Source organism: Janthinobacterium sp. FT14W (genome assembly GCF_009208755.1).
In the GTDB taxonomy this organism is placed as follows: domain Bacteria; phylum Pseudomonadota; class Gammaproteobacteria; order Burkholderiales; family Burkholderiaceae_D; genus Janthinobacterium; species Janthinobacterium violaceinigrum.
In genome coordinates, this window is sequence record NZ_WFLL01000025.1 from 1 (window position 1) to 57,671 (window position 57,671).

The following is a 57,671-nucleotide window of genomic DNA, read 5'->3' on the forward strand; positions in this document are numbered from 1 at the left end:
CGATGCGGCGCTGGCGGTGCCCGGCTGGCGCGCGCTGCCCGGCGCCGTCAGCGCCGGCTACACGCGGGACGCCGTCTGGCTGCGCCTGGAAGTGACGCGCGCGGCCGCCGCTCCCGATGAGTGGGTCCTGCGTTTCAGCAACGCGGTGCTCGACGACGTGCGGCTGTACCGCTGGGACGCGGCGGGCCACTGGGTATTGCAGGAAGCGGGCGCCGATGTGGCGCGCGGCAACTGGCCCATCGACGCGCGCCAGGTGGTGTTTCCGCTGCGCCTGCAGGCGGACACGCCGCAGCGCTGGCTGGTGCGCCTGCACAGCAAGAAAGCCATGTCCACCGAACTGACCTTGTTGCCCAGCGAAACCTTTGACGATGTGTCGCGCCGCGAATACCTGTATTACGGCTTGCAGTTCGGCAGCTATTTGCTGCTGATCCTGTTTCATATCTTTTTCTGGCGCATGACGCGCGAAGCCCACAGCGGCTGGTATCTGCTGTACGTGCTGACGAATGCCACGACGGAAGCGCTGACGATCGCCATTCCCCAGCAGATTTTCGCCATGCCGAACTGGCTGTCCGATCCCATGCTGGGCGTGTCGATGGCGATGTCCATCGCCGTCGGGGCGCGTTTTTCCACTTTGCAACTGGAACTGCCGGCCCTGTATCCGCGCTTCAGCCGCGTGGTGGTGGGCTTGACGGCCGCCGCCGCGCTGTGCGGCGCGCTGCTGGTGCTGCACGGCGACTATGCGGCTGGCGTACTCGTCGTGCAAATGACGGCCTTGCCATTGATCGTGCTGTTCATCGCCCTGGCCAGCTGGCTGGCGCTGCGCGGGCATCGGCCGGCGCGCGCCTTCCTGTTTATCTTCGGCATCTTTTACGCAGGCGTGGTGGTCAGTTTCCTGCGCAATATGGCCATCGTGCCGCCGAACTTCTGGACCAACCATGCGGCCACCCTGGGCGCCTTTGTGCACATGATGCTGATGAGTCTGCGCCTCAACCGCCGCTATGCCGAATTGCGCCGCGCCAAGGACCGGGCACAAGCGGAAGCCGTCAGCGCCGTGCGCGCCCTGAATGAACGCCTGGAAGAGCAGGTGGCGCTGCGCACCGCGGCGCTGCGGCAGGAAATCGGCCGGCGCGCCGCGCTGGAAGGCGAATTGCGCGCCGCCCTGGAAGTGGAAACCCGCACCCGCGAAGAGCAGCAGGATTTCGTTGCCATGGTGTCGCATGAATTCCACACGCCCTTGGCCATCATCAATACCACGGCCCAGCAAATTGCCCGCAATACGGAAGCGCCGCGCGAAAAAACCCTGCAGCGCTGCCAGAACCTGCGCGAGGCCAGCGGCCGCATGACGGCGCTGGTGGATGAATACCTGAGCGCCGACCGCATGGAAACGAGCGCGGCAACCTTCCGCCCCCTGCCATGCGACTTGCGCGCCCTGCTGGCGGCCGTGCTGGCCGAATGGGCACCCGGCCGCATCGAAGCGAGCGTGCAGACGCTGCCCGACAGCGTCGTGGTGGACGCCAGCCTGCTGCGCGTGGCCCTGCGCAACCTGCTCAGCAATGCCGACCGGCACGCGCCGCAAGCCCTGGCGATCCGCGTGCAGGCGGGCATGCTCGATGACGGCCGCGTGCAGATTACCGTCAGCAACGAGGGCGAAGCGCTGCCCGCCGATGAAATCCCCCGCCTGTTCCAGAAATACTTCCGTGGCCGCATCGCCCAGCACAAACCCGGCGCCGGGCTGGGCCTGTACCTGGTGCAGCGCATTGCCGAATTGCACGGCGGCCAGGTGATACTGGCCAGCGCCGGCAACAACGGCACCATCAGTTTCGCCCTGCGCCTGCCCGTCTGATCCACCGCATGCACCTGCGCATTCCCGACCAAATCAGTCGGGAATCGCTCAGATTTGCTCAATTTTAAATTTCCCTGTTCTGATATCTTTCCGTTCAGAAATTTTTGTAGCTTTTTATAACGATTATATCTAAAAAAGCAATAAACAGAGCCGCAAACGGACGCCGTCCACGCACAGCACAGGAAAACATGCACCGCTACCAACTCGCCAGCCACCGCACCGTCCCCTCCTTGTTCGCCCCGCGTTCCTGACCCGCTCTTTCCCATTGCCCGTTTGCGTCAGCCCGGCCAGGCCCGCCGGCGCACGGGCGTATCCCCATTCATCTCAACAAGGACACAGCATGCACCGTCACGGATCGTTGAACCACATCTACCGCCTCGTCTGGAGCCACGTCTTGAACGCCTGGGTCGCCGTCGCGGAAACCTCGCGCGGGCGCGGCAAGGGCAGCCGCCGCAAACTGGCCGCGGCCGCCGCCGCCATGACGGCGCTGGCGCTGGGAGGACCGGCGCTGGCCGCGCCCACGGGCGGACAGGTGGTGGCAGGCACGGCCAGCATCAGCCAGCAGGGCAGCACCACCACCATCCGGCAGGACAGCCAACAGGCAGCGCTGAACTGGAACAGTTTTAACGTGGGCGCCCATGAAACCGTCAACTTCATCCAGCCCTCGGCCAGCGCGCTGGCCGTCAACCGCATCTTCGACAGCAACGGCACGCAGATCCTCGGCAAGGTCAACGCGAATGGCCAGGTGTACCTGATCAATCCGAACGGCGTGCTGTTCGGCCGCGGCGCGCAAGTCAACGTGGGCGGCCTGGTGGCCTCGACGCTCGACGTCGACAACGCCAGCCTGGGCGGCTCCAAGCATGCGTTTAGTGGCAATGGCACGGGCCGGGTCGTCAATGAAGGCACGCTGCGCGCGGCCGACGGCGGCTATATTGCCCTGCTGGGCCGGCAAGTGAGCAACCAGGGCAGCATCGCGGCCCGCCTGGGCACGGTCGCCCTGGGCGCCGGCAGCGCCGCCACCCTGAGCTTTGACGGCGCGCGCCTGCTGCAGTTGCAGATCGACCAAAGCACCCTGAACAACCTGGCCGAAAACGGCGGCCTGATCCGCGCCGATGGGGGCCAGGTGCTGATGAGCGCCGGTGCCCGCGATACGCTGCTGGCCAGCGTCGTCAACAACACGGGCGTCATCGAGGCGCGCGGCGTGGAACAGCGCGACGGCAGCATCATCCTGCTTGGCGGCATGGCTGCCGGCACCACCCACGTGGCCGGCACCCTGGATGCCAGCGCCCCCGCAGGCGGCAATGGCGGCTTCATCGAAACAAGCGCCGCCCATGTGAAGATCGGCAACGACGCCCGCATCAGCACGGCAGCGCCACAGGGCCGCGCCGGCACCTGGCTGATCGACCCCGTCGACTTCACCATCGCCGCCAGCGGCGGCGACATCAGCGGCGCCGTGCTGACGAACAATCTGCGCAACGGCAATGTGCTCATCCAGAGCACGCAGGGCAGCCATGGCACGGCGGGCGACGTGCATGTCAACGACCAGGTCAGCTGGTCCGCCAACCAGCTGACCCTGAACGCGCAACGCAACATCAATATCAATGCCAATTTAAACGGTTCCGGCACGGCCAGCCTGGCGCTGGAATACGGCCAGGGCGCTGCCGCGGCGGGCAACACGGCCGTGTATCAGCTGGGCAACGGCGCGCGGGTGAACTTGCCCGCCGGGCAAAACTTCAGCACCAAACTGGGCGCCGACGGCGTGCGCACCGGCTACACGGTGATTACCCAGCTGGGCGCTTACCGCAGTGTCACGGGCACCGACCTGCAAGGGATCAATGGCAAACTGAACGGCAATTTTGTGCTCGGCGCCGACATCGACGCTTCCGCCACCGCCTCTGCCGCCTGGAATCCCGACTGGTGGGATGCGGGCTTCATGCCGCTGGGCAGGGACACGGGCTTTAGCGGCATCTTCGACGGCCTGGGACATTCCATCAACCAGCTCAGCATGATGTCCGGTTACGGCAACGGCAGCGGCCTGTTTTCCAGCACCACCAAGGATGGCCTGATCCAAAACATCGGTTTGAATGGCGGTCACATCAAGACCCACTATTACGCTGGCGGCCTGGTGGGTGAGAACCATGGCACGATCAGGAATAGCTATGCGGCACTCGACGTCAGCAGCACAAGCGTCAGCGGCGGGCTGGTGGCGCGCAACAACGGCACCATCATCGACAGCTACGCCACCGGCGCCGTCAGCAGCAATCGGCAAAGCGGTGGGCTGGTCGGCGAAAATATCGGCAAGATCATTAACAGCTATGCCACGGGCAGCGTGACGGGCCAAAGCATTGCAGGCGGCCTGGTCGGCAACAACATGGGATCGATCGACACGAGTTTCGCTACTGGCCGTCTGATCATCGTGCCTGGCGGCTACAGCGCGGGCGGCCTGGTCGGCAGCAACGGCGCACTTCCCGCCACACGCAATAGTTTTTGGTCGATCGGCGGCACGGGCCAGACCACGTCGGCCGGCGGCACCGGCCTGACGGATGCGCAAATGCGCACGGCCAGCAGTTTTACGGGATTCAATTTCACCACCACGCCTGGCGCGCCGGGCAACAACTGGGTGCTGGTCAGCGTGGATGGCGGCTTGAACAATGCTGGCGGCGCGGCCGGCGCCACGTATCCGATGCTGGCATCCGAGTACTCGACCACCATCCAGAATGCCCACCAGCTGCAACTGATGGCCATGGCGCCGGGCGCGGCGTATGTGCTGGGCAGTAACATCGACGCGGCCGGCACGGCAGGCGGCAAGGATGTCTGGACAACTGCCGGCTTCGTGCCCGTCGGCACCGAGGCACACCCCTTCACGGGCAGCCTGGACGGCCGCGGCTACACCGTCAGCGGCCTGACCATCGACCGGCCGACGTACGATTACGTGGGTCTGATCGGCTACACGAACCCAGGCTCGCTCATCAGCAATATCGGCCTGCTGGACGGCAGCGTGAAGGGCAATTTCGCCGTCGGCGCACTGGTCGGCTCGAACGCGGGCCTGGTCAGCAACAGCCATGCCAGCACCACAGTCAGCGGCGACAACAACGTCGGCGGCCTGGTGGGTGAAAACTACGGCGGCACCATCAGCGCCAGCCACGCCAGCGGCAAGGTCAGCGGCGTCGCGGACCGCGTAGGCGGCCTGGCTGGCAGCAACAGCGGCAGCGTCACCGGCAGCTATGCCACGGGCGACGCCAGCGGCTTGCGCAATGTCGGCGGCCTGGTGGGCGACAACCGCGGCTATGACGGCGCCATCGCCCAGGTCAGCGGCAGCTATGCCAGCGGCAATATCACGGCGGTCGAAGACAATGCTGGCGGCCTGGTCGGCTACAACAAGAGCGGCACCATCGCCAACAGCTACGCCAGCGGCAAGGTCAGCGGCGACCGCGATGTGGGCGGCTTGCTCGGTTTTAGTTCCCGCGCCACCGATAGCGTCAGCAACAGCTACGCCACGGGCGAGGTGCAAGGCAATTCCAGCACGGGCGCGCTGGTCGGCAGCAATGCGGGCGTGATCAGCAACAGCTTCTGGAAGGATACGCCAACGGCACCGGGCGTCGGCGAAAACGAGGGGACCTTGAGCAATGTGCGGGGCCTGAGCGATGCAGAGCTGCGCTCGCCATCGAGCTTCGACGGTTGGGACATGGCGACCGGCGGTGGCAGCCAAGCCGTCTGGCGTATCTATGCAGGCCAGACCACGCCGCTGCTGCGCAGCTTCCTGACGGCGCTGACCATCAACGCCGACGCCACCAGCAAGAGCTACGATGGCAAGAGCTACTCCGGCGGCTTGGTCAATGCCCGCTATTCGCTGGCCGGCGCCGCGGAATCCGGGAAAATACTCTACAGCAGCAATGGCCTGTATGGCGCCATGCGCAATGCCGGCAGCTATAACGCCCTGGACAATTACGCGTACTCCGGCCAGCAAGGTTATGACATCAATATGATGGCCGGGCCGCTGACGATCCAGCGGGCCGTTATCACGCTCGATGGCATGCGCACCTATGACGCCAGCACCAGCATGTCTGCCGGCCAGTTGAGCATGCACGGGCTGGTCAACGGAGAAAGTCTGTTCCTTTCCGGGAATGGCAGCCTCGACAACAAGAACGTCGGCGCAAACAAGCACATCAACAACGGCACCCTGGTGCTGGCGGACGGCCAGGGTGGCCTGGCGGACAATTACACGCTGGAAGGGGGCCAGCACCGTGCCACCATCACCCAGGCAACGCTGGCCGTGCAGGATGCGGGCGTGGCCAATAAAGTGTATGACGCCACGAACCACGCCACCCTGACGGGCACGGCCAAGGTACAGGCGCTGGGCAACGACCAGCTCAGCCTGACGGGCGGCAATGCGCTTTTTGCCGACAAGAACGCCGGCAGCGCCAAAACCGTCACCCTCGGCGGCTTTGTCTTGCAGGGCGCGGATGCGGCCAACTACGTCCTCGTGCAACCGGGTAACGTCACGGCCGATATCGGCAAGGCCAGCGTCACCGTCGCCGGCGTGGGCGCCGCAAGCAAGGTGTATGACGCGACGACCGGCGCCACCTTGACGGGCAAGGCCAGCGTACAAGCGCTGGGCGGCGACCAGTTGAGCGTGGCCGGCGGCGTGGCCCGCTTTGCCGACAAGAACGCAGGCCTGGGCAAGGCCGTCATCGTTGATGGCTACAGCCTGCAAGGCGCGGATGCGGCCAACTATGTACTCGTACAGCCAAGTAACGTCACGGCCGACATCGGCAAGGCCAGCGTCACCGTCAGCGGCGTGGGTGCGGCAAACAAAGTGTATGACGCCACCACCAGCGCCACCCTGACGGGCACGGCCACTGTGCTGGCGCTGGGCGACGATGAACTGCGCGTCGCCGGCGGCAGCGCTTCCTTTGCCGACAAGAACGCCGGCAGCGCCAAGACCGTCACCCTCGGCGGCTTTGTCTTGCAGGGCGCCGATGCGGCCAACTATGTGCTGGTGCAACCGGGTAACGTGACGGCCGATATCGGCAAGGCCAGCGTCACCGTCAGCGGCGTGGGTGCGGCAAACAAAGTGTATGACGCCACCACGGCCGCCACTTTGACAGGCACGGCCACTGTGCTGGCGCTGGGCGACGATGAACTGCGCGTCGCCGGCGGCAGCGCATCCTTTGCCGACAAGAACGCCGGCAGCGCCAAGACCGTCACCCTCGGCGGCTTTGCCTTGCAAGGCGCGGATGCGGCCAACTATGTACTGGTGCAACCGAACAACGTCACGGCCGACATCGGCAAGGCCAGCGTCACCGTCAGCGGCGTGGGTGCGGCAAACAAAGTGTATGACGCCACCACCAGCGCCACCCTGACGGGCACGGCCACTGTGCTGGCGCTGGGCGACGATGAACTGCGCGTCGCCGGCGGCAGCGCTTCCTTTGCCGACAAGAACGCCGGCAGCGCCAAGACCGTCACCCTCGGCGGCTTTGTCTTGCAGGGCGCCGATGCGGCCAACTATGTGCTCGTGCAACCGGGTAACGTGACGGCCGATATCGGCAAGGCCAGCGTCACCGTCGCTGGCGTGGGTGCGGCAAACAAAATCTATGACGCCACCACCGGCGCCACCCTGACGGGCACGGCCAGCGTGCTGGCGCTGGGCGGCGATGAACTGCGCGTCGCCGGCGGCAGCGCACGCTTTGCCGACAAGCACGCGGGCCAGGGCAAGGCCGTCATCGTCGATGGCTACGCCTTGCAAGGTGCGGACGCGGCCAACTATCAGCTCGTGCAGCCGGGCAACATCACGGCCGATATCGCCAAGGCCAGCTTGCTGTTGACGGCCACGGCCACCAGCCTGACGAGTGGCCGCACGCCAGAACAGTTAAGCGGCAAGGTCAGCGGCCTGCTGGGCAGCGACACGCTGGCGGACGCCACCAGCGGCACCCTGGCCTGGACCACCCCGGCCACGGCCAGCAGTCCGGCCGGCAACTACGCCATCACGGGTAGCGGCCTGGCTTCAAACGACTATGCCTTCGTGCAAGCCGAGGGCAATGCCGGCGCCCTGACCTTGAAGTCGGCCAGCCTGCCGCCACCGGCGCAGGCTGCCGTGGTGCAACTGCAAACGCAAGTGCTGGGCAGCGTGGCCGACACGCGTCCCGGCGCGCTGTCCGCCGCGCCCACCATCACCGTCACGCAGGCGGATGCGCCGGCCGACAATGCCATGCCAAACACCACGATGCAGATCGGCAGCCGCGGCCCGGCCCTGCAAGTCGTCCTGGGCGGCGTCAAGCTGCCCGCCAACATGCTCAACGTAAATCAATAACACCATGACTCATTCATCGATTCCGCGACACCTGATGCAACAACCATTGCTGTCCCTGCTGCTGCTGGCCTTCGCGCCGCTGGCTGCCGCCCAGACCACCCCGGTCGTGCCCGACGCGGGCGCCATCCTGCGCCAGTTGCAACCGGCCACGCCCGCCAATACGGCCTCCGGCGCGCCGGCGCTGCGCATCGAGCAGAAAGAGGGCGCACCGCTGCCCGCCAGCGCGCCATTTTCCGTCACGCGCATCGAGATCGCCGGCAACAGCGCATTCGATACGGCCACCTTGCAGGCGCTCGTCGCCGACGCTCAAGGCACGACGGTGTCGCTGGAGCAGCTGGGAGAACTGGCTGCCCGCATCACCAGCTATTACCGGCTCAACGGCTATCCGCTGGCGCGCGCCATCGTGCCTGCCCAGACCATCCGCCAGGGCACCGTGCACATCGAGGTACTCGAAGCGCGCTACGGCCAGGTGGGCATCGACAACCGCAGCGATGTCAGCGACGCCTTGCTGCACGCCACCCTGGCGCCGCTGCAAACGGGCCAGACCATCAGCCAGGCAGAACTCGACCGCAGCTTGCTGTTGCTGTCCGACGTGCCGAATGTCGCCATCACGGCCACGCTCAAGCCCGGCGCCGAAGTGGGCAGCTCCGACCTGCTGGTCGATGCCTGGTCCGGTCCGAGCGTGGCTGGCGCTGCCTTCCTCGACAACAATGGCAACCGCTACACGGGACGCGCCCGCCTTGGTGCCACCGTGTACCTGTACAACCCGCTGCACCAGGGCGACGTGGCCAGCGCCAGCATGCTCAGCTCGGGCAAGGGCATGTCGTATGCGCGCCTCGGCTATGACCTGCTGCTGAACGGCGCCGGCACGCGCGCCGGGGTGGCCATGTCCGCCCTGCGCTACCGCCTGGAAGGCGCCATGCAGCCGCTGCACGCACATGGCACGGCCCAGGTCGCCAGTGGCTGGCTGCGCCATCCGCTGCTGCGCAGCCGCGAGGCAAATATGTCGATCCAGCTGCAATACGACCAGGTGCACTTGCGCGACCGCATCGACGCCAGCGCCATGCGCAGCGACCGCCGCCTGGATAACTTGAGCGCCACCCTGGGCGGCGACGTGCGCGATGCCTCCCTGGCCGGTGCCGTCACCAGCTGGAGCGTGGCCGCGACGGCTGGCAAGCTCGACATCAGCGACCCGCTGGCACGCCTGAACGACGCCTTCAGCGCACGCAGCCATGGCAATTACGCGAAATGGAACGTCAACCTGTCGCGCCTGCAAAACCTGGACCAGCGCAACGCCGTGTACCTGGCTTTCGCGGGACAGTGGGCGGACAGCAACCTCGATTCATCCGAAAAGATGAGCGTAGGGGGGCCGTACACGGTGCGCGCCTATGACGTGGGCGCGGCCGCCGGCGACCTCGGTTATTTTGGCAGCGCAGAATGGCGGCATGAGCTCAGCGCCAGCGACGCGGGACAATGGCAAGCCGTGGCCTTTGTCGACAGCGCGCGCGTGACGGTGAACCAGCAGCGCTGGACGCCAGGCCCGAACAGCACGCGCCTGCACGGCGCCGGGCTGGGCGTGAACTGGGCTGGCGGGCAGCAATGGAATGCCCGCGCATATGTCGCCAAGCCCATCGGCAGCACGCCCGTCCTGCTGGCCTCGCGCAGTTCCGCCCGCCTATGGGTGGAACTCAATCGCCGCTTCTGATGCGGCAATGACAGCCGGAAGCCAGTTTCCGGCTGTCAATTGATCCAGCGCAATACTTATCCACCAGCTTTCCACTAGCTATGCAGCGCTTTTCCACAGGCTTACCCACAGCACGGCAGAAGAAGCCGGTGGCAAAAACACAGTTATCCCCACTTGTACCCGCGCTATCCAGCGCTTATCCGCAAGCTTACGCACAGACTTATCCACAATACGCGGGTAAACGCCATTGCAGCCATCGCAGCGGCCTGATATCGGAAGACAATGGATGGGGAGGTGCATGACAGGCGGCATTGACAAATTTACCAACAGCTTATGCGCAGGCTTGCGCACAGGCTTATCCGCCACTTGTGCAGTGGTTTACCCACAGAGTTATCCACATATAAAAAAGGCAGGCCACGTGGCCTGCCTGTAGGCAAGGATGGAAGTCGCGCTTACTTCTTGATTTTGACGGGACGCGTCCAGCCCTCGATGGTCACCTGGCGCGCGCGCGACACGGTCAGCTTGCCTGCCGGCGCATCTTTCGACAAGGTCGTGCCAGCGCCCAGGGTGGCCCCCTTGCCGACGGTGACGGGGGCGATCAGCTGGCTGTCGCTGCCGATGAAAGCATCGTCTTCGATGACCGTGCGGAATTTGTTTACGCCATCGTAGTTGCAGGTAATGGTGCCGGCGCCGATGTTGACCTTCGAGCCGATGGTGGCGTCGCCGATGTAGGCCAGGTGGTTGGCCTTGCTGTGCGCGGCGACCTGGCTGTTTTTCACTTCGACGAAATTACCGATGTGCACGTCTTCCGCCAGGACCGTGCCCGGGCGCAGGCGCGCATACGGGCCGATGATGGAAGCGGCGCCGACGACGGCGTCCTCGATATGGCAGAAGGGCTTGATGTGCGCGCCAGCCGCCAGCGTGGCGTTGATGATGACGTTGTGGGCGCCCACGCGCACGCCATCACCCAATTCCACCCGGCCTTCGAACACGCAGCCCACGTCGATGGTGACATCGCGGCCGCAAATCAGTTCGCCCCGCACATCGATGCGGGCCGGATCGAGCAGGGTCACGCCCCGTTCCAGCAGCGCTTGCGCGATATTGTTCTGATGGATGCGTTCCAATTGCGCCAGTTGCACCTTGCTGTTGACGCCAGCCACTTCCCACACGGCAGCCGGGTGGGCCGAGGTGACGGCCACGCCATCGGCCACGGCCTGGGCGACGATATCGGTCAGATAATATTCCCCTTGGGCATTGTCGTTCGACAAGGCCGACAGCCATTGCTTCAGCTGCACGGTGGGCGCGACCATGATGCCGCTGTTGATCTCCTTGATGGCGCGCTCTTCCGGCGTGGCATCCTTTTCCTCGACGATGCGCACGATGGCGCCGTTGTCGCGCACGATGCGGCCCAGGCCGAAGGGATCGTCCTGTTCCACGGTCAGGATGGCCAGCTTGTCCTTGCCGGCCGCCTGCACCAGCTGCTGCAGGGAAGCGGCGCTGGTCAGCGGCACGTCGCCGTACAGGATCAGGGTCGGCACGGAGTCGTCCAGCAAGGACAGCGATTGCTGCACGGCATGGCCCGTGCCCAACTGCTGAGCCTGCTCGGCAGCGTCGATCTGCACGGCATGGCTGGCGTTGTATCCGTCAAGCAACTTCAAGACCGCTGCGCCCCCATGCCCGTAAATCACGCATAATCGGGACGGCGCCAAGGTGCGCGCCGTATCGATCACGTGCGACAGCAGCGGCTTGCCAGCCAGCGAATGCAGTACTTTGGGCAGGGCCGACTGCATGCGTTTCCCCATACCGGCGGCGAGAATGACAACGTTCATAGACCGTAATTTTTATAAGTTAAGAATATGAAAAAGTTTAACACGCAGGCCCCGTCTTCCACGCCCTTTAGCCGGTTTACTTATGCCGTGCTGGCCCTCCTGCTGGTCGCCATGGCCGGCTGCAGCGGCTTGCGCCTGGCCTACAACAATGGTGATACCGTGCTGTACTGGTGGCTGAACGCGTACGTCGACCTGGACCGCGACCAGAAAGGCTGGGTGCGTGAAGACATCGACAAGCTGTTCGACTGGCACCGCAAGACGCAATTGAAGGATTACGTGGAAATCCTGCGCACGGGCCAGAAACAGCTGCAGGGCAATATCACGCAAGCGGACCTGATGGCTGACTACGGCGAGATCAAGCAGCGCACCCAGGCATTGCTGCTGAAAGCGGCGCCCGAGCTGGCCGACCTGGCCCGCTCGCTCAAGCCCGAGCAAATCGCGCAGATGGAAAAGAAGTTCAAGTCGAACAATGATGATTACCGCAAGAAATACCTGAGCGGCGACCAGGACAAACGCCAGAAGCTGCGCTACAAGAAAGCCATGGAGCAATTCGAACTGTGGTTCGGCAGCTTCAGCAGCGAGCAGGAAGCCATCATACGCAAGGCGTCCGACGCGCGTCCGCTGAACAATGAGATCTGGCTCGACGAACGCATGCGGCGCCAGCAGAACGTGTTGAGCCTGGTCAAGAAAATCCACCAGGAAAAGCTCGGCAAGGAAGCCAGCGTGACCTTGATCAACACCCTGATCAAGGACAGTTTCGAGCGCCTCGAGCATTCCGAGCGCAAGGCCTATTTTGACAGCTATGAAGCGAGCACGGCGCAGATGGTCTTGACGGTGATCAAGATCGCCACGCCCGCGCAAAAAGCCCACGCCATCAAGCGCATGCAGGGCTGGATCGACGATTTCAATGCGCTCGCCAGCGCGCCGAAATAAGCGCACGCGAACAGCAGCGCCAGCCGGGGGCCTGGCGCTGGGCGAGGGGGCCATATGCTATAGTGGCCGCCATCGAATCGAAGAAATCCCCATGCAAAAAAAGATTAAAAAACCCGCCAAAGTTCCCGTCCACCACGCGCCGCCACCGAACCAGGTGCGCATCATCGGCGGCCAGTGGAAGCGCTCCGTGCTGCCTGTTTTGCAGGCATTGGGCTTGCGCCCCACGCCGGACCGCGTGCGCGAAACCGTGTTCAACTGGATCAACCACTTGCGCGACGGCGACTGGGCCAGCGCCCAGGTATTGGACCTGTTCGCCGGCAGCGGCGCACTGGGCTTCGAGGCGGCCAGCCGCGGCGCGGCGTCCGTCACCATGGTCGACACGCACACGCCCGTGATCCGCCAGCTGGAAGAGAACAAGGCAAAATTGCGCGCTGACAATGTCCAGCTGCTGCGCGGCGATGCGTTGCTGACGGCGCAAGGCCTGGCATCGCGCGGCCAGCGTTTCGACCTGATCTTCCTCGACCCGCCATACCAGCAGGATTTCCTGGCGAAAGCCTTGCCGCTGTGCGCCAAGCTGCTCAAGGAAGGCGGCATGGTGTACGCGGAATCGGGCTTGCCGCTGGTCTTCGACGAAGCCAGCGCACTGGAAAAACCCGAGTGGATGGCGCCGTGGGAAGTCATCCGCGCCGATAAGGCGGGCACCGTTTATTATCATTTGCTAACTTACAACAAAGTACCGGCAACTGCCTGAATCTGCCTATAAATAAGGCAAAAAGGCTCCCTGGCCCGAGGCACAGCACCAAGGTGCTCACCAATTTCAGGCATAATGCGCGTCTATATTGGTGCATCGTCAGGGAGCCGCAATGGTTGTAGCCGTTTATCCAGGAACATTCGATCCGCTCACGCGCGGTCATGAAGATTTGGTGCGCCGCGCATCGGGTCTGTTTGACAAGCTGATCGTCGGTGTGGCCGACAGCAAGAACAAGCAACCGTTTTTCTCGCTCGACGAACGCCTGGAAATCGCCAACGAAGTGCTGGGCCACTATCCGAACGTGCAAGTGGAAAGCTTTTCCGGCCTGCTCAAGGATTTCGTGCGCGAGCACGAGGCGCGGGTCATCGTGCGCGGCTTGCGCGCCGTCTCCGACTTCGAATACGAATTCCAGATGGCGGGCATGAACCGCTACCTGCTGCCCGATGTCGAAACCATGTTCCTGACGCCGTCCGACCAGTACCAGTTCATTTCGGGCACCATCGTGCGCGAAATCGCGGCGCTGGGCGGCGACGTCTCCAAGTTTGTCTTCCCCTCGGTGAACCGCTGGCTGCAAAACAAGATTGCCGCCAACGCTGCCTCATCGCAATAAGTAAGAGTGAAATCATGGCATTACTGATCACCGACGAATGCATCAATTGCGACATTTGCGAGCCCGAGTGCCCGAATGACGCGATCTACATGGGCGCGGAAATCTACGAAATCGATCCCAACAAGTGCACCGAATGCGTGGGCCACTTTGACGAGCCGCAATGCCAGCAAGTGTGCCCCGTCAGCTGCATCCCCTTCAATCCCGCCTGGCGCGAAAGCCCCGAGCAATTGATGGCCAAGTACGAACGCCTGCAGGCGGAACTGCCCGCTTCCAAAGTCTAAACGTTTCTCCCACGCCACTTCCGGGCCACGTCTGCGTGGCGCCAGCTTCTGCCAACTGTTCTACACTGTGTGCTGGCTGTTCCGCAGCACATGGTTATCCACGGAGGTAGAAGATGCAAATAAGCACATCCCGTTTGATCCGTACGCTGGCGGCCGCCTGCGTATGCGGCATCCTGGCGCAGCCCGCCATGGCCGTCGACGTGGGCGGCGTCAAGCTGGACGACACGGTGCAGCTGGCCAGCCGCGAATTGAAACTCAATGGCGCCGGCGTGCGCTACAAGATCATCTTCAAGGTCTACACGATCGCGCTGTACCTGCCGGAAAAGAAAACCCAGCTGGCCGACATCCTGGCGCTGCCCGGGCCCCGCCGCCTCGAGATCGTCATGCTGCGCGATATCACCTCCGACGAGCTGGGACAAGCTTTCATGCAGGGCTTGAAGCGCAGTTCCGACCAGGCCGACCGCACGCGCCTGCTGAGCCAGACGATGCAGTTCGGCGCCATGTTCGAAATGGTGCCGGGCCTGAAAAAGGGCGACATCCTGACCGTGGACTGGCTGCCGGAAGAGGGAACCTTGTGCAAGTTGAACGGCAAGCAGGTGGGCGACACGGTGCCGGACCTGGCTTTCTATAATGCGCTGCTGAAAATCTGGATCGGCGCCCATCCGGCCGACACCTTGCTGCGCGCACATTTGCTGGGCGACATGGCGTAATCGGCTGGCGGCAGGCGTAAAAAAAGCCGGCGCAGGCCGGCTTGTTATTTTGCAACAGTTTAGCGCTCAGGCGCGCGTCGACAGGGCGCGCAATTCGGCCGCATTGCTTGGCGACACGCCATCCATCTTGCCCAGGGTGCGTTGCAAGGCTTGCGCTTCGCGCATCTGCTGGCGCGCCAGGCGCTCTTCGCGGCTCAGTTTGGGACGCACCACCAGCACCATGGCGCGGGCGATGCCCACCAGCAAAGGCTTGAACAGCAGGGCGAACGCGCCCACGGCCACGATCAGCAGCACGAGTTGCAGGGCGTTGAGCAGGGAAATCTCCAGCACGGGTGCGGATACTGCGTACAGGGCGGAGGCGAAGGTAGACATACTGTTCCAGTGCATTATAGAATTTGCCAGTACTATAGTGCAGTGCAACATATAAATCTAATTCCATTTATTGATACCAATTATATGAATCGTGAATGGAAACTGTAATATTTTTTTACGAGTGAAAATATTCGTGCCCGGCGCGGTTTACACTCTTAAGTAATCAATTCAACTTTTATCTTGGGCTTTCCATGAGTTTTCTGACGCTGGATCTGAACTTGCTGCGCGTTTTCGACGCCGTCATGACGGAACAAAACCTGACGCGCGCAGCCGGCCACCTGGCGATGACGCAGCCGGCGGTATCGAACGCCATCAAACGCCTGCGCGAAAGCCTCGGTGACGAATTGCTGATCCGCACGGCATATGGCGTGAAACCCACGCCCCGTGCCGAAGCGCTGTGGCCATCCGTGCGCTCGGCCCTGGCCAGCCTGGAAGCGGCCGTCACGCCGGAAACCTTCGACGTGTCGAAAACGCATGCCACGTTCCGCATGGCCATGGCCGATGCGACTGCTGCGTTCTGGCTGCCTTCGCTGATGCGCTCGATCGAACGGGAAGCGCCCGGCGTCAACGTGCGCATGATGCCGCTGACCACGCGCGAACCGCGGCCCATGCTGCTGCGCGGCGATATCGACCTGGCCGTGGGCTTCTTTCCCGGCGTGGCGGCGCAATTGTCCAGCGAAACGGGGTCGCCCATCCGCCACGAGCGCCTGTATTCCGGCAAGTATGTGTGCGTGATGCGGCGCGGCCATCCGCTGGCCAACAAGGAATTGACCTTGGATAACTATTGCGCGGCAAACCATTTATTGGTCAGCTTTTCCGGCCGCGCCCATGGCTTGATCGACGAGGCGCTGTCGCAGATCCACCGCGAACGGCGCATCTTGTTGACGGTCAACCAGTTCTTCACGGCCGGCCGCGTGGTGGCCAATTCCGACCTGATCACCGTCTTGCCGCGCCATCTGATCGCCTCGACGGGCATGACGGAGTCCTTGCTGTACAAGGACTTGCCGCTGACCCTGCCGGCCGTCCACCTGGACATGCTGTGGCACGAGCGCGACGCGCGCAGCCCCGCCCACAAATGGCTGCGCAATCACCTGGAAAGCATGAATACGCCCACCTTGCGCACGGCCACGGCAGCCGGCGGCGGCGTGGCGCCGAAGCCGCACGTCGAGTGAAAAACATTAGCGGCACGAACGTCTGAGAAAATCGTAGCGAGCGGAAGTAAGTTGTGGCCGAGAAGCGGAACTGTGCTCAAGCACAGTGAGCATCGCAGGCCGCAAGTTACGACGCACAGTAGATTTAATCAGATGTTCATCATGCGTGGCTGCTGGAGCGGTAACCGACCCGGAAACCGCCCCAGTGCTTGCCGTCGACATGGATGGGCACGGACAAATCGTGCATGACTTCGCCCGTGTCGCGTTTATACGTCTGCAACAGGAAGGGCTTGGTGTTGCTGCCGCAGCGCGCGCCCGTGCGGTCGCTGAAGATGCGCTTGGTACGGTTATTGACGATATCGGTGGCGTAATCGCCCGTCAGCGGCTGGGAAAATTTCTTGTTGTGCGTCGGAAAATAGCCATTGTTGTCGACGGCGCCCGCATACGCCAGATGGGGCAGGGCGGCCAGCACGCCTTCCTGCAGGTCCGGCAGCACCTTGTCCGTAAACGCGTCGAATTTCGTGTTGTGCTTGGGCGGATTGGTGTTCGGGATGGGCCGGTAGTGGCGGTCGAACAGGGCTTCGCGCGTGATGCGGCCCGAGGCGATGGCTTGCTCGAACAGTTTTCCCACGTCGCGCGCGGCGCGCTGGGCCGCTTCGCGGATCTCGTCGTGCGGCGTGGCCACGCTCGACTCGCCCAGGGCGCTGGCAATCACTTCGGCCCGCTCGGCCAGGGCCATGGCCGACTGCGTGGCGCGCGGCAATTCGCCATTCGTCGACAACATGCTGTCGCGGATTTGCACGATGGCGTCGGCAATGACTTGCGTCGTGTCGACGTGTTCGCGCGAGGCGCGGGCGATTTGCCCGATCTCGTCTTCCGACACGCCCGACGATTCCTCGATATGGCTGAGCGAAGCATGCACGCTTTCCACATTGCGCGCCGCTTCCGTCACGCCGGCCGCCAGCGAACTCATGCCGCGCGCCGCTTTTTCCGACTGTTCGTTGATTTCGCGCACCATCACGCTGATTTCATCGGAGGCTTCCTTGGTGCGCTGCGCTAATTGCCGCACTTCCCCGGCCACCACGGCAAAGCCGCGCCCGTGTTCGCCGGCGCGCGCCGCCTCGATGGCGGCGTTCAGCGCCAGCAAGTTGGTGCGCGCGGAAATATCGGAAATGGCTTCCGTGAAACCCGTGATGCGTTTGGATTTGTCCTGCAGGCTCAGCATGGCGCTGGAGGCGCCTTGCGCTTCCTCGCGGGCGTGGTTGATGCGGCGCAGGCCCTGATCCACTTCGGCGCGCGCCGCCACGCTTTCCACGCGCACGCCGGCGGCCACCTTGGCGGCCCGTTCCGCATTGGCGGCAATCTTTTCCGTCATCACGGCATTTTGTGCGGAACTGTCGGCAATGTCGCTGGCCGTGCGCACATCGAGTTCCACCTTCTGTTTGACGGAATCGACAAAATACGAGGTTTCCGCCGCGCCGATCATGATGGCATCGATGGCATTGCCCACCGTGTCGGCGAACTGGTGCAAGCCGGGCTCGCCGCGCGGGCGGCCGGCAAACGCCAGCAGCGCGGCGCCGGTGGCGGCAGCCACGCAGGCGATCAGATAGGGATGGTCGCCGCCCGACAGCAGCAGCAGATAGGCCAGGCAACAGGCCACGGCCATGGCCAGGATCGTGAATACAAAGAAACGCACCAGCTGATGCTGCAACTGCTTCATTTGTCCCCCGCTGCGCGAACCCGTCACGCCCCCCGGGGACGTGCCGTAACCGTATGCGGGTGGGCACGATTGCCCACTTTGCACCCTGAACGTCCCGTCTGCGCGGCGTTTCAGGCGGCTACCGGATAGCAGAATTGTAGTTCTACCCTACAACATTTGTTCCGATAGCTCAATCAGAAAAGTGGGGCGGCTACACCAGGGTCACTTAATCGGCAATTTGGTCGTGTTTTTGACCTCTTCCATGACGGCATAAGTGTGGGTTTCCCGCACACCTTTCTGCAACAGGGTCTTGCCCAGGAATTCGCGGTAAGCGGCCATGTCCTTGACGCGCGCCTTGACCAGATAATCGAAACCGCCCGCCACCATATGACATTCCAGTACCTCTGGAATGATTTGTACGCTATGCTTGAAGGCGTCGAACACTTCCGGCGTCGTGCGATCGAGCACGACTTCGATGAACACCAGCAGCGACACGTCGAGCAGTTGCGGGTTCAACTGGGCCGTATAGCCCATGATGTAGCCCGATTCGTGCAACTTGCGCACGCGCTCCAGGCAGGCGGCCGGCGACAGGTTCACGCGCGCGGCCAGCTCCACATTGCTGATGCGTCCATCGCTCTGCAATTCCATCAAGATTTTCTTACTGATCTTGTCCAGCATTCCTATCACCCCCAAATTAATATTATTTGGTTAAATTGTCGCATCAAAAACTATCTATTGCTAGTCCCCTGTATTACCAGAATTAATCCATAAGAATCCCCTTTACAATCGAATCATCTTAACGTCCGACTTTCTGTATTTTTTTGCACCAAAAAAGAGCAAGAATTACGTCAGTTTTCGTCCCCTTTTTCCTTGTAAAGAGTACTTATGCACCCTGCTGGCCCTTCGGCTTTTACCCCGATTCCTTTCGCTGCGCTCCAGGCAGAAATCCTGCCCGAAGCGACACCACAACGCGCCGCCATCACGGCCGCCTATAGGCGCGATGAGGTTTCCGCCGTGCAGTGGCTGTTGCAGCAAGTGCCCGCCAGCAGCACCGAAACGACGGCCGAGGGACAAGCCCTGGCGCACCGCCTGGTCTCGAACGTGCGCCAAAAACGCACACGCGCGTCCGGCGTCGATGCACTGATGCACGAGTTCTCGCTGTCGTCGGAAGAAGGGGTTGCGTTGATGTGTCTGGCTGAAGCGCTGTTGCGTATACCCGACAGTCAAACGGCCGACCGTTTAATTGCCGACAAAATCAGCAAGGGCGACTGGCGCAAGCATCTGGGCGAATCGCCGTCGCTGTTCGTCAATGCCGCCACCTGGGGCTTGCTGATCACGGGCAAACTGGTCAGTACCAGCAGCGAATCGGGCCTCGGTTCGGCCATGACCAAGCTCATCGCCAAGGGCGGCGAACCGCTGATCCGCAAGGGCGTCGACCTGGCCATGCGCATGCTGGGCAACCAGTTCGTGACGGGCCAGACCATCGAGGAAGCGTTGAAAAACAGCCGCGACAACGAAACACGCGGCTACCGCTATTCGTACGACATGCTGGGCGAGGCGGCCCTGACGCAGCAGGATGCGGCCAACTACTACGCCTCGTACGAAACGGCGATCCATGCCATCGGCAAGGCGTCGAACGGCCGCGGCATCCGCAACGGCCCCGGTATTTCCGTGAAATTGTCGGCCCTGCACGCGCGCTACAGTCGCGCCCAGCGGGCCCGTGTCATGGAAGAATTGCTGCCGAAAATCAAGGCACTGCTGTTGCTGGCCAAACAGTACAACATCGGCTTCAACATCGATGCGGAAGAGACGGACCGCCTGGAACTGTCGCTGGACCTGATGGAAGCACTTGCCTTTGATACCGATTTGGCCGGCTTCGACGGCATCGGCTACGTGGTGCAGGCGTACCAGAAACGCTGCCCGTTCGCCATCGATTTCCTGATCGACCTGGCGCGCCGCAGCGGCCGCAAGTTCATGGTGCGCCTGGTCAAGGGCGCGTATTGGGATGCGGAAATCAAACGCGCGCAAGTCGATGGCCAGGAAGGCTATCCCGTCTACACGCGCAAGGTCTACACGGACGTTTCCTACCTCGTGTGTGCGCAAAAACTGCTGGCCGCCAGCAGCCTGATCTATCCACAATTTGCCACGCACAACGCGCAAACCCTGTCGACCATCTACACGTGGGCGAAACGCGACGGCATTACCGACTACGAATTCCAGTGCCTGCACGGCATGGGCGAGACCCTGTACGACCAGGTCGTCGGCCCCGACAACCTGGACAAGCCGTGCCGCATCTACGCGCCCGTCGGCTCGCATGAAACCCTGCTGGCCTACCTGGTGCGCCGCCTGCTGGAAAACGGCGCCAACTCCTCGTTCGTCAACCAGATCGTCGACGAAAGCGTGGCCATCGATAGCCTGATCCGCGATCCCCTGGAGCAAGCGCGCCTGCAGGGCGGCTTGCCGCACCCGTCGATTCCGCTGCCGCTGGACATGTTTGGCAGCGAACGCAAGAACTCGGCCGGCCTGGACCTGTCGAATGAAGACACCTTGCGCACCCTGGCCACGGGCCTGGCGCAACAGCAGACATGGCAGGCAGCGCCGCTGATCGATGGCGCCGTCAGCCTGAATGGCCCCACGCACATGCTGCACAATCCGGCCCAGCACGACGATGTCGTGGGCAAGGTCATGGAAGCCGGTCCGGCGGACGTGGAAACGGCCCTGGCCAGCGCCAGCGCGTATGCCATGGACTGGCAGACGACGGAACCGTCGATCCGCGCGCAAGCGTTATTGCGCGCGGCCGACCTGTTCGAAGAACACCATATCGAGCTGATGGCCCTGGCCGTGCGCGAAGCGGGCAAGTCCCTGCCGAACGCGATCGCGGAAATCCGCGAAGCCGTCGACTTCCTGCGCTACTACGCGGCGCAGGTGGAACATGCGCCCAACACCCTGGCGCTCGGTCCCGTCACCTGCATCAGCCCGTGGAATTTCCCATTGGCCATCTTTACGGGCCAGCTGGCCGCCGCCCTGGCGGCAGGCAACGTGGTGCTGGCCAAGCCGGCCGAGCAAACGCCGCTGATCGCCCACCGCGCCGTGCAATTGCTGCATGAAGCGGGCGTGCCGCGGGGCGCGCTGCAATTCCTGCCCGGCAGCGGCGAAGTCGTGGGCGCCGGCCTGTGCAATGACGCGCGCGTCAAGGGCGTGATTTTCACGGGCTCGACGGAAGTGGCGCAATTGATCAACCGCAACCTGGCCGCGCGCGCCGTGGCCGAAGGCATCGACATTCCCCTGATCGCCGAAACGGGCGGCCAGAATGCGCTGATCGTCGATTCGTCTGCCTTGCCGGAACAAGTGGTGCAGGACGTGATGTCGTCGGCCTTCGACAGTGCCGGCCAGCGCTGCTCGGCCTTGCGCGTGCTGTTCCTGCAAACGGAAATCGCCGACAAGACCATCCACATGCTGAAGGGCGCCATGCAGGAATTGCGCGTTGGCAATCCTGACCGCCTGGCCACGGATATCGGTCCCGTCATCGATGCGGAAGCGCAAGGCAATCTGCTGGCGCACATCAACAAGACGAAAACCATGGCCATCGACCACTATTCGCTCGATTTGCCCACCGTCAAAGGCACGTTTGTCGCCCCGACCGTGCTGGAAATCAAGTCGCTGGCGCAATTGACGCAGGAAGTCTTCGGCCCCGTGCTGCACGTGATCCGCTACAAGCGGGCCGAACTGCCGCAACTGGTGCAATCGATCAACGACAGCGGTTACGGCTTGACCCTGGGCATCCATACGCGCATCGATGAAACCATCGATTTCATCACCAAGCGCGCGCACGTGGGCAATATCTACGTGAACCGCAACATCGTCGGCGCCGTCGTCGGCGTGCAGCCGTTCGGCGGCGAAGGCAAATCCGGCACCGGTCCCAAGGCGGGCGGTCCCCTGTACCTGAAACGCCTGCAGCGCAATGCGCCGGCCGGCGCGCAGCACCAGCGCCAGGCGGCGCCGGCACTCGACGCGCTGACCGTGTGGGCGAAGATGCATGGCCACGACAAGGTCGAACAGCTGGCACAGGACTATGCACGCACGACCTTGCTGGGCAGCACCACCGTCTTGCCAGGCCCGACGGGCGAGCGCAATACCCTGAGCTTTGCCGCGCGCGGCACGATACTGTGCGCGGCGGCGACTGCCGGCACGCTGATGAACCAGCTGGCCGCCGTGCTGGCCACCGGTAACCAGGCCCTGGTGCTGGCACAATCGGCGGATGTGATTCCCGGCGACTTGCCGGCGGCGCTGAAGGACCGCATCCAGGTCACCAGCAGCCTGGAGTCCATCAAGCATGATTTCCAGATCGCCATGATCGAACCGAGTCTCGATGGCCAGCTCAAACCGCTGCTGGCGGCCCGGGAAGGGGCCCTGGTGGGTACCATCGCCACCACGCAGGAGGGTGTCATCCCCCTGTGGCGCCTGGTCGCTGAGCGGGCGCTGTGCGTGAATACGACGGCAGCGGGCGGGAATGCCAGCCTGATGATGCTCAGCGTCTAAATTTTAAGCAGCTGTTGCATGTAACAGGGCGGAACCACTGGTTCTGCCCTTTTTTTATGCACGCTTGAATAAAAAATCAGCCGGCCAGGCGCTGGCACAGCTGCTGAATGACGGTAAACGCGTACGGCGAGGCGACGGTCTGCACGAAACGCATGAAGTCGACGGCCGCTTCTTCGTTGGCGTTGTCGGAAATGGTGCGCATGACGGTAAACGGCACGCCCAGTTCAAAACACACTTGCGCCACGGCCGCGCCTTCCATTTCGACGGCCAGCAGGTCGGGAATATCTTCTTTCAGCTGGTTCACATGCGCGGCGCTGCCGATGAACTGGTCGCCGCTGGCGATCAGGCCCCGGTGCACTTGCGCGTGCTGCAAGCCGAATTCCGCGATATCGGCCACTTTGAGCACGCTGGAAACATCGTCGCGCAGGAAATCGGCGGCGGCGGCAGCCAGTTGCGTGCTCAGTTCCAGATCCGTGGCAAAGCGCTGCAGTCCCGTCAGCGGTACTTCGAAGCGGGGAAACAAGGGGCGCGCATCCATATCGTGCTGCAGCAGCGCTTCGGCCACCACGATATCGCCGACTTTCACGTTTTTATCCCCGCTGCCGGCCACGCCGGTGAAGACGATGTGGGTAACTCCGTACTTTTCCACAAGGATAGAAGCTGTCATGGCAGCAGCAACCTTGCCCAGACGCGACAGGACGCACACAGCGTCGATATTCCACAGGGTTCCCAGGGTGTAGTCGCGCATGCCGTGCGAACGCCTCTGGGGGCCTTGCATGGCTTCTACGAGCCCCTGCTGTTCTTCGTGCAAGGCACTGATGATGCCTAAACGCATTTTTTTGGGTGAATTCATGCTGTTTTTACAGGTTTTGGGGGATTGCCAGACGGTGTATACGGTGAAAACAGCCGTTTCGGCGACTTTTCCACCGTTCGCGTTTGTCTCTGTGTTTTAAATAAAGATGTATACATAAAAATAGTAGTGATAGTAAACGGCCATTTTTTTGTGGATAAGTCGGTATACCGTATAAGAATCATCGACTTGGCGTACAAAAAAGTAGGCGTACAAGCATTGTATCTACGGAGGACTTGTTTGGGATAAAAATTGGCTTGTGGACAAAGATCGACTTTTCCCACATCTCATCCTGTGGATATGCAGGCACTTATCCACACGAGCAAGCAAAAATCACGGATTTTCTTGTTGTCGTGGCATGTTTGACGAGCTTTGCCTGCCGCTATCGTTGTCCGGCAATGCACCGTGAGCGACCACGAGCGTGGTTCTTGTACGGAGGTGCGCGTTCAAGCGATTTCTGGAAGACGGTTTGGCAGTAGGTCTGACTGTCGCCGTTGGCTTTTTTTTTGACGTTTTTTGTATGCTTTTTTGAAATATCCCCGGACTTCCGCTTTTTTTGTCGGTTTACAATAGATCTATATATAAAAATAGTAGTAATAGTAAACGCGTTTTTTCTGTGGATAAGTCGCTTTTTTTCAACAGGATCAATCGTTTACGCGCAAAATAAAGCGTGCATAATCGCTGTATCGCGCGAGGAGCAAAATTGTATAAAATGCGGGCCTGCGCATAACTTCGTGTTTACTCACAACTCATCCTGTGGATATCAAGTGACTTATCCACAATCGCTGTAAATTTCCTCTCTTTTCGATGTCGAACGGCATGCTGGCACTGTGCCTGCTCAGGCTTGTTGGCGTTTCCATGTTGCAAAACGGTTTGGCAGTGCTGTGCGCGTGTTGTTGGCCGTGCCGGTTTTCGTCGCTCAGTTGTTGGCTCAAATTTTTTTAATCGGTCAACGCTGCTTGCCGTTTTTTTTGAAGACAGTTTGAAGACAGACCCGAGAATGCTCTTGACTGACAAGGCAGGCAAAGCGCGCGTTGTCGGGTTTACCTTAACAAGTTTGTATACAAGAATAGTAATAGTAGTTAACGGCGCCTTCTTCTGTGGATAAGTCCCGATTTATCCTTGTAAACAATCGCTTGGCGTACGGATAAGCGCTGAGTAAACGTTGTATCTGCCGGGGATGGTTTTGGGATAAAAAAAGGCGTCCAAAAAAATTTTCGTTTACGCACATATCGTACCTGTGGATATCCATACGGTTATCCACAGCTTGAAGCCCCTGTTTTGCGCTGTTTTTGATCTCATCCTGGACATTGGCCCGTGTCGCTGGCCACGATTAATGTCGCCCTGGCCCGGCACTGGTGGTAATCTCGATGTGGCTCAGCAGCCATGCATGCATGAAGAAAGACAGACTCTGGTAGCGGGACGCGGTGGGGAGACACACGGCGCGACAGCTTGATGGCATACCGAAAGGAGCTTCATTGGAATCGGCAGGCGAATTCGACTACATCATCGTGGGCGGCGGCACGGCAGGTTGCGTGCTGGCCAACCGGCTCACACGCGACAAGGACGCCAACGTTTTACTCGTGGAAGCGGGCGGCAGGGACGATTACGTGTGGATCCATATCCCCGTCGGTTATCTGCATTGCATCGGCAATCCCCGTACGGACTGGCTGTATGCCACGCAGGCGGACGCGGGCCTGGGCGGACGCAGCCTGATGTATCCGCGCGGTAAAGTGCTCGGCGGCAGTTCGTCCATCAACGGCATGATCTATATGCGGGGCCAGGCCGGCGACTACGACCACTGGGCCGACCTGACGGACGACGCATCGTGGCGCTGGGACAAAGTCTTGCCGCTCTTTAAGCAAAGCGAGGATTACTACGGCGGCGTCTCGGAAAACCATGGCGTGGGCGGCGAATGGCGCGTGGAAAAGCAGCGGCTGTCGTGGGAAATCCTGAACGCGTTCCGCGATGCGGCGCAGCAGGTCGGCATCCCTAAAACCAGCGATTTCAATGGCGGCGACAATGGCGGCAGCGCGTATTTCGACGTCAACCAGCGCCGCGGCATCCGCTGGAATACCTCGAAAGCGTTCTTGAAACCGGCGTCGCGGCGCCCGAACCTGACCATCATGACGGGTTGCCACGTGGAACGTCTGTTGCTGGAAACGACGAAAGGGGGACCCCGCTGCGCGGGCATCGTGTTTACGGGCGGCGGCACGCAGTGGCAGGCGACGGCCCGGCGGGAAACCCTGCTGACGGCGGGCGCCATCGGTTCGCCCCAGTTGCTGCAACTGTCCGGTATCGGGCCGGCTGCCTTGCTGCAGCAGCACGGCATCGCGCCCGTGCTGGATGCTGCTGGCGTGGGCGGCAATCTGCAGGATCATTTGCAGCTGCGCATGGTCTTTAAAGTGCAGGGCGTCAAGACCTTGAACGTGATGGCCAGCAATATCGTGGGCAAGATGCAGATCGGCTTGCAGTATGCGCTGTTCCAGAGCGGACCCATGTCGATGGCGCCGTCGCAGCTGGGCGCGTTTGCCAAGTCCGATCCCCAGCAAGCCACGCCGAACCTGCAATACCACGTGCAGCCGCTGTCGCTGGATAAATTCGGCGAACCGCTGCATGCGTTTCCCGCCTTTACGGCCAGCGTCTGCAATCTGCGCCCCACCTCGCGCGGCCACGTGCAGATCGCCTCGGCAGACAGCTATGCGGCGCCGAACATCGTGCCCAACTATCTCAGTACGCCGCAGGACCGCAAGGTAGCGGCCGACGCCTTGCGCCTGACGCGCTCCATCGTCGCCGCGCCGGCGCTCAAGCGCTTTGCGCCGCAGGAGTACAAGCCCGGCGTGCAATTCCAGACGGAGGAAGAACTGGCGCAGGCGGCCAGCCAGATCGGCACCACCATCTTTCATCCGGTGGGCACTTGCCGCATGGGCGTGGCCGGCGATCCGTCCAGCGTTGTCGACAGCACCTTGCGCGTGATCGGCGTGGCCGGCTTGCGTGTCGTCGACGCTTCCATCATGCCGTACATTACTTCTGGTAATACAAACTCGCCCACCGTGATGATCGCGGAAAAAGCGGCGCAAATGATACACGCGGCCTGGAAATAGCTGGGCAAAGCCGCGAGTTTGCGCCATTCGGGCGAGCGAAAAATCCCCGTAGTTATACTGTATTGTGCGTTAAATTTAAGTTGTGTATTATAAAAATGACTAAGTAGTACAAAAAGTACAACTAGGAGACACGATGTCAAACGTAATCTTGGAAACAAGAAATTTGACCAAGGAATTCAAGGGTTTCACTGCTGTGAGCGAGGTGAACCTGAAGGTAGAGCGGGGCCATATCCACGCCTTGATCGGTCCTAACGGCGCGGGCAAGACCACGTGTTTCAACTTGCTCACCAAATTCCTGGTCCCCACTTCCGGACAGATCCTGTTCAATGGAAAAGACATCACGGCCGCCAGGCCGGCGCAGATCGCCCGCATGGGCGTGATCCGTTCATTCCAGATTTCCGCCGTCTTCCCCCACTTATCGGTGCTGCAAAATGTGCGCATCGGCTTGCAGCGCCAGCTCGGTACCTCGTTTCACTTCTGGCAGAGCGAACGGGCATTGAATCAGCTCAACGACCGCGCCATGGCCTTGCTGGCCGAGGTCGACCTGACGGAGTTTGCCGACACCATCACGGTCGACATGCCGTACGGCCGCAAGCGGGCGCTGGAAATTGCCACCACCCTGGCGATGGAACCGGAAATGATGCTGCTCGACGAGCCCACCCAGGGCATGGGCCACGAAGACGTGCACCGCGTCACGGAACTGATCAAGAAGGTGTCGGCCGGCCGCACGATTTTGATGGTGGAACACAATATGAGCGTGGTGTCCGGCATCTGCGACAAGATTTCCGTCCTGCAGCGCGGCGCCATGCTGGCCGAAGGCAGCTACGCGGAAGTGTCGCGCAATCCGCAAGTGATGGAAGCGTACATGGGTACCACCCACGCGGAACTGGAAGGGGCGCATTGATGGCGACACAAGTGAATGGCAGCGCCCCCGCGCTGGAAATTACGCAACTGCATACCTGGTATGGCGAATCGCACATCCTGCACGACGTCAATCTGACAGTGGAGCAGGGCGAAGTGGTGACTTTGCTGGGCCGCAACGGCGCCGGCCGCACCACCACCTTGCGCGCCATCATGGGGCTGACGGGCGCGCGCACGGGTTCCATCAAAGTCAACGGCGCCGAAGCGATCGGTTTGGCCACGCACAAAATCGCCCACCTGGGCATCGGGTATTGTCCTGAAGAGCGCGGCATTTTTTCCTCGCTGTCGACGGAGGAAAACCTGCTGCTGCCGCCCACCCTGGCCAGCGGCGAAAAGGGCATGTCGGTGGAGGAAATCTACGCCATGTTCCCGAATCTGCAGGAGCGCCGTCACAGCCAGGGCACGCGCCTGTCGGGCGGGGAACAGCAGATGCTGGCCGTGGCGCGCATCCTGCGCACGGGCGCGCGCCTGCTGCTGCTCGATGAAATTTCCGAAGGCCTGGCGCCCGTCATCGTGCAGGGCCTGGCGCGCATGATCACCACCCTGAAGGCGAAAGGCTACACCATCGTCATGGTGGAACAGAATTTCCGGTTTGCCGCGCCGCTGGCGGACCGGTTTTATGTGATGGAGCATGGTCAGATCGTCGAGACTTTTGCTGCATCCGAACTGGAGGCCAAGATGCCGGTATTGACCGAGCTGCTTGGCGTGTAGTCCCCATGTAGTCTGTTGTACTCGCCATCGTCCAGCAATCGACTGAATAGCAAACAATAATCCCAACGGAGACACTATGAAACGTAACGCTATCGCCATTGCCACCGCCACTCTTTGCGCCCTGGGCTTTTCTGCTGCCGCGCACGCCCAGGTATCGGGCGACACCATCAAGATCGGTTTTATTTCCGACATGTCGGGCGTGTATTCCGACGTCGACGGCCTCGGCGGCGCGGAAGCCATCAAGATGGCGATCGCCGACGCCGGCGTGGTCATTGCCGGCAAAAAAGTGGAATTCATTTCTGCCGACCATCAGAACAAGGCCGACATCGCCGCCTCGAAAGCGCGCGAATGGTTCGACCAGCAGGGTGTCGACATGCTGATTGGCGGCACCAATTCCGGCGCCAGCCTGGCCATGGCCAAGGTGGCGGCGGAAAAGAAGAAAATTTTCATTGCCATCGGCGCCGGTTCGTCGCGCCTGACGAATGAGGAATGCACGCCTTACACCGTGCATTACGCGTATGACACGGTGGCGCTGGCGCGCGGCACGGGCGGCACCATCGTCAAGCAGGGCGGCAAGAACTGGTATTTCATGACGGCCGACTACGCGTTTGGCCATTCGCTGGAAAAAGACACGGCCGAGGTCGTCAAAGCGGCCGGCGGCAAGGTGCTGGGCAGCGTCAAGCATCCGCTGGGCGCGTCCGATTTCTCTTCCTTCCTGCTGCAGGCGCAGGCCGCCAAGCCGCAAATCCTGGGCCTGGCCAATGCGGGCGGCGACGCCATCAACAGCATCAAGGCAGCCAACGAGTTCGGCCTGACGAAATCGATGAAGCTGGCCGGCTTGCTGATCTTCATCAATGACATCCATTCGCTGGGCTTGAACCTGACGCAAGGCATGTACCTGACGGACGGCTGGTACTGGGACTTGAATGCGGACACGCGCGCCTGGTCGAAACGCTATTTCGCCAAGATGAAGAAGGAACCGTCGATGCTGCAGGCGGCCGACTATTCGGCTGCGGCGAACTACCTGAAAGCCGTCAAGGCGCTGGGGACGGACGACACCGAGAAGGTCATGGCCTACCTGAAAAAGACCAGGATCAACGACATGTTTACCCAGAATGGCGAAGTGCGTCCCGATGGCCGCATGGTGCACGATATGTACCTGATGGAAGTCAAGAAGCCATCCGAGTCGAAATACCCATGGGATTACTACAAGGTCGTGGCCACCGTGCCCGGTGCGCAGGCGTATGTGACCAAGGCCGAATCGAAGTGTTCGCTGTGGAAGTAACGCTGTAGACCGACCTCCAGCGGATCGCCCGCCTGTGCGCGGGCGTTCCGTCCTGCATGCTTTTCGCTCGCAGGGTTCGCCTTGCGCCACCGCGCCAGTCTGCGGTGGCGTGTTTCCCTTGATACCACACCGTTCTCCGGCGGTGCTTTTTATACTGTGATGCCATGGAAATTTTCGGCGTTCCATTACAAGCGATGATGAGCCAGCTGCTGCTGGGTCTCGTCAACGGCTCGTTCTATGCCATGTTGTCCCTCGGTCTGGCCGTCATCTTCGGCTTGCTCAATGTGATTAATTTCTCGCACGGCGCCATGTACATGATGGGCGCCTTCCTGGCCTGGATGGGCCTCAGTTATTTCGACATCAATTACTGGGCCATGCTGGTCATCGCCCCGATCCTCGTCGGCCTGCTCGGCATCCTGATCGAAAAAACCATGCTGCGCTGGCTGTACAAACTCGACCACCTGTATGGCTTGCTGCTGACCTTTGGCATCACCCTGATCATGGAAGGCGTGTTCCGCTCCTTCTATGGCGTCTCGGGCCAGCCGTATGCCGTGCCCGAAGCGCTGGCCGGCGCGACGGACCTGGGCTTCATGATCTTGCCGAACTACCGCGCGTGGGTGGTGATCGCGTCGCTGTCCGTCTGCCTGGCCACCTGGTTCGTCATCGAAAAAACCAAGCTGGGCGCCTACCTGCGGGCCGGCACGGAAAACCCGAAACTGGTGGAAGCGTTCGGCATCAACGTGCCGCTGATGGTGACGTTGACGTTCGGCTTCGGCGTGGCGCTGGCCGGTTTCGCCGGCGTGCTGGCCGCGCCCATCATCCAGGTGTCGCCGCTGATGGGCTCGAACCTGATCATCGTCGTGTTTGCCGTGGTGGTGATCGGCGGCATGGGCTCCATCATGGGTTCCATCCTGACGGGCCTGGGCCTGGGCGTGATCGAGGGCCTGACCCGCGTGTTCTACCCGGAAGGCTCGGCCACCGTGGTGTTCGTGGTGATGGTCATCGTGCTGCTGCTGCGTCCGGCCGGCCTGTTCGGCAAAGAAAAGTAATCCTCATCAGTCATGTATTGGAGCTACCACGATGAATAAGAATGTAGGCTACGCCATTGCCTTGCTGCTGGCGTTGGCGGCGCCGTTTTACGGCTATCCCGTCTTCCTGATGAAGTTGCTGTGCTTTGCCCTGTTTGCCTGCGCTTTCAACTTGTTGATCGGCTACACGGGCTTGCTGTCGTTCGGCCATGCGGCCTTCTTCGGCGGCGCCGGCTATGTCACCGGCTACGCGCTGCGCACCTGGGGCTGGCCAACGGAGCTGGGCCTGCTGGCCGGCGTCGCCACGGGTGCCTTGCTGGGCCTGGTGATCGGCGGCCTGGCGATCCGCCGCCAGGGCATCTACTTCACGATGATCACCCTGGCGCTGGCACAGATGGTGTACTTCCTGGCCTTGCGCCTGCCGTTCACGGGCGGCGAGGATGGCTTGCAGGGTGTTCCACGTGGAACCTTGCTGGGCATGATAGACCTGGGCAACGACACGGTCTTGTACTATGTCGTGCTGGCCATTTTTGTCGCCGGCTTCGCCCTGATCGTGCGCACCATCCATTCGCCGTTCGGCCAGGTGCTCAAGGCCATCAAGGAAAACGAACCGCGCGCCATCTCGCTGGGCTACGACGTCAACAAGTACAAGCTGATGGCCATCGTGCTGTCCGCCTCGCTGGCCGCGCTGGCCGGCGCCACCAAGACCCTGGTGCTGGGCTTTGAAACCCTGACCGATGTGTACTGGGGCATGTCGGGCCTGGTCGTGCTGATGACACTGGTGGGCGGCATGGGCACCTTGTCCGGTCCCATCCTCGGCGCCGTGCTGATCATCGCGCTGGAAAACAAGCTGGGCGATGTCGGTACCTATCTGGCCACGCACACGGGCATCGAATGGTTCGGCACCCTGGGCGAATCGGTGGGCATGGTCACGGGCGTGATCTTCGTCATCTGCGTCTTGCTGTTCCGGCGCGGCATCGTCGGCGAAGCCATCGCGCGCTTCGGCGGCAGGGCTGCCAAAGCCGCTGTCTGATTTTCAAGCAACGCCGGACGGATCGTCCGGCGTTTTTCATTGTGCGTCCACTGTTACCTCAACGGAGAGAACCACCATGCAAACGACGATCACGCGCGCCGGGGGCGGCCTGTGCACCCTGCTGGCGTTGGCAGCCTGCGGCAGCAACCATGCACCGGAAGAACTGAACCAGATGCCCAGCTATCTGGGCACGATTGCGCGCGCCGACTACGACGGCAAGACGAATGATCTGCTCACGGCCGGCCTGGGCAAGACGGGGCTGGCGGCTGCGACGCCCGCATATGCGAACGCCGAGCAGCCGACGCCGGCCGAGCTGCGCCGCAATGCGATCCACGCCAACTACCGCGCCGTGCTCGACATTGCTGCCAACAGCGGCTACGGCACCCTGTACGGACCGAACGTGGATGCGTCCGGGAACGTGGGCACGGGCGAGGGCCTGGTCGCGGGCAGCGAATACATAGCGTATGCGGACGATGGCACGGGCAGGAAAAATGTCACCTTGATGGTGCAGGTGCCGGCCAGCTTCGACCCGGACCACGCCTGCATCGTCACGGGCACGTCCAGCGGCTCGCGCGGCATCTATGGGGCCATCGGCAGTTCGGGCGAATGGGGCCTGAAAAAGGGCTGTGCCGTGGCGTATGCGGACAAGGGTTCCGGCACCGGCCTGTATGTGTTCGAGGACGACAGCGTCAACCTGCAGAACGGCGTGCGCGCGGGCAGGGTGGCGGCCGGCAAGAACGCGCTCTTCGCGCCGGACCTGAGCGATGCGGACCGGCTGGCCTGGGCTGCCGCCAACCCGAACCGCATCGCCTTCAAGCATGCGCACTCGCAGCAGAATCCGGAAAAGGATTGGGGCAAGGTCACCTTGCAGGCGATCGAGATGGCCTATTATGTGTTGAACGAACGCTACGGCGTGCTGGCCCGCGACGGCAGTGCGCGCGTCGTGCGCCTGACGCCGAAGAACACCATCACGATCGCGTCGAGCATTTCCAACGGCGCCGGCTCGGCCTTGCTGGCGGCGGAACAGGATAGCAAGGGCCTGATCGGCGGCGTGGCGGCCAGCGAGCCGCAGGTCCAGCCGGCGCCATCGACGGCCTACAGCGTGCGCCAGGGCGGGGCGCTGGTGGCCAATCCGGGCCGCGCGCTGTTCGACTACGCCACCTATGCGGCCCTGTACCAGCCGTGCATCGCTTCCCTGGCGGGCAACGCGGGACGCTGCACGGCGCTCGTCGGCAAGGGTTTATTGAACGGCGCGGACCTGGCGGCGCAGCAGGCGGATGCGAAGCAGCGCTTGCGCGCGTACGGCTGGCTGGTCGATTCCGATCCGCTGCAGGCGGCGCATGCGGGTACGAACATCCTCGTGGCCGTCACGTATGCGTCTGCCTACGGCAAATTTTCCGTGACGGACAAGGTGTGCGGTTTCACGTTTGCGCAGACTGACCTCAACGGCAATCCGGTCGCGTTTACGTCGGCGCAGAAGGCCGCCAGCTTTGCCGCCCAGAGCGGCATCGTGGGCAATGTCGTGTATGAGAACAGCGTGGGCGGCGCCAAGGTCTACACGGCCGGCGTGTCGCCCTCCAGCAATCTGGCAGACCAGTCGCTCGACGGCTTCCTGTGCCTGCGCAGCCTGGCGACGGGCAGGGATGCCGTCAACGGCGCCACCCTGGAGGGCACGCTGGCTGGGCAAAGCGCGCGCGTGCGGGCCGGCATGGCCGAGGTGGCGGCCAGCGGCAAATTGAATGGCAAGCCGGCCATCATCGTGCACGGCCGCAGCGACACCTTGATACCCGTGAACCACGCCTCGCGCGCGTATGTGGGATTGAACGCGTCGGTGGAGGGCGCAAATAGCCGGTTGCGCTATATCGAGGTGAGCAACGCCAACCACTTCGACTCCTTCAGCAGCGCCTTGCCGACCCTGATCGTGCCCCTGCACGTGTACCTGAACCGGGCGCTGGATGCCATGTATGCGCATCTGTCTGCCAAGCAAGCCTTACCGCCTTCGCAGGTGGTGCGCACGGTAACGCGGGCCGATGCGTCGACCCTGATCACGAATGTCAACGTGCCGGCCATTGCGGCAACACCGGCGGCCGGCAATGCGATCAGCGTGACGGGCACGGTGGTGGATATTCCCAACTAGCGGCTATTTATGGTCGCAGCCAAGCCACGCGCCATGCGTGGCTTTTTTTTATGTCTTTCAGCGTATGGCTTTACAGCGCGGCTGCATAAATGGCGCGCGCATCGCCGCGCGTGACGGGACGGGGATTGTTGCCCAGCAAGCGCGTCTGCAGCATGGCGTCGTCGGCCAGCCGGTCCAGGTCGCCAGCCGCGATGCCCACTTCGCGCAGGGTGTGCGCGATGCCCGTGGCCAAGGTAATCTCCTGCATGCTGTCGATCAGGGCGTTCGCCCGTGCCTCGTCGCTGCCTGTGATGCCGGGCTGCACGATCGCGGCCAGCTGCGCATACAGGGGCGCCGCGTGGGACAGATTGAAGCGCAGCACGTGCGGCAGTACCAGCGCATTCGACAAGCCGTGTGGCACGTGGAACAGCCCGCCGATGGGATAGGCGAGCGCATGCACGGCGGCCACGGGGGCGTTGGCAAACGCCTGGCCGGCCAGCATGGCGCCCAGCAGCATGGCCTGGCGCGCCGGCAAGTTGGCGCCATCGCGGCACGCCGTGAGCAGATTGCCGGACAGCAGCGACAGCGCCTGCGTGGCCAGCATGTCGGACAAGGGATTTTTCAGCAGGCGGCTGGTGTACGCTTCGATCGCATGCACCATGGCGTCGATGCCGGTGGCGGCCGTCACGGCGGGCGGCAAGCCCAGGGTCAGGCTGGCGTCGAGGATGGCCAGGTCCGCATACAGTTGCGGCGCCACGACGCCCATCTTGCTGGTGGCGCCCGTGGTGACGATGGCGATCTGCGTCACTTCGGAACCCGTGCCCGCCGTGGTGGGCAATTGCACGAGCGGCAGGCGCTGGCCGTGGACATTGCCGATGCCATACAGTTGGGCCAGTTCCTGGTGGCCCGGCGCCAGCACGGCGACCAGCTTGGCCACGTCCAGCGAGCTGCCGCCGCCGAGGCCAATAATCAGTTCCACGTGAAACATCCGGGCTTGGGCCACGCCCGCCAGCACGATGGCTTCGGGCGGATCGGCTTGCACTTCGGAAAAGACATGGGTGTCGATGCCCGCCGTCCGCAAGCTGCGCAGGGGCGCATCGGCCAGTCCCGTGCGCAGAAACCCTGCATCGGTGACGAGCAGGGCACGGCGGACGGTGGGGAAGTGATGGGCGATGTGCGCGCCCAGCTGGGCGGCGGCGCCCGGTTCAACGATCAGATGCGGCACGGTGCGGAACTGGAAGGCGGACATGCAGACTCCTGACGGCGAGGATGGTAGCCAAGCTTACTCCGCTTTCCCGCCCCGCGCATGTTTCACGTGGAACCGTTCAGCCTTGCAGCTGGCTTGCCAGTCCCAGGCTCACGAGCAGCGACAGGCTGGACACGGCGGTCAGCACGCGGAACGTGCGCGCATCTTGCCGGTACTCGCGCACGGCCGCATAGGCCAGGCCAACACCCATCACGATGTTGAGGAAGAGCAAGTTTCTCATTCCCACTCCAGCGCGCCGCGTTTCCATTCATACGCCAGCCCGATGGTCAGGAGGCCCAGGAAGCCCATGACGGCCCAGAAGCCGGGCAGTCCCAACGCGTTCACATTCGCCGCCCACGGCATCAGGAAGATGACTTCGATATCGAACAGGATGAACAGGATGGCCACCAGGTAGAAGCGGATGTCGAACTTCATGCGCGCGTCGCCGAACGCTTCGAAGCCGCATTCATACTGCGACAGTTTTTGCGGATCGGGTTTGTGCGGACCCAGCACGCGCCCCAGCAGCATGGGCACGATGCCGACCAGGATGCCGACGAGAATGAACAGCAGGACGGGAAAATAGTTTTCGAGGAGCATGGGGATTCCTCTCAGTGGCTGGACGACATTTTCATCAGCACGATGCCGCTGACGATGAGGACGGCGGCGCACACGCGCATGGCATTGAGTTGCTCGCCCAGAAAGACGACGCCGACGATGAAGGCGCCGACGGCGCCGATGCCCGTCCAGATGGTGTAGGCCGTGCCCAGGGGCAGGGTGCGCATGGCCAGCGACAGCAAGCCGAAGCTGGCGATCATCATGACGATGGTAATGATGGAGGGGGTGAGCTTGGTGAAACCCTCGGAGAGTTTCATCGAATATGCCCACACGACTTCAAACATGCCGGCAATGAGTAACAGTATCCAGGCCATGGCGACTCCTTATACAGAGCGGGCCGTCCCGGTGTGTTCCCATGATGGGGGAGGCCGTCCTCCTGGATGCTCGTCCCGCTGGCCACTGGCGTGATCACGGATGCGGACGATGGGGCAATTGTAGCAAACATTAACGGACACTGCAGCCCCATCGGGGGGCCTGTCCCGGCACCGTTGCGTGTTCCACGTGAAACACAAACGCCCGTTGCCATGCCCCTGCTGAGTAAAAATTAAGCAAAAATTGGCCCGTGGAAGGTTGCGCTCGCAAAAAGACTCTATAATCGGAGCTCTCATCCCGCATTTTTACTTGCACTGTTACCTATTTATCATGTTATTTCCTACAGAATTCGACGTCATCGTTGTCGGTGGTGGTCACGCCGGTACCGAGGCGGCCCTCGCTTCCGCCCGCATGGGGCAGAAGACGCTATTGCTCACGCATAATATCGAGACACTGGGCCAGATGTCGTGCAACCCCTCCATCGGCGGCATCGGCAAGGGCCACCTGGTCAAGGAGGTCGATGCCATGGGCGGCGCGATGGCGATTGCCACCGACGAGTCCGGCATCCAGTTCCGTATCCTGAACTCTTCGAAAGGCCCGGCAGTCCGCGCCACGCGCGCCCAGGCCGACCGTATTCTCTACAAGGCCGCCATCCGCACGCGCCTGGAAAACCAGACTAACCTGTGGCTGTTCCAGCAAGCGGTCGACGATTTGATCGTCGAAGGCGACCGCGTCGTCGGCGCCGTGACGCAGATCGGCCTGAAGTTCCTGGCGCGCGCCGTGGTGCTGACGGCGGGCACCTTCCTCGACGGCAAGATCCACGTGGGCTTGAATAACTACTCGGCTGGCCGTGCCGGCGACCCGCCCGCGATCTCGCTGTCGGCCCGCCTGAAAGAGCTGAAACTGCCGCAGGGCCGCTTGAAAACGGGCACGCCGCCGCGCATCGATGGCCGCACGATCGACTTTTCCGTGATGCAAGAACAGCCGGGCGACCTCGATCCCGTGCCCGTCTTTTCGGTGATGGGCAACGCGGCCATGCACCCGCGCCAGGTGCCGTGCTGGGTCACGCACACGAATAGCCAGACGCACGACATCATCCGCGCCGGCCTGGACCGCAGCCCCATGTACACGGGCGTGATCGAAGGCGTGGGGCCCCGCTATTGCCCCTCGATCGAAGACAAGATCCACCGCTTCTCGGGCAAGGAATCGCACCAGATCTTCCTCGAGCCGGAAGGCTTGACGACGCACGAGTTCTATCCGAACGGCATCTCGACGAGCCTGCCGTTCGACGTGCAGATCGCCCTGGTGCAATCGATGAAGGGCATGGAAAACGCCCACATCCTGCGTCCCGGCTATGCCATCGAATACGATTATTTCGACCCGCGCGGCCTGAAAGCGTCGCTGGAAACGAAGGCCGTCGCCGGCCTGTTTTTTGCGGGCCAGATCAACGGCACCACGGGCTACGAGGAGGCGGCCGCGCAAGGCATGCTGGCGGGCCTGAATGCGGCCTTGCTGACGCAGGACAAGGAAGCCTGGGTACCGGGCCGCTCCGAAGCCTATCTGGGCGTGCTGGTCGACGATCTGATCACCCAGGGCGTGCAGGAACCGTACCGCATGTTCACCAGCCGCGCCGAGTACCGCCTGAGCCTGCGCGAAGACAATGCCGACATGCGCCTGACGGAAATCGGCCGCGCGCTGGGCTGCGTGGGCGACGCGCAATGGCAGGCGTTCGAAACCAAGCGCGAAGCCGTGGCGCGCGAGCTCGAGCGCCTGCGTTCCACGTGGGTCAACCCGCGCATTCTGGCGGCCGCGGAATCGGAACGCATCGTCGGCCAGGCCATCGAACGCGAGTACTCGCTGGCGGATTTGCTGTGCCGCCCGAACGTCGCCTACGACACCCTGATGAGCATGACGGGCATGGAAGGCCAGGCCCTGGCCGGTCCCGGCGTGGAGGATCCTGCCGTGCGCGAGCAGGTGGAAATCCAGCTCAAATACGCGGGCTACATCGAGCGTCAGAGCAAGGAAATCGAGCGCCACGAACACTATGAAAACCTGGCCTTGCCGGCCGGTTTTAACTACCTGGATATCGGTGCGCTGTCGGTCGAAGTGCGGCAAAAACTCGACAAGCAGCGCCCGCAAACCCTGGGCCAGGCATCGCGCATATCCGGCGTGACGCCGGCGGCGATTTCGCTGCTGCTGGTCCACCTGAAAAAGCGCGGCTTCGGTGCCGCGCAGACCACCACTTTAAAGGACGAGGTTGTTGAATGAAGCAGTTTGACCGGGCCGCATTGGCCCAGATTTTGAATGAAGGCATCGCCGCGCTGGGGCTGGACCTGAGCGCGGATCAGACGGAAAAACTGCTCGATTACCTGGCCTTGCTGGCCAAATGGAATAGCGTGTACAACCTGACGTCGGTGCGCGATCCCCTGCAGATGCTGACCTTGCACGTGCTCGATTCGCTGGCCGCCGTACCGGCGTTCGCGGCGGCGAAAAACGTGCTCGACGTGGGCGCCGGCGGCGGCTTGCCGGGCATGGTGCTGGCCATTGCCCGGCCCGACGTGAAGGTGTCGATGATCGACACGGTGCACAAGAAGACGGCTTTCCTGACGCAGGTGAAGGCCGAACTGGGCTTGAGCAACGTCACCGTGTACACGAAACGCGTGGAACAGCTGGAAGTGCAGCAGAAATTCGATGTGATCACCTCGCGCGCCTTTGCCGACCTGTCCGACTTCGTCAACTGGTCGGGCCACGTGCTGGAAGAGGGCGGTCAATTCATCGCCTTGAAAGGGGTGGCGCCGCCAGACGAGCGCGAGCGACTGCCAGCGGAATGGCGAGTGACGGAGCTACGCGCAATTGCGGTGCCAGGGCTAAATGCAGAGCGTCATCTGGTCTTTATAGCAAGAGTTTAAAGATTGAAAAAATAAACGGTATAAATCATATAAACGGTTTATACGGTATAAATTATATAAACCATATAAACGATTTATATCGTATAAATGAAATAAACAGTATAAATCGTTTCGGCCGGATGCCGGGGCGCACGATGAAGTTTGCACCTATTTACAACTAGAAGATACATGGCCAAAATTTTTTGTGTAGCAAATCAAAAGGGTGGTGTTGGTAAAACCACAACAAGCGTCAACCTCTCCGCCGGTCTGGCCAAGTTGAACCAGCGCGTGCTGCTGGTCGACCTCGACCCGCAGGGCAATGCGACCATGGGCGCCGGCATCAACAAGGCCGGCTTGAAGGCGTCCACCTATGAAGTGATGCTGGGCGAGTCCGATGTCAAGACGGCACGCCAGCGTTCCGAAGCGGGGCGCTTCGACGTCCTGCCTTCGAACCGCGAGCTGGCCGGCGCAGAAGTGGAGATGGTCGAGCTGGACAACCGCGAACGCCGCCTGAAGGATGCGCTGGCCGAAGTCGACGCCGAATACGACTTCATATTAGTAGATTGCCCACCGGCATTATCGATGCTGACCCTGAACGGCCTGTGCGCCGCGCATGGCGTGATCATCCCGATGCAATGCGAGTACTACGCGCTGGAAGGTTTGTCCGACCTGGTCAACACCATCAAGAAGGTGCATGCCAACCTGAATCCGGATCTGAAGATCATCGGCCTGTTGCGCGTGATGTTCGATCCGCGCATGACATTATCACAACAGGTATCGGCCCAGCTGGAGCAGCACTTCGGCGACAAGGTCTTCAATACCATCATCCCGCGCAACGTGCGTCTGGCCGAAGCGCCGTCGTACGGCCTGCCCGGCGTGACCTTCGACCCCAGCTCGAAAGGTGCGCAGGCGTATATCGCCTTCGGCGCCGAGATGGTCGAACGCATCAAACATATGTAAACAAGGGGCGAGCGTCTGCGCATTATGATGTGAGCGCTTACTCTGAAAACACGATTAGGACAGCATGGCTACGAAAAAATTAAAAGGACTGGGTCGCGGACTCGACGCCCTGTTGGGCGGCGGCGGCGACTTTGCCGGTCCGGACACGAATCAACCGTCGAACTTGCCCGTGTCGCAAATGCAAGCCGGCAAATACCAGCCCCGCACGCGCATGGACGAGGGGGCCCTGAATGAGCTGGCCGCCTCGATCAAGGCGCAAGGATTGATGCAGCCTATCCTGGTGCGCCCGATCGGGCAGGACACCCTGAGCGGCGTGATCAAATATGAAATCATCGCCGGCGAACGCCGCTTCCGCGCCTCGCAGCTGGCCGGGCTGACGGAAGTGCCGGTACTGGTGCGCGATGTCGACGACCTGGCCGCCGCGGCCATGGCGCTGATCGAGAACATCCAGCGCGAAGACTTGAATCCGCTGGAAGAGGCGCAAGGCATCCACCGCCTGATCGCCGACTTCAATTTCACGCATGAGCAAGCGGCCACTGCGCTGGGACGCTCGCGCAGCGCGGTGTCGAACCTGTTGCGCCTGATGAACCTGGCCAATCCCGTGCAGACCATGCTGATGGCCGGCGATATCGACATGGGCCATGCGCGCGCGCTGCTGGCCGTCGATGCGGCCAGCCAGATCACCCTGGCCAACCAGGTGGTGGCCAAGCGCCTGTCCGTGCGCGAGACGGAAAAGCTCGTCACGCGCACGGTCGAGGAAGCGGCCAACCCCGTCGAGCCGCGGCAGAAGGAAAAGTCCGGCGACATGGCGCGCCTGGAAGAAGAGCTGTCCGATGCGCTGGCCACGCCCGTGGTATTCAAGATGGGAAATAAGGGCCGTGGCCAATTGGTGATCGATTTTGCCGATCTTGACGTGCTCGATGGATTATTGACGCGCTTGCGTGGTTAAATAGCAAGTTGGCAAAAACGGGAAAACGGCCAGCCACAAGCGCTCTGGACAAGCAGTCGACGCTTTCCAGGCGCAGTGCATAATTCCTTGATAACACGGCTGGAAGCGGCCAGACAAGCGACTTTGCCATATAGTGGTGCAAAAGGCGGCGAATAGTCGGTAAAGCGTCAGTTTCACGCAGCAATTGCCCTGCTGCGGTGCAGCAACGTTTGACTCTATAGATCAAAGCCAACTATAATCCCGTGTCTTTGCGTGTGTAGATTTTTCTGGGAACCTGGCAATTGAGTGATTCACAACAAAGTATTGCCAAACCCGTCTACAAAGTAGTTGCATTGCAGCTAGCAATCGCTATCAGTTTTGCCACCGTCACCCTGTTTTTTGGCGGCAGTGTCAGAGGCTGGTCCGCCGCATACGGCGGCGCTATCGCAGTCATCGGTAGCCTGGTGTATGCCCTGTTGGTGGTTCGCGGTTCTAGCGACGCCAATAAGGCATTCCGGGCGCATTTGCGCGCAGAAGTGGTGAAAATATTTATCACAGCGGTGCTGTTTATATTGGCACTGGTGTTGTTTCAGTCGGCCGCCTGGTTATGGCTGATCTTGGGTTTCGCGGTGGCAACCTTAGCATACTGGTTTTCATTGCTCGCTGTTTAATCATTGGTTTTGGGGCCGGTTGTGCTCTGAAACGACAAATCTAAATTCATTATGACCACAGAACACGCTATTGAAGCGGGCCATGCTGCCCCGGCCAACGCCACAGAATACATCAGTCACCATCTGGCCCACCTGAGAAGTGCCGACGGCATGATCAATCTGGATACGTTCTGGATTTCGGCCATTCTGGGCTTTGTTTTCCTGGCTGTTTTCTATATGGCGTCGCGCCGCGCGACGGCTGGTGTCCCTGGCAAGTTGCAAAACTTCGTCGAAATGGTCATGGAAATCGTCAATGACACTATTAATGGGGCCTTCCACGCGAAAAGCAAGGTCATCGCACCGCTGGCCATCACAATTTTTGTGTGGGTCTGGCTGCTCAACGCGATGGACTTCCTGCCGGTTGACCTGTTGCCGAAGATTCTGAGCTGGTTTGGCGTGCATAAACTGCGCGCCGTGCCGACCGCCGACGTCAACCACACCTTCGCCATGTCGTTGTCGGTCGTGCTGTGCGTGATCGCCTTCTCGATCAAGGCCAAGGGCCTGGGCGGCTGGATCAAGGAACTGTTCACGGCGCCGTTCCATGCGAGCGGCCTGATCGGCACGATCGCCCTGGCGCCTGTCAATTTCCTGCTGCAAATGGTTGAGTTGGTTGCCAAACTGATCTCCCTGTCGCTGCGACTGTTCGGCAATATGTATGCCGGCGAACTGATTTTCATCTTGATCGCGTTGTTGCCTTGGTGGGCACAGTGGGCGTTGGGTGGTCCATGGGCAATTTTCCATATCTTGATTGTAACTTTGCAAGCTTTTGTGTTTATGGCGTTGACGGTTGTGTATCTGAGCCTTGCGGTTGAGAAACATTAATCATTAACTTTATATTTTGTTTTTTTAGTATCTTTCGTTTTTAAATTTAGGAGAATTTTATGCAAGCTCTGATCGCACAAGTACAAAGCATGACCGTTCTGGCAGCAGCAATCATCATCGGCCTGGCCGCAATCGGCACCGCTCTGGGCTTCGCTATCTTGGGTGGCAAATTCCTGGAAGCGTCGGCACGTCAACCAGAACTGATGCCACAACTGCAAACCAAACTGTTCGTTATCGCTGGTCTGCTGGATGCTATTTCGATGATCGGCGTTGGTGTTGCTCTGCTGTACACGTTCGCTAACCCGTTCCTGTCCGCTCTGACGGCTGTTGCTCAGTAATTCGCTCCAACCCTAGGAGAAACTTTTAGTTAGGAGCAAAGGTATGGACATCAATATGTCGCTCATCGGCCAGATGATCACCTTCGCGGTGTTGGTCTGGTTCTCGATGAAGTTCGTATTTCCAGCGCTGAACAACGCGCTGGATGAGCGTGCCAAACGAATCGCGGATGGATTGGCTGCGGCCGATCAAGGTCAAGCTTCGATGGCTGTCGCTGAAAAGCGTGCGCAAGAGGCATTGAACAGTGCACGTGAAGAAGCGTCGCAACGCGTTGCGGACGCTGAAAAGCGCGCGCAGCTGGTTGCTGAAGAGATCAAGCAAAATGCACAAGCTGAAGCTGCGCGTATCATTGCGCAAGCCCAGTCGGACGCCGAACAGCAACTGTCGAAAGCACGCGAACAATTGCGCGCTCAGGTGGCTGACCTGGCTGTCAAGGGTGCCGAGCAGATCTTGAAGCGTGAAGTAAACGCTACGGCTCACGCCGAAATGTTGCAGCGTCTTGCTGTCGAGCTGTAATCATGGCAGAACTCGCAACCGTCGCCCGTCCCTACGCGGAAGCTTTGTTCCGCGTAGCCCAAGCTGGTAAGGAGTCAAGCAACCTCGCGGCGTGGTCCGAACTGGTGTCCGAACTGGCACAGATCGGTAGCCACCCCGAGGTACAGGCGTACGCGCGCAATCCGAAAGTTTCGGAAAGCGACGTCGCCGCCACCATCCTGTCGTTGTTGAAATCGCCGCTCAATGAGGAAGTGAAAAACTTCGTCACGATGTTGATCGAAAATGGCCGCATCAGCCTGCTGCCGGAAATCGGCGCGCAATTCCATACGTTGAAAAACAGTGTGGAAGGTGCGGCTGACGCCGAGATCACGAGCGCTTTCGATCTGAGCGAAGGCCAAACGGCCGAGCTGGTCGCAACGCTGGAAAAGAAATTCAGTCGTAAGCTCAACCCTGCCGTCACAGTGGATCCATCGCTGCTCGGCGGCGTGCGCGTGGTTGTTGGCGACCAAGTGCTCGACACCTCGGTGCGCGCCAAGCTGCAGCAACTGCACGCTGCACTGGTGTCGTAAGACACGCGCTTCGGCAGGCCAGCTTAGACAGACCCTTACCCCTCGCGCAAGCTGAGAGAAACACTTTTAGGAGTTAGTATGCAACTCAACCCATCTGAAATCAGCGAGTTGATCAAGAGCCGGATCCAAGGTCTTGACGGCGGCGCTGAAGTGCGTAATCAAGGCACGGTTATTTCCGTCGCCGACGGTATCTGCCGCATCCACGGTTTGTCGGACGTGATGCAAGGCGAGATGCTGGAATTCCCAGGCAACACGTTTGGCCTGGCAATGAATCTGGAACGCGACTCCGTCGGTGCCGTGATTCTGGGTGCCTACGAGCACATCTCCGAAGGCGACACGGTGAAATGCACCGGCCGCATTCTGGAAGTGCCAGTCGGTCCTGAGCTGCTCGGCCGCGTTGTGAACGCGCTGGGTCAGCCGATCGACGGCAAAGGCGCCATCGACACCAAACTGACGGCCGCGATTGAAAAAATCGCCCCGGGCGTGATCGCCCGCGAGTCCGTGTCGCAACCGATGCAAACCGGCCTGAAGTCGATCGATGCGATGGTTCCAGTTGGCCGCGGCCAGCGCGAACTGATCATCGGCGACCGTCAAACCGGCAAGTCGGCTGTGGCGATTGATGCGATCATCAATCAAAAAGGCCAGGGCATGAAATGTATCTACGTCGCGATTGGCCAAAAAGCCTCGTCGATCAAGAACATCGTGCGCTCGCTGGAACAGCACGGCGCGATGGAATACACCATCGTTGTCGCCGCTTCCGCTTCGGAATCGGCCGCCATGCAATACATCTCGCCGTACTCCGGTTGCGCCATGGGCGAATACTTCCGTGACCGCGGTGAAGATGCACTGATCGTCTACGACGATCTGTCCAAACAAGCTGTTGCATACCGTCAAATCTCGCTGCTGCTGCGCCGTCCACCAGGTCGCGAAGCGTACCCAGGCGACGTGTTCTACCTGCACAGCCGCCTGCTGGAGCGCGCAGCCCGCGTGAACGCCGACTACGTCGAGAAGTTCACCGACGGCGCCGTCAAAGGCAAGACCGGTTCCCTGACGGCACTGCCGATCATTGAAACGCAAGCTGGCGACGTGTCCGCATTCGTTCCAACCAACGTGATTTCGATTACCGACGGTCAGATCTTCCTGGAAACCTCGCTGTTCAACGCCGGTATCCGTCCTGCAATTAACGCCGGTATTTCCGTATCGCGCGTCGGTGGCGCCGCCCAGACCAAGGTCATCAAAAACCTGTCCGGCGGTATCCGTACCGACTTGGCGCAGTACCGTGAACTGGCCGCGTTTGCGCAGTTCGCATCGGACCTGGACGAATCGACCCGCAAGCAGCTGGACCGCGGCGCGCGCGTAACGGAATTGCTCAAGCAAGCCCAGTACTCGCCACTGTCGATCTCGCTGATGGCCGTATCGCTGTTCTCGGTGAACAAAGGCTTCATGGACGACGTGCCAGTCAAGCAAGTGCTGTCGTTCGAAGCTGGTGTCCACGCTTACATGAAGACCAAGCAAGCTGCTCTGCTGGCCAAGATCGAAGAAACCAAGCAACTCGACAAAGACAGCGAAGCAACTCTGTCGGCGGCCATTGCTGATTTCAAGAAATCCGGCGCATATTAAGCGGCCAGGCGGCGCCCACCTTTGAGTGAGGCGCCGCCCTACGCGCAGAAGGAGTAAGGACTCATGGCATCAAGCAAAGAGATACGAGGCAAGATCAAGAGCGTAGAGAATACGAAGAAGATCACCAAGGCGATGGAAATGGTCGCCGCGTCCAAAATGCGCAAGGCGCAAGACCGGATGCGGGCCGCCCGTCCCTACAGTGACAAGATTCGGAATATCGCCGCCAATCTGGCGACCGCCAATCCGGAATACACGCACCCGTTCCTGGCAGCTGCCCAGGGTACGCAAGCGAAGGCAGTGGGTTTCATCGTTGTCACGACCGACAAGGGTCTGTGCGGCGGCATGAACACCAACATCCTGCGCCAGGTGACGTCGAAGTCGCGCGAGCTGGAAGCAGCTGGCAACCGGGTTGAAGCAGTTGCCATCGGTAACAAGGGTTTGGGTTTTTTGAATCGCATCGGCGTCAAGATCATTGCGCACGCCATTCAAACCGGTGATACGCCCCACCTGGACAAACTGATCGGACCTGTCAAGGTCATGCTCGAAGAGTTCCAGGCAGGCAAGATCGATGCAGTGTACCTGTGCTACACCAAATTCATCAACACGATGAAGCAGGAACCAGTCGTGGAGCAATTGCTGCCCCTGACGGCCGACAAGATGGTCGCCGACAAGGGTGCCCACTCGTGGGATTACATCTACGAGCCGGATGCGCAAAGCGTGATCGACGAATTGCTGGAGCGCTATGTAGAAGCGCTGGTGTACCAGGCAGTCGCGGAGAATCTGGCGTCCGAGCAATCGGCACGGATGGTCGCGATGAAAGCTGCAAGCGACAACGCGGGTAGTGTGATCGGCGAATTGAAGCTGATCTACAACAAGACCCGCCAAGCTGCGATTACCAAAGAACTCTCCGAAATCGTCGCCGGTGCGGCTGCGGTTTAAACGAATTTAACTATATTGAAGGAACGAACATGGCTGATGGCAAAATCGTTCAGTGTATCGGCGCTGTGGTGGACGTTGAGTTTCCCCGCAACGCGATGCCTAAGGTATTTGATGCCTTGAAGATGGCAGGCTCGGAACTGACCCTGGAAGTACAACAGCAGTTGGGCGACGGCATTGTCCGTACCATTGCACTCGGCTCGTCCGATGGCCTGCGTCGCGGCATGATGATCCAGAACACCGGCAAACCTATCATGGTGCCAGTCGGTAAAGCAACCCTGGGTCGCATCATGGACGTGCTGGGCAACCCGATCGACGAATGCGGCCCTGTGTCGCACGAGCAGATCGCGTCGATCCACCGCACCGCTCCTGCATACGACGAACTGTCGCCATCGCAAGAACTGCTGGAAACCGGCATCAAGGTGATCGACCTGGTTTGCCCGTTTGCAAAAGGCGGTAAAGTGGGTCTGTTCGGCGGCGCTGGCGTAGGCAAGACCGTGAACATGATGGAACTGATTAACAACATCGCCAAGGCGCACAGCGGCGTGTCCGTGTTTGCCGGCGTGGGTGAGCGTACCCGTGAAGGTAACGACTTCTACCACGAGATGGCTGACGCGAAAGTGGTCGATCTGGAAAACCCGGAGAACTCCAAAGTCGCGATGGTCTACGGTCAGATGAATGAACCGCCAGGTAACCGTCTGCGCGTTGCGCTGACCGGCCTGACGATCGCTGAATCGTTCCGTGATGAAGGCAAGGACGTTCTGTTCTTCGTCGACAACATCTACCGCTTCACCCTGGCCGGTACCGAAGTTTCGGCACTGCTGGGCCGTATGCCGTCGGCTGTGGGTTACCAACCGACCCTGGCCGAAGAAATGGGCCGTCTGCAAGAGCGTATCACGTCGACCAAGACCGGTTCGATCACCTCGATCCAGGCCGTCTACGTGCCAGCCGATGATTACACCGATCCGTCGCCTGCTACCACGTTTGCTCACTTGGATTCGACCGTTGCGCTGTCGCGTGACATCGCTTCCCTGGGTATCTACCCAGCCGTGGACCCACTGGATTCGACCTCGCGTCAGCTCGATCCGCTGATCGTCGGCCAAGAGCACTACGACACCGCGCGTGCCGTGCAAACGACCCTGCAGCGCTACAAGGAATTGCGCGACATTATCGCGATTTTGGGCATGGACGAACTGGCACCGGAAGACAAACTGCTGGTCGCCCGCGCACGTAAGATGCAGCGTTTCCTGTCGCAGCCTTTCCACGTCGCTGAAGTCTTTACCGGCGCGCCTGGTAAATACGTTTCGCTCAAAGACACGATCAAGGGCTTCAAAATGATCGCTTCGGGCGAACTCGATCACCTGCCGGAACAAGCGTTCTACATGGTCGGCACGATCGAAGAAGCAATCGAAAAAGCCAAGAAACTTAACTAAGTTAAGTCTGGGCCTAACCCCGCCCGTCACACGGCGGGGTTCTTCAACCCGATAGGACACACATGGCACACACAATTCACGTTGACGTGGTTTCCGCTGAAGAACTGATTTTTTCAGGCGAAGCAGAATTCGTCGCGTTGCCGGGTGAACAGGGCGAGCTGGGTATCTACCCACGCCACACGCCTTTGATTACCCGCATCCGTCCGGGCGCGGTCCGCATCAAGGTAGTCGGCCAGGCTGAAGAAGAGTTCGTCTTCGTTGCCGGCGGCCTGCTGGAAGTGCAACCGGATACCGTGACCGTCCTGGCCGATACCGCCATCCGCGGTCACGACCTGGATGAAGCGAAAGCGCTGGAAGCGAAGAAGTTGGCGGAAGAAAATATCCACAACAAGGATTCGGGCATCGACTACGCGCAAGCGCAAGCCGAGCTGGCCAGCGCGATTGCGCAGCTGGCAGCGATCCAGAAGCTGCGCAAGCTGTAATCAGCGAGCCAGCAGCAAGAAAGGCAGCCTTCGGGCTGCCTTTTTTTTCAGCAAAAATTAACGGCGTTTATCTTTTCCCCTTTCCAGTCCCGCCTTCAAGATCGTCTTCCACATGGCGCGCGCGGCGCTGCGCTCGAGCGGCGTCTCGTCGATACGCCGCGCGTCGCGCAGCAGCTTGTGATAATTGCGCAGGCGGTCCCCATCGACGGCGCCGCGCACGGCGCAACCGGGTTCGCTGGCGTGCCGGCAATCGCGGAACTGGCAGGTGGACGCCAGCTGCGCGATGTCGTCGAACGTGGCCGCCAGGGTGCCTGCATCGGCATCGGCCCGCCAGCTGCGCAAGCCCGGCGTGTCGATGATGCAGGCGCCGCTGGCACACAGGTGCAGCGAGCGGGCCGTCGTCGTATGCCGGCCGCGGCCGTCGCCATGGCGCACGCCGCTGGTTGCCTGTTCGGCTGCGCACAGCGTATTGGTCAGGCTGGACTTGCCGGCGCCGGAAGAACCGAGCAGCACCAGGGTCTGGCCCGCGTCCAGCCAGGGTTCCAGGATGGCCACGTCGTACGCATGGCGCGTATCGACGGCAAACAGGGGCACGTGGGGTGGCAGGCGCTGTTTGAGCTGCGCCAGCTTGCCTGCCACGTCGTCGGCCACGTCAGCCTTGCTGAGCACCACCACGGGCGTCACGTGCGCCGCCAGCACGATGGCCAGATAGCGTTCCAGGCGGCGCGCGTTGAAATCCCCATCCATGCCCATCACCAGCAGGGCCGTATCGACATTGCTGGCGAGGACCTGGCGCCGGCCGTCATTGCCGCGCCGCGCGATCTGCGTGACTGGGGATAAGCGCGCCGTTATCCACAGCGTGCCGCGCGCATCGGCTTCGGCGGCGACCCAGTCGCCGACCGTGAGGAGCTGTTCCTGTTCCAGCAGTGCGTGCAGCAACTGCGGCAGCACCTGCGCCGGACTTTCCCGCAAGCCGTCATGCACGATGATGCTGTCGCGGTGCACGGCGCTCACGCGCAGCAGCTGCGCCGCGGAGGAAGGGAGTTCGAGTTGGGCGGCTGCGCTGGCGATGGCCTGCTGCAGTCCGATGGGGCGTAGTTGCGCAAAATCGAGTGCGATCATGGTAGCGTGATTCCAAATTCTGTCGTCCGCGTGCGGACATGTCGCCTGCGCGTGCAGGCACCGCCAGTCACGATGACTGGCACGAAAGAAAGGGAAGTCGGCTACGCGATCACGCGTATGGGCAATTGCGGGCTAGAGGTATGAGCCGGGAAAGACAGTGATCAGGCAGCCGACAGCACGGCAGTATCCGAATGGCGCATGTTGTCTACTCCTGTTGTGTGATGGAAAACGCCAGTGTGCCAGCGGCGTGCGCCGCCGTCAATGGATGGCGTGGCTCAGCTGCACATGCCGTAGGCGCTGCGCTCGGGGAAATAGCGGTAGGTAAACGTGCGCACGGGGTAGCGCTTGCCGCCGACGAGCATGTCGGGCATGGACAGGTCGAAACGCTGCGGCAGCTGGCGCGGCAGCTGCAGCCGCAAGCGCCACTGGGTTTCCTTGCTGCTGCCCACGGCGGCAAACATGATGGGCAGCTGCTCGATGACGTCGACGATTTCCGCCTTCTGGTTCATGCCGCGCTGGTAAATGGTGAGTATCTTGGCTGCGGCGAACGGCGGCTTCTTTGGTTCTTCCAGCAAAAAGGACAGGCGCGTAAAACTGGCTTGCGTACCGACCGGCAAGGTAAAAATCAGCGCCAGTTCCGTGCCGCCATCCTTCAGCGTGACGGGCGGCGTGGCATAGATACTGATGCCGCGCGGCAGCTCGAAACGCGAGCCTTCCGTCCACGTCTTGCACTCGGGCGTGGTGGCCTGGTACAGGCTGGGTGCCGTGTAGTCATCGCAGGCGGTGACGAGCAGTAACAGTGGCAGCAGGGACAGGGCGGAACGGCGCATGGCAGGCAGTGGTTGGAGGAACGAGCCGACAGTGTAAGCGATCGCCACGCGATCCACCAGCGACGCTAGGAATGGGCGGGCGGCGCGCGGCGCACCGACTGCAGCTGGCAGTGCGCCGCCTGCAGCGCATCTTTGACGACGTCCAGGGCCAGTTGCGGCCGGGCCGCGCCGCACATGAAGATATCGACGGCGGCAAAGCTGCACTCGGGCCAGGTGTGGATGGAAATGTGCGATTCGGCCAGCAGCACCACGCCCGTGACGCCCTGGCCCGCGCCAAAGCTATGGAAATGGCTGTGCAGCACCTGGGCGCCGGCCGTGGTGGCTGCTGCGCGCAGCAGGCGTTCGAGCGCCGCGCAGTCGCGCAGGCGTTCCGGCGCGATGCCCGACAGGTCGGCCAGCAGATGCGTGCCCAGCGGCAGATGCGGCGTGGCTGCCATGCCTATTTGTGGCTGCCGCCGCTGGAACCGCCGCCATAGCTGCCGCCGCCGCTGCCCGTGCGCGAGCTCCAGCTGCTGCCGCCGCTGCTGCTGCCGGCCACCTTGAACATGCGCACCCAGTTGGCGGCCGTGACGGAAAACGTCACCATCAAGGCATAGATCACATATTTACTCATGAGGGATTCTTTGCATTCTTGTCGAGAAAAACGGCCGGCAGGAACAGCGCCAGGCAGCCCAGCAAACTCCACATCAGGGTGCTGGAGAACGAGACGAACATCGGGATCGCATTGAGCACCAGCACGATGACGATGAAGACCTTGGCGATGCCGCGATGGCTCAGCTGGATATTCTGTACCTTGGCGCCGCCGTGGAAGGCGGCGCCGAACCAGGCGGCCATCTGGTCGTAGGCGACGGGGATGGAGCGCGACCAGGTCATTTCCTCGCCCGTGATCTCCGCCGCCAGCTTGGTCTGCCCCTGTTCGAATTCAAATACGCGCGTGCTGTCGCCCACGGCCACTTTCCAGTTGAAGGCGCCCGCCGCATACACCACCTGCGAGCCGTAGTCATACAGCTTGGCATAGGTGGCGCCATCGAGCGTGCAGCGCTCCGCCTCCATGGATGGCCAGGTGGGCCAGTTCGGCAGCACGTTGGAGCGCGACCAGCCATCGTCCGTTTCCACCAGCCAGAAGAAGCCGGCGCGCGCGTTGTACAGCAGGTATTCATTCCACTCGCTGCCTTCGTCGTCGGCGCGGCGCATCATGCCGATCACCGTATAGTCGGCATTGCTGATCTTTGCGCTGGCACCCAGTTCCAGCGTGCTGTCGGCGTTGTCGTGCACCTGCTTGCCGATGGCCAGCACCTGCGCTTCCGGGCCGCTGGCGTCGAGCTGCGCGTGGCAGGCGGGGCACACCAGCTGCACCGCGGCGCCGGGCACGTACTGGATGCCGCTGCCGCAGGAGGGGCAATCGAGCGCATCGAGCTTTCCGCGGTACTTGCCGGCGCTCCTGGCGATGGCATCGTCGTCGCGCAGCAGCTGGCACTGCAAGCCATCGAGGGTGACGGCCACGCCCTGGTAGACGACGGGCTGCGGGCCGTCCGTGTAGTCGAGCGTGACAAAGCTGGCGTAGTTGCGGAAGTCCGCTACCTGGATGCGCCAGCCGGCGCCCACCTTGAACGGCAATTCGCCCTGGCCGGCGATGCATTCTGCATTGCGGATCTCGGCCGCCGTGTACGGCTCGCCGCAGATCGTGTAGCGGCGGCCCGGCGCCAGCTCGCCAAAGGCGGGCAGGGCGTCTTGCGTGGCGCGTTCGCGCGTCAGGGTGTACAGGCCGGACGAGTCGCCCAGCCAGGCCGTGCTGGCGTCGTCGAACAGCACATACCACTCATTCCACGTGCCGGCGCTGTAGCGCTGCTGGATGCGCCCGACGACGGTGAAGTGGACGCCGTCGTGCACGCCGGCCGTGCCGATCTGGATCGGCGAATAGTCTTCCAGGACGGCCGACATCTTGCCCACGTCCCTGACGGAATCGGCATCCTTGAGAATGGTGCTGTGGCAGTACTCGCACACGGCGAGCACGGAAGCGTGCGAGCGGAAGCGGACTTCCGCGCCGCAGCTGGGACAGGAAACAGTTTGCATGCAGTCGCGCTTAGCCGATCAGTTTTTTCAGCAGTTCAGCCTTGGCGCCGTCGTAGTCGGCCGGCGAAATGAGACCCTTGTCGAGCAGGCCCTTGAGCTTTTCCAGGCGCGCCTCGAGCGGTTCTTCCGCGGGGGCGGGCGGCACCGCCGGAACGGGTGCCGGGGCGGGTTGCTGCAATGCGCCGCCCATGCTCTGCGCCATCACCTGGCCGATCGACAGCCCGGCACCGAGACCGGCGCCGATGCCGGCCATGCCGCCTTCGTTCTGCGCCGCCAGCGGGATCGCATTGGCCACCTGGAATTTCGTGTAGCCGCTCATCTTGTCGGCGCCCAGGCCGCCCTTCATGCCGGCCGAGATGCGCTCGTCGAGCGCCGCCTGCAATTCCTCGGGCAGGCTGATGCTGGCCACGTTGAATTCATCGAGGCCCACGCCATAGCGGGCAAACGCCTGCGCCAGGCCATCCTTGACTTCCTGCGCCATCAGCGCCTGGTTGGCCGCCATGTCGAGGAAGGGCACGTTCGCGCCGCCCAGCGAGCTGGCCATGCTCGACATCAGGATGCCGCGCAGCTGGTCTTCCACTTCGTCGCGCGTATAGACTTCGCGCGTGCCGCTGATCTCGGTGAAGAAGGTGCGGGCGTCGGCGATGCGGTACGAGTACATGCCGAAGGCGCGCACGCGGATCATGTCGAAATCCTTGTCGCGGATGGTGATCGGCTGCGGCGTGCCCCATTTGCGGCCCGTCTGCACGCGGGTGCTGAAGTAATACACGTCCGACTTGAACGGCGAATCGAACAGCTTGTCCCAGTTTTTCAGGTTGGTCAGCAGCGGCAAGGTCTGTGTGGTCAGCTTGTGCGTGCCGGGACCGAAGACGTCGGCGATCTTGCCTTCATTGACGAAGACGGCCACCTGCGATTCGCGCACATTGAGGATGGCGCCGTTCTGGATCTCGAAATCCTGCATGGGAAAGCGCCAGGCCAGCACGCCGTCCGTCTCTTCGTTCCATTGCAGTACGTCGATAAACTGTTTCTTGATAAAGCTGCCGAGGCTCATGATGGATGTCCTTGAATAAGATGAAGCGGTGTCAGGAAATGCAGGCGGCGTTGATGGCGCCGATCGACAGCGAGATGGCACCCAGCAGGCCGCCGAAGGCGCTGTTGTTCGATTCGATCTGGTCCTTCGACATGTGCAGCAGGCGCGTGGTCACCAGGTACACGAGCAGCTGCACCACCATGGCGCCGAAGGCCCAGGCGAAGAACTGCTGGTAGTCGGCCGTGTGCATCAGCGACGAGGCGATGGTGGCGGAAAATCCCAGCAGGGCGCCGCTCAGCGACAGCGCGGCCGCGTGGTTGCCCTGGCGGATCAGCAGCACCTCGTCATACGGCGTGACGCGCGTATAGATGATAAAAAATACAATCAGCAGCCCGGCGGCCAGTATAAGATGGATCAGATAGTTTAGGATGGCGGGCACGGCTTTCCTCGCAATGAGTATTTGATAACGTCAACGCATATTAGAACAAAAAAAAGTCCCATGAACAAAAAGATTCTGATTTTGTCCGTCTTCGTGGTCGCCTCCTGCGGCCTCGCGTACGAGCTGATCGCCGGCGCCATGTCCAGCTACCTGCTCGGTGACTCCATCCTGCAATTTTCCACCATCATCGGCTGCTACCTGTTTGCCATGGGTGTGGGCGCTCACTTTTCAAAATATGTGCAGGATGACGAGGTGCTCTCGCGCTTCGTCGACATCGAGCTGGCCGTGGGCCTGATCGGCGGCCTGTCGGCCGCCATCCTGTTCATGACCTTTTCGTGGATGGCCGCGCCTTTCCGCACCTTATTGTATGTGATGGTATTTCTGATCGGCGCACTGGTCGGCATGGAAGTGCCGCTGGTGATGCGCGCCCTGAATTCGCGCCAGACGGAATTTTCCGAGCTGGTCAGCCGCGTGCTGACCTTCGATTACCTGGGCGCGCTGGCCGTCTCGCTGCTGTTCCCGCTGGTGCTGTCGCCGTACCTGGGGCTGGTGCGCACGGGCTTCCTGTTCGGCATGCTCAACGTGGGCGTGGGCCTGTGGACGATCTGGGTGTTCCGCGCGGAGCTGAAGAACCTCACGGGGCGCTTCCTGCGCGCCTGTGCCGTGATGCTGTTGCTGGTCGCCGGCTTTGCCATGTCCGACCGCATGGTGGCCTGGGGCGAGCACGGCCTGTTCGGCGACGAGATCGTGTATTCCACCACCACGCCCTACCAGCGCCTGGTGATCACGCGCTGGAAGGACGATACGCGCCTGTACATCAACGGCAACCTGCAGTTTTCCTCGCGCGACGAGTACCGCTACCACGAGGCGCTGGTGCACCCCGTGCTCGAAGCGCTGCCGTGGGCGCGTCGCGTGCTGGTGCTGGGCGGCGGCGATGGCCTGGCGCTGCGTGAAATCCTGCGTTATCCCCACATCGAACACGTCACCGTGGTCGACCTCGATCCGGCCATGACGGCCGCGTTTACCACGCGCCCGGAACTGGCAAAGCTGAATCACGGCTCGTTCTCGGACAAGCGCGTCACCGTCGTCAATGCCGATGCTGCCGTCTGGCTGCGCAACAACGGCGACATGTACGACGCGGCCATCGTCGATTTCCCCGATCCGTCCAGCTTCGCGCTCGGTAAACTGTATTCCGTGCCGTTCTACGACCTGGTGAAAAAGCACCTGGCGGCCAAGGGCCTGATGGTGGTGCAATCGACTTCGCCCTTTTTTGCCCCGCACGCCTACTGGACCATCAATGCCACCCTGCGCGAAGTGGGCATGCGCACCTGGCCGTATCACGCCTACGTGCCGTCGTTCGGCGAATGGGGTTTTATCCTGGCCTCGCCCCAGCTGGACTATGTGCCGCCGACAACCTACCGCCTGCCCATGCGCTACCTGAATGCGGACACCACGCGCGAGATGTTCATCTTCCCGCCCGACATGCAGCCGCTGCCCATGGCGCCGAACCGTCTCAATACGCAGTCGCTCGTGCATGAGTTCGAGCAGGACTGGCGCCAGGTGATCCGCTGATGCAGCGCCGTTCCTTCATGCTGTGGGCCGCCGGCGGCACCGCGGCGGCGGCGGCCGGCATCGGCAGCATCGCCGCCTACCTGCGCTGGCAGGAGATCACGCCGAAGGTGCTGTACCCGGGCCGCAGCGAGGGGCACTATTTGCGCAAGCTGCTGCGCGAGCGCACGGCGCTGCCGCCACCGGGCGAGACCGTCACTACCGACGTGGCCATTCTCGGCTCCGGCATCGGGGGCCTGACGGCCGCCTGGCGCTTGAATAAACTGGGTCACCAGGATTTCCTCATGATCGATGGGCCGCAGCCGTATGGCAACGCGGCCGGCGGCCACTTCGGCGAGCTCGCCTATCCCACGGGCGGCCACTATCTGCCGCTGCCTTCGCCCGAATCGACCCATGTGCGCGAGATCCTGTTCGACCTGGGCATTATCCAGCGCGATCCGCAGGCCGAAAAACCCTATTACGACGAGCGTTTCATCCTGCACGCGCCCGAGGAGCGCTTGCTGTTCAACGGCCATTGGCAGGATGGCTTCATCCCCACGGAAGGCGTGCCGCCGGCGGAGCTGGCGCAGCATGAACGCTTCTTTGCCGAGGTGCGGCGCCTGCGCCAGGCGCATGGCAACGACGGCAAGCGCGTCTTCGTGTTCCCCACCGTGGCATCGTCGCAGGACCCTGCCTGGCAGGCGCTCGACAGCATCACCCTGAAACAATGGATGGAGCGCGAAGGCTATACCTCGCCGACCCTGCACTGGTACCTGAACTACTGCTGCCGCGACGATTACGGCACGCGCTACGACCAGGTTTCGGCCTGGGCCGGCCTGCATTACTATTGCAGCCGCTGGGGACAGGCGGCAAATGCGGGCAACGGCGCCTGGCTGACCTGGCCGGGCGGCATGCAGCCCGTGGCCACGGCCATGGAGCAGGCGTCGGGCGTGCGGCGCAGGAGCGGCACCGTGGTTTCCGTGCAGACGACGGCGCAGGGCGTGGAAGCGCTGTGCCTGGAACTGGTCGATGGCCAGCCGCGCACCTACCTGGTCAAGGCGCGCAAGGCCATCTGCGCCATGCCCTTGTATGTGGCGGCAAGCGTGGTCAGCGACATCGCCAGCTATGGCTACGACCTCAAGCGCGATACGCCCGCGTATGCGCCGTGGCTGGTGGCGAATTTTTTACTTAAACGCTTTCCCGACGAACTGCCGCATGCGCCCCTGTGCTGGGACAACGTGGTGTACCAGGAGCCGGGCCTCGGCTATGTCGTCTCCACGCACCAGGACATCCGCGTGCGCCCGCCCGAGAAAACCGTCTTCAGCGCCTATGTGGCCCTGTCCGACCGCACGCCGCAGGAAGCGCGCAAGTGGTTAGATGTGGCCACGCCCGAAGAATTGCTGGCGCTGGCCAGCGTCGACCTGGAAACGGCGTATGGACGCGATTTTGCCCGCTGCGTGGAACGGGTCGACATCACCGTGCGCGGCCACGCCATGGCCGCGCCCTTGCCCGGTTTCCGCAGCAATGCGGGCCTGAAGGCGCTGCGCGAGCACGATGGCGCGATCCTGTTCGCGCATGCGGATCTGTCGGGCTTCTCCGTGTTCGAGGAAGCGGCGTGGTGGGGGGACCGCGCGGCGCGCCTGGCGGCTAAATAAAAAGGCCGGCGCGAACGCCGGCCAGAGCCCCCTAAGGCTCGAACCTGTGTTTCCTTGTTCTTCTCATTTATTTTTATTAATGACGTCGATGAACACGGCCGCCAGCAGCACCAGGCCCTTGATCACCTGCTGGTAGTCGATGCCGATGCCCATGATGGACATGCCGTTGTTCATCACGCCCATGATGAAGGCGCCGATGACGGCCCCCATCACCTTGCCCACGCCGCCCGAGGCCGAGGCGCCGCCGATGAAGCAGGCGGCAATCACGTCCAGCTCGAAGCCCGTGCCCGCCTTCGGCGTGGCCGTGTTCAGGCGCGCCGCGAAGATCAGTCCGGCCAGCGCGGCCAGCATGCCCATGTTGACGAAGGTGTAGAAGCTGACCCGTTCCGTCTTGATGCCGGACAGGCGCGCCGCCTTCTCGTTGCCGCCCACGGCATACACGCGGCGTCCCATCACGGTGCGGTTGGTAACAAAGGTGTAGGCGACGATGAGTAGCGACATCACGGCCAGCACGTTGGGAAAGCCGCGGTACGACGCCAGCAGGTAGCTGAAATACACCATCACGGCGGCGAAGATGGCGTTTTTCAGCAGGAAGAAGGCGCGCGGCTCGTTTTCCATGCCGTGTTTCATCTGCTTGGCGCGGCTGCGCAGCGAGGTGACGATCAGCGCGGCGGCGGCGATCACGCCCAGCAGCAGTGACAGGCCGCGCAGGTTTTCGCCGCCGAACGGGTCGGGCAGGAAGCCCGAGCTGAGCATCTGGAAGCCTTCCGGGAAGGGGCCGACCGACTGGCCAGCCAGCAGCGCCAGGGTCAGGCCCTTGAATACCAGCATGCCGGCCAGGGTGACGATGAAGGACGGGATC

Annotated in this window: 49 protein-coding genes (1 of these 49 running past the window's edge); 32 read left to right on the forward strand and 17 right to left on the reverse strand. The window is 61.8% G+C overall.

What is annotated here, in order from left to right; translation table 11 throughout:
• The 3 genes from GCN74_RS17085 to GCN74_RS17095 all read left to right on the forward strand — a co-directional run.
• Positions 1 to 1,843: sensor histidine kinase (locus GCN74_RS17085; RefSeq protein WP_152257793.1), on the forward strand; the 1,843-nt coding region annotated here is incomplete at its 5' end.
• Positions 1,844 to 2,183: 340 nt separating this feature from the next.
• Positions 2,184 to 8,153, forward strand: a complete 5,970-nt coding sequence (locus GCN74_RS17090) for a YDG domain-containing protein (RefSeq protein ID WP_152257794.1) — start codon at positions 2,184 to 2,186, stop codon at positions 8,151 to 8,153.
• A 34-nt stretch (positions 8,154 to 8,187) separates the two neighbouring features.
• Positions 8,188 to 9,858 carry a ShlB/FhaC/HecB family hemolysin secretion/activation protein gene (locus GCN74_RS17095; RefSeq protein ID WP_226939090.1) on the forward strand — a complete coding sequence of 557 codons (1,671 nt, stop codon included), beginning with the start codon at positions 8,188 to 8,190 and terminating at the stop codon, positions 9,856 to 9,858.
• Between the two features lie 431 nt (positions 9,859 to 10,289).
• On the opposite strand, the gene glmU is transcribed toward GCN74_RS17095, so the two are convergent.
• Complete coding sequence (gene glmU / locus GCN74_RS17100) at positions 10,290 to 11,666, reverse strand: bifunctional UDP-N-acetylglucosamine diphosphorylase/glucosamine-1-phosphate N-acetyltransferase GlmU (protein WP_152257796.1); 1,377 nt, start codon at positions 11,664 to 11,666, stop codon at positions 10,290 to 10,292.
• A 27-nt stretch (positions 11,667 to 11,693) separates the two neighbouring features.
• Here glmU and GCN74_RS17105 point away from each other — a divergent pair, with 27 nt between their 5' ends.
• From GCN74_RS17105 to GCN74_RS17125, 5 genes are all read left to right on the forward strand, one after another.
• Complete coding sequence (locus GCN74_RS17105; protein WP_193317132.1) at positions 11,694 to 12,599, forward strand: DUF6279 family lipoprotein; 906 nt, start codon at positions 11,694 to 11,696, stop codon at positions 12,597 to 12,599.
• Between the two features lie 91 nt (positions 12,600 to 12,690).
• Positions 12,691 to 13,350, forward strand: coding sequence for a 16S rRNA (guanine(966)-N(2))-methyltransferase RsmD (rsmD, locus tag GCN74_RS17110; protein WP_152257797.1), 660 nt, complete (start codon positions 12,691 to 12,693; stop codon positions 13,348 to 13,350).
• A 112-nt stretch (positions 13,351 to 13,462) separates the two neighbouring features.
• On the forward strand, positions 13,463 to 13,960 hold the full coding sequence (gene coaD, locus GCN74_RS17115) for a pantetheine-phosphate adenylyltransferase (protein ID WP_152257798.1): 498 nt from the start codon (positions 13,463 to 13,465) through the stop codon (positions 13,958 to 13,960).
• 14 nt (positions 13,961 to 13,974) lie between these two features.
• A complete protein-coding gene (locus GCN74_RS17120; RefSeq protein WP_152257799.1) occupies positions 13,975 to 14,241 on the forward strand; it encodes a YfhL family 4Fe-4S dicluster ferredoxin in 267 nt (88 codons plus the stop codon).
• A gap of 113 nt (positions 14,242 to 14,354) precedes the next feature.
• On the forward strand, positions 14,355 to 14,951 hold the full coding sequence (locus GCN74_RS17125; RefSeq protein ID WP_152257800.1) for a chalcone isomerase family protein: 597 nt from the start codon (positions 14,355 to 14,357) through the stop codon (positions 14,949 to 14,951).
• Between the two features lie 66 nt (positions 14,952 to 15,017).
• Here GCN74_RS17125 and GCN74_RS17130 read toward each other — a convergent pair whose 3' ends face one another.
• Positions 15,018 to 15,323, reverse strand: a complete 306-nt coding sequence (locus GCN74_RS17130; protein ID WP_152257801.1) for a hypothetical protein — start codon at positions 15,321 to 15,323, stop codon at positions 15,018 to 15,020.
• Between the two features lie 191 nt (positions 15,324 to 15,514).
• Between GCN74_RS17130 and GCN74_RS17135 the strand changes: the two genes are divergently transcribed.
• Positions 15,515 to 16,495 carry a LysR family transcriptional regulator gene (locus GCN74_RS17135; RefSeq protein ID WP_152257802.1) on the forward strand — a complete coding sequence of 327 codons (981 nt, stop codon included), beginning with the start codon at positions 15,515 to 15,517 and terminating at the stop codon, positions 16,493 to 16,495.
• Positions 16,496 to 16,634: 139 nt separating this feature from the next.
• Here the strand turns inward: GCN74_RS17135 and GCN74_RS17140 are convergent, their stop codons facing one another.
• A complete protein-coding gene (locus tag GCN74_RS17140; RefSeq protein ID WP_152257803.1) occupies positions 16,635 to 18,194 on the reverse strand; it encodes a methyl-accepting chemotaxis protein in 1,560 nt (519 codons plus the stop codon).
• Positions 18,195 to 18,395: 201 nt separating this feature from the next.
• Entirely contained in the window at positions 18,396 to 18,851 is a 456-nt protein-coding gene (locus tag GCN74_RS17145; protein ID WP_010393827.1) for an Lrp/AsnC ligand binding domain-containing protein, read from the reverse strand.
• Positions 18,852 to 19,058: 207 nt separating this feature from the next.
• Here GCN74_RS17145 and putA point away from each other — a divergent pair, with 207 nt between their 5' ends.
• Positions 19,059 to 22,712 carry a trifunctional transcriptional regulator/proline dehydrogenase/L-glutamate gamma-semialdehyde dehydrogenase gene (gene putA, locus GCN74_RS17150; RefSeq protein ID WP_152257804.1) on the forward strand — a complete coding sequence of 1,218 codons (3,654 nt, stop codon included), beginning with the start codon at positions 19,059 to 19,061 and terminating at the stop codon, positions 22,710 to 22,712.
• A 76-nt stretch (positions 22,713 to 22,788) separates the two neighbouring features.
• Here the strand turns inward: putA and GCN74_RS17155 are convergent, their stop codons facing one another.
• The gene (locus GCN74_RS17155; protein WP_193317135.1) at positions 22,789 to 23,547 is read right to left on the reverse strand and encodes a 5'-methylthioadenosine/adenosylhomocysteine nucleosidase; all 759 of its coding nucleotides are present in this window, start codon (positions 23,545 to 23,547) and stop codon (positions 22,789 to 22,791) included.
• 1,493 nt (positions 23,548 to 25,040) lie between these two features.
• On the opposite strand from GCN74_RS17155, the gene GCN74_RS17160 reads away from it, so the two are divergent.
• From GCN74_RS17160 to GCN74_RS17190, 7 genes are all read left to right on the forward strand, one after another.
• Positions 25,041 to 26,666, forward strand: coding sequence for a GMC family oxidoreductase (locus tag GCN74_RS17160; protein WP_152257806.1), 1,626 nt, complete (start codon positions 25,041 to 25,043; stop codon positions 26,664 to 26,666).
• A gap of 133 nt (positions 26,667 to 26,799) precedes the next feature.
• Positions 26,800 to 27,570, forward strand: a complete 771-nt coding sequence (locus GCN74_RS17165) for an ABC transporter ATP-binding protein (protein WP_152257807.1) — start codon at positions 26,800 to 26,802, stop codon at positions 27,568 to 27,570.
• Complete coding sequence (locus GCN74_RS17170; protein ID WP_152257808.1) at positions 27,570 to 28,298, forward strand: ABC transporter ATP-binding protein; 729 nt, start codon at positions 27,570 to 27,572, stop codon at positions 28,296 to 28,298. Before GCN74_RS17165 ends, GCN74_RS17170 begins: the two co-directional genes overlap by 1 nt.
• A 76-nt stretch (positions 28,299 to 28,374) precedes the next feature.
• A complete protein-coding gene (locus GCN74_RS17175; RefSeq protein ID WP_152257809.1) occupies positions 28,375 to 29,583 on the forward strand; it encodes an ABC transporter substrate-binding protein in 1,209 nt (402 codons plus the stop codon).
• A 164-nt stretch (positions 29,584 to 29,747) separates the two neighbouring features.
• Positions 29,748 to 30,632 carry a branched-chain amino acid ABC transporter permease gene (locus GCN74_RS17180; RefSeq protein ID WP_070218919.1) on the forward strand — a complete coding sequence of 295 codons (885 nt, stop codon included), beginning with the start codon at positions 29,748 to 29,750 and terminating at the stop codon, positions 30,630 to 30,632.
• 31 nt (positions 30,633 to 30,663) lie between these two features.
• Positions 30,664 to 31,644 carry a branched-chain amino acid ABC transporter permease gene (locus tag GCN74_RS17185; protein ID WP_152257810.1) on the forward strand — a complete coding sequence of 327 codons (981 nt, stop codon included), beginning with the start codon at positions 30,664 to 30,666 and terminating at the stop codon, positions 31,642 to 31,644.
• A gap of 76 nt (positions 31,645 to 31,720) precedes the next feature.
• Positions 31,721 to 33,781, forward strand: a complete 2,061-nt coding sequence (locus tag GCN74_RS17190) for a 3-hydroxybutyrate oligomer hydrolase family protein (RefSeq protein WP_152257811.1) — start codon at positions 31,721 to 31,723, stop codon at positions 33,779 to 33,781.
• 70 nt (positions 33,782 to 33,851) lie between these two features.
• Here the strand turns inward: GCN74_RS17190 and GCN74_RS17195 are convergent, their stop codons facing one another.
• The 4 genes from GCN74_RS17195 to GCN74_RS17205 form a co-directional block, all read right to left on the reverse strand.
• Positions 33,852 to 35,009 (reverse strand): iron-containing alcohol dehydrogenase, encoded by a 1,158-nt coding sequence (locus GCN74_RS17195; RefSeq protein ID WP_152257812.1) that lies wholly within the window; start codon positions 35,007 to 35,009, stop codon positions 33,852 to 33,854.
• A gap of 76 nt (positions 35,010 to 35,085) precedes the next feature.
• Entirely contained in the window at positions 35,086 to 35,247 is a 162-nt protein-coding gene (locus GCN74_RS28780) for a hypothetical protein (RefSeq protein ID WP_193317133.1), read from the reverse strand.
• The gene (locus tag GCN74_RS17200; RefSeq protein ID WP_152257813.1) at positions 35,244 to 35,603 is read right to left on the reverse strand and encodes an NADH-quinone oxidoreductase subunit A; all 360 of its coding nucleotides are present in this window, start codon (positions 35,601 to 35,603) and stop codon (positions 35,244 to 35,246) included. The genes GCN74_RS28780 and GCN74_RS17200 overlap by 4 nt, the downstream gene beginning before the upstream one ends.
• 11 nt (positions 35,604 to 35,614) lie before the next feature.
• Entirely contained in the window at positions 35,615 to 35,935 is a 321-nt protein-coding gene (locus GCN74_RS17205; protein ID WP_152257814.1) for a DMT family transporter, read from the reverse strand.
• Between the two features lie 328 nt (positions 35,936 to 36,263).
• On the opposite strand from GCN74_RS17205, the gene mnmG reads away from it, so the two are divergent.
• The 13 genes from mnmG to GCN74_RS17275 all read left to right on the forward strand — a co-directional run bounded on the left by mnmG (position 36,264) and on the right by GCN74_RS17275 (position 48,112).
• The gene (gene mnmG, locus GCN74_RS17210; protein WP_152257815.1) at positions 36,264 to 38,201 is read left to right on the forward strand and encodes a tRNA uridine-5-carboxymethylaminomethyl(34) synthesis enzyme MnmG; all 1,938 of its coding nucleotides are present in this window, start codon (positions 36,264 to 36,266) and stop codon (positions 38,199 to 38,201) included.
• The gene (gene rsmG / locus GCN74_RS17215; RefSeq protein ID WP_152257816.1) at positions 38,198 to 38,842 is read left to right on the forward strand and encodes a 16S rRNA (guanine(527)-N(7))-methyltransferase RsmG; all 645 of its coding nucleotides are present in this window, start codon (positions 38,198 to 38,200) and stop codon (positions 38,840 to 38,842) included. Before mnmG ends, rsmG begins: the two co-directional genes overlap by 4 nt.
• A gap of 168 nt (positions 38,843 to 39,010) precedes the next feature.
• Positions 39,011 to 39,781 (forward strand): ParA family protein, encoded by a 771-nt coding sequence (locus GCN74_RS17225; RefSeq protein ID WP_131374824.1) that lies wholly within the window; start codon positions 39,011 to 39,013, stop codon positions 39,779 to 39,781.
• Positions 39,782 to 39,845: 64 nt separating this feature from the next.
• Entirely contained in the window at positions 39,846 to 40,730 is an 885-nt protein-coding gene (locus GCN74_RS17230; protein ID WP_152257818.1) for a ParB/RepB/Spo0J family partition protein, read from the forward strand.
• Positions 40,731 to 41,011: 281 nt separating this feature from the next.
• Positions 41,012 to 41,380 (forward strand): ATP synthase subunit I, encoded by a 369-nt coding sequence (locus tag GCN74_RS17235; RefSeq protein ID WP_034752692.1) that lies wholly within the window; start codon positions 41,012 to 41,014, stop codon positions 41,378 to 41,380.
• 51 nt (positions 41,381 to 41,431) lie between these two features.
• On the forward strand, positions 41,432 to 42,241 hold the full coding sequence (gene atpB, locus GCN74_RS17240) for a F0F1 ATP synthase subunit A (protein ID WP_046681851.1): 810 nt from the start codon (positions 41,432 to 41,434) through the stop codon (positions 42,239 to 42,241).
• A 59-nt stretch (positions 42,242 to 42,300) separates the two neighbouring features.
• Positions 42,301 to 42,579, forward strand: coding sequence for a F0F1 ATP synthase subunit C (gene atpE, locus GCN74_RS17245; RefSeq protein WP_034752695.1), 279 nt, complete (start codon positions 42,301 to 42,303; stop codon positions 42,577 to 42,579).
• A 43-nt stretch (positions 42,580 to 42,622) separates the two neighbouring features.
• On the forward strand, positions 42,623 to 43,093 hold the full coding sequence (locus GCN74_RS17250) for a F0F1 ATP synthase subunit B (protein WP_034752697.1): 471 nt from the start codon (positions 42,623 to 42,625) through the stop codon (positions 43,091 to 43,093).
• A 2-nt stretch (positions 43,094 to 43,095) separates the two neighbouring features.
• Positions 43,096 to 43,641, forward strand: coding sequence for a F0F1 ATP synthase subunit delta (locus tag GCN74_RS17255; protein WP_076564768.1), 546 nt, complete (start codon positions 43,096 to 43,098; stop codon positions 43,639 to 43,641).
• A gap of 78 nt (positions 43,642 to 43,719) precedes the next feature.
• On the forward strand, positions 43,720 to 45,261 hold the full coding sequence (gene atpA / locus GCN74_RS17260; protein WP_152257819.1) for a F0F1 ATP synthase subunit alpha: 1,542 nt from the start codon (positions 43,720 to 43,722) through the stop codon (positions 45,259 to 45,261).
• 63 nt (positions 45,262 to 45,324) lie between these two features.
• The gene (gene atpG, locus GCN74_RS17265; protein WP_034783836.1) at positions 45,325 to 46,200 is read left to right on the forward strand and encodes a F0F1 ATP synthase subunit gamma; all 876 of its coding nucleotides are present in this window, start codon (positions 45,325 to 45,327) and stop codon (positions 46,198 to 46,200) included.
• A 29-nt stretch (positions 46,201 to 46,229) separates the two neighbouring features.
• Positions 46,230 to 47,630 carry a F0F1 ATP synthase subunit beta gene (gene atpD, locus GCN74_RS17270; RefSeq protein WP_034752705.1) on the forward strand — a complete coding sequence of 467 codons (1,401 nt, stop codon included), beginning with the start codon at positions 46,230 to 46,232 and terminating at the stop codon, positions 47,628 to 47,630.
• A 62-nt stretch (positions 47,631 to 47,692) separates the two neighbouring features.
• Positions 47,693 to 48,112 (forward strand): F0F1 ATP synthase subunit epsilon, encoded by a 420-nt coding sequence (locus GCN74_RS17275; RefSeq protein WP_077398374.1) that lies wholly within the window; start codon positions 47,693 to 47,695, stop codon positions 48,110 to 48,112.
• A 57-nt stretch (positions 48,113 to 48,169) separates the two neighbouring features.
• Here GCN74_RS17275 and rsgA read toward each other — a convergent pair whose 3' ends face one another.
• The 7 genes from rsgA to GCN74_RS17305 form a co-directional block, all read right to left on the reverse strand.
• Positions 48,170 to 49,234, reverse strand: a complete 1,065-nt coding sequence (rsgA, locus tag GCN74_RS17280) for a ribosome small subunit-dependent GTPase A (RefSeq protein WP_152257820.1) — start codon at positions 49,232 to 49,234, stop codon at positions 48,170 to 48,172.
• Positions 49,235 to 49,509: 275 nt separating this feature from the next.
• Positions 49,510 to 50,064, reverse strand: coding sequence for a hypothetical protein (locus GCN74_RS17285; protein ID WP_152257821.1), 555 nt, complete (start codon positions 50,062 to 50,064; stop codon positions 49,510 to 49,512).
• Between the two features lie 65 nt (positions 50,065 to 50,129).
• Positions 50,130 to 50,501, reverse strand: coding sequence for an adenosylmethionine decarboxylase (speD, locus tag GCN74_RS17290; RefSeq protein ID WP_152257822.1), 372 nt, complete (start codon positions 50,499 to 50,501; stop codon positions 50,130 to 50,132).
• Between the two features lie 2 nt (positions 50,502 to 50,503).
• A complete protein-coding gene (locus GCN74_RS28785) occupies positions 50,504 to 50,677 on the reverse strand; it encodes a hypothetical protein (RefSeq protein WP_193317134.1) in 174 nt (57 codons plus the stop codon).
• On the reverse strand, positions 50,674 to 52,137 hold the full coding sequence (locus GCN74_RS17295; protein ID WP_152257823.1) for a DUF4178 domain-containing protein: 1,464 nt from the start codon (positions 52,135 to 52,137) through the stop codon (positions 50,674 to 50,676). The genes GCN74_RS28785 and GCN74_RS17295 overlap by 4 nt, the downstream gene beginning before the upstream one ends.
• Before the next feature lie 10 nt (positions 52,138 to 52,147).
• Complete coding sequence (locus tag GCN74_RS17300; protein ID WP_152257824.1) at positions 52,148 to 53,188, reverse strand: SPFH domain-containing protein; 1,041 nt, start codon at positions 53,186 to 53,188, stop codon at positions 52,148 to 52,150.
• A 31-nt stretch (positions 53,189 to 53,219) separates the two neighbouring features.
• Complete coding sequence (locus tag GCN74_RS17305; protein ID WP_152257825.1) at positions 53,220 to 53,606, reverse strand: DUF350 domain-containing protein; 387 nt, start codon at positions 53,604 to 53,606, stop codon at positions 53,220 to 53,222.
• Between the two features lie 60 nt (positions 53,607 to 53,666).
• On the opposite strand from GCN74_RS17305, the gene GCN74_RS17310 reads away from it, so the two are divergent.
• Both GCN74_RS17310 and GCN74_RS17315 read left to right on the forward strand, forming a co-directional pair.
• On the forward strand, positions 53,667 to 55,178 hold the full coding sequence (locus tag GCN74_RS17310) for a polyamine aminopropyltransferase (RefSeq protein ID WP_152257826.1): 1,512 nt from the start codon (positions 53,667 to 53,669) through the stop codon (positions 55,176 to 55,178).
• Positions 55,178 to 56,809, forward strand: coding sequence for an NAD(P)/FAD-dependent oxidoreductase (locus GCN74_RS17315; protein ID WP_152257827.1), 1,632 nt, complete (start codon positions 55,178 to 55,180; stop codon positions 56,807 to 56,809). The genes GCN74_RS17310 and GCN74_RS17315 overlap by 1 nt, the downstream gene beginning before the upstream one ends.
• Before the next feature lie 63 nt (positions 56,810 to 56,872).
• Here GCN74_RS17315 and mmsB read toward each other — a convergent pair whose 3' ends face one another.
• Positions 56,873 to 57,671, reverse strand: the 3' portion of a protein-coding gene (gene mmsB / locus GCN74_RS17320; RefSeq protein ID WP_152257828.1) for a multiple monosaccharide ABC transporter permease. Its footprint extends 419 nt past the window's final position; 799 of the gene's 1,218 nt are visible here — the last part of the coding sequence; its start codon lies beyond the right edge, outside the window; the stop codon is at positions 56,873 to 56,875.

Bases quoted from the DNA above. Each gene is read 5' to 3' on its own strand.
- GCN74_RS17250 (WP_034752697.1), top strand. From the start codon at position 42,623: ATGGACATCAATATGTCGCTCATCGGCCAGATGATCACCTTCGCGGTG.
- GCN74_RS17285 (WP_152257821.1), bottom strand. From the start codon at position 50,064: ATGCGCCGTTCCGCCCTGTCCCTGCTGCCACTGTTACTGCTCGTCACC.
- GCN74_RS17255 (WP_076564768.1), top strand. From the start codon at position 43,096: ATGGCAGAACTCGCAACCGTCGCCCGTCCCTACGCGGAAGCTTTGTTC.
- GCN74_RS17145 (WP_010393827.1), bottom strand. From the start codon at position 18,851: ATGCTGGACAAGATCAGTAAGAAAATCTTGATGGAATTGCAGAGCGAT.
- mnmG (WP_152257815.1), top strand. From the start codon at position 36,264: ATGTTATTTCCTACAGAATTCGACGTCATCGTTGTCGGTGGTGGTCAC.
- atpA (WP_152257819.1), top strand. From the start codon at position 43,720: ATGCAACTCAACCCATCTGAAATCAGCGAGTTGATCAAGAGCCGGATC.
- GCN74_RS17135 (WP_152257802.1), top strand. From the start codon at position 15,515: ATGAGTTTTCTGACGCTGGATCTGAACTTGCTGCGCGTTTTCGACGCC.
- GCN74_RS17185 (WP_152257810.1), top strand. From the start codon at position 30,664: ATGAATAAGAATGTAGGCTACGCCATTGCCTTGCTGCTGGCGTTGGCG.
- atpB (WP_046681851.1), top strand. From the start codon at position 41,432: ATGACCACAGAACACGCTATTGAAGCGGGCCATGCTGCCCCGGCCAAC.
- GCN74_RS17195 (WP_152257812.1), bottom strand. From the start codon at position 35,009: ATGTCCGCCTTCCAGTTCCGCACCGTGCCGCATCTGATCGTTGAACCG.
- GCN74_RS17200 (WP_152257813.1), bottom strand. From the start codon at position 35,603: ATGCTCCTCGAAAACTATTTTCCCGTCCTGCTGTTCATTCTCGTCGGC.
- GCN74_RS17300 (WP_152257824.1), bottom strand. From the start codon at position 53,188: ATGAGCCTCGGCAGCTTTATCAAGAAACAGTTTATCGACGTACTGCAA.
- coaD (WP_152257798.1), top strand. From the start codon at position 13,463: ATGGTTGTAGCCGTTTATCCAGGAACATTCGATCCGCTCACGCGCGGT.
- GCN74_RS28785 (WP_193317134.1), bottom strand. From the start codon at position 50,677: ATGAGTAAATATGTGATCTATGCCTTGATGGTGACGTTTTCCGTCACG.
- GCN74_RS17310 (WP_152257826.1), top strand. From the start codon at position 53,667: ATGAACAAAAAGATTCTGATTTTGTCCGTCTTCGTGGTCGCCTCCTGC.
- GCN74_RS17205 (WP_152257814.1), bottom strand. From the start codon at position 35,935: ATGGCCTGGATACTGTTACTCATTGCCGGCATGTTTGAAGTCGTGTGG.
- GCN74_RS17140 (WP_152257803.1), bottom strand. From the start codon at position 18,194: ATGAAGCAGTTGCAGCATCAGCTGGTGCGTTTCTTTGTATTCACGATC.
- GCN74_RS17275 (WP_077398374.1), top strand. From the start codon at position 47,693: ATGGCACACACAATTCACGTTGACGTGGTTTCCGCTGAAGAACTGATT.
- GCN74_RS17095 (WP_226939090.1), top strand. From the start codon at position 8,188: ATGCAACAACCATTGCTGTCCCTGCTGCTGCTGGCCTTCGCGCCGCTG.
- GCN74_RS17155 (WP_193317135.1), bottom strand. From the start codon at position 23,547: ATGCGTTTAGGCATCATCAGTGCCTTGCACGAAGAACAGCAGGGGCTC.
- GCN74_RS17130 (WP_152257801.1), bottom strand. From the start codon at position 15,323: ATGTCTACCTTCGCCTCCGCCCTGTACGCAGTATCCGCACCCGTGCTG.
- GCN74_RS17165 (WP_152257807.1), top strand. From the start codon at position 26,800: ATGTCAAACGTAATCTTGGAAACAAGAAATTTGACCAAGGAATTCAAG.
- GCN74_RS17230 (WP_152257818.1), top strand. From the start codon at position 39,846: ATGGCTACGAAAAAATTAAAAGGACTGGGTCGCGGACTCGACGCCCTG.
- GCN74_RS17120 (WP_152257799.1), top strand. From the start codon at position 13,975: ATGGCATTACTGATCACCGACGAATGCATCAATTGCGACATTTGCGAG.
- GCN74_RS28780 (WP_193317133.1), bottom strand. From the start codon at position 35,247: ATGAGAAACTTGCTCTTCCTCAACATCGTGATGGGTGTTGGCCTGGCC.
- speD (WP_152257822.1), bottom strand. From the start codon at position 50,501: ATGGCAGCCACGCCGCATCTGCCGCTGGGCACGCATCTGCTGGCCGAC.
- GCN74_RS17190 (WP_152257811.1), top strand. From the start codon at position 31,721: ATGCAAACGACGATCACGCGCGCCGGGGGCGGCCTGTGCACCCTGCTG.
- GCN74_RS17225 (WP_131374824.1), top strand. From the start codon at position 39,011: ATGGCCAAAATTTTTTGTGTAGCAAATCAAAAGGGTGGTGTTGGTAAA.
- putA (WP_152257804.1), top strand. From the start codon at position 19,059: ATGCACCCTGCTGGCCCTTCGGCTTTTACCCCGATTCCTTTCGCTGCG.
- GCN74_RS17170 (WP_152257808.1), top strand. From the start codon at position 27,570: ATGGCGACACAAGTGAATGGCAGCGCCCCCGCGCTGGAAATTACGCAA.
- GCN74_RS17090 (WP_152257794.1), top strand. From the start codon at position 2,184: ATGCACCGTCACGGATCGTTGAACCACATCTACCGCCTCGTCTGGAGC.
- atpE (WP_034752695.1), top strand. From the start codon at position 42,301: ATGCAAGCTCTGATCGCACAAGTACAAAGCATGACCGTTCTGGCAGCA.
- GCN74_RS17180 (WP_070218919.1), top strand. From the start codon at position 29,748: ATGGAAATTTTCGGCGTTCCATTACAAGCGATGATGAGCCAGCTGCTG.
- atpD (WP_034752705.1), top strand. From the start codon at position 46,230: ATGGCTGATGGCAAAATCGTTCAGTGTATCGGCGCTGTGGTGGACGTT.
- GCN74_RS17175 (WP_152257809.1), top strand. From the start codon at position 28,375: ATGAAACGTAACGCTATCGCCATTGCCACCGCCACTCTTTGCGCCCTG.
- GCN74_RS17125 (WP_152257800.1), top strand. From the start codon at position 14,355: ATGCAAATAAGCACATCCCGTTTGATCCGTACGCTGGCGGCCGCCTGC.
- GCN74_RS17315 (WP_152257827.1), top strand. From the start codon at position 55,178: ATGCAGCGCCGTTCCTTCATGCTGTGGGCCGCCGGCGGCACCGCGGCG.
- rsmD (WP_152257797.1), top strand. From the start codon at position 12,691: ATGCAAAAAAAGATTAAAAAACCCGCCAAAGTTCCCGTCCACCACGCG.
- rsgA (WP_152257820.1), bottom strand. From the start codon at position 49,234: ATGATCGCACTCGATTTTGCGCAACTACGCCCCATCGGACTGCAGCAG.
- GCN74_RS17295 (WP_152257823.1), bottom strand. From the start codon at position 52,137: ATGCAAACTGTTTCCTGTCCCAGCTGCGGCGCGGAAGTCCGCTTCCGC.
- rsmG (WP_152257816.1), top strand. From the start codon at position 38,198: ATGAAGCAGTTTGACCGGGCCGCATTGGCCCAGATTTTGAATGAAGGC.
- glmU (WP_152257796.1), bottom strand. From the start codon at position 11,666: ATGAACGTTGTCATTCTCGCCGCCGGTATGGGGAAACGCATGCAGTCG.
- atpG (WP_034783836.1), top strand. From the start codon at position 45,325: ATGGCATCAAGCAAAGAGATACGAGGCAAGATCAAGAGCGTAGAGAAT.
- GCN74_RS17105 (WP_193317132.1), top strand. From the start codon at position 11,694: ATGAAAAAGTTTAACACGCAGGCCCCGTCTTCCACGCCCTTTAGCCGG.